The sequence below is a fragment of the Mycobacterium sp. NGS26 genome, from assembly GCF_059813025.1.
In genome coordinates, this window is record NZ_JCALDU010000007.1 from 56,057 (window position 1) to 112,723 (window position 56,667).

Annotated in this window: 57 protein-coding genes and 1 pseudogene (2 of these 58 only partly in view); 37 read left to right on the forward strand and 21 right to left on the reverse strand. The window is 69.0% G+C overall.

The window, feature by feature from the left end; genetic code table 11:
• From AC5Y6X_RS21385 to prfB, 10 genes are all read right to left on the reverse strand, one after another.
• Positions 1-356, reverse strand: the 5' portion of a protein-coding gene (locus tag AC5Y6X_RS21385; RefSeq protein ID WP_499989000.1) for a maleylpyruvate isomerase family mycothiol-dependent enzyme. The gene continues 490 nt to the left of window position 1, outside the view; only the first 356 of its 846 coding nucleotides appear in the window; the start codon lies at positions 354-356; its stop codon lies off the left edge, out of view.
• An 18-nt stretch (positions 357-374) separates the two neighbouring features.
• Complete coding sequence (locus tag AC5Y6X_RS21390) at positions 375-1,409, reverse strand: tetratricopeptide repeat protein (RefSeq protein WP_499989002.1); 1,035 nt, start codon at positions 1,407-1,409, stop codon at positions 375-377.
• Entirely contained in the window at positions 1,409-2,641 is a 1,233-nt protein-coding gene (locus AC5Y6X_RS21395) for an AAA family ATPase (RefSeq protein WP_499989004.1), read from the reverse strand. Before AC5Y6X_RS21395 ends, AC5Y6X_RS21390 begins: the two co-directional genes overlap by 1 nt.
• A gap of 62 nt (positions 2,642-2,703) precedes the next feature.
• Positions 2,704-3,549, reverse strand: a complete 846-nt coding sequence (locus AC5Y6X_RS21400; RefSeq protein WP_499989398.1) for an EamA family transporter — start codon at positions 3,547-3,549, stop codon at positions 2,704-2,706.
• Positions 3,546-4,055 (reverse strand): SsrA-binding protein SmpB, encoded by a 510-nt coding sequence (smpB, locus tag AC5Y6X_RS21405; protein ID WP_324678124.1) that lies wholly within the window; start codon positions 4,053-4,055, stop codon positions 3,546-3,548. Before smpB ends, AC5Y6X_RS21400 begins: the two co-directional genes overlap by 4 nt.
• A gap of 5 nt (positions 4,056-4,060) precedes the next feature.
• Positions 4,061-4,954 (reverse strand): permease-like cell division protein FtsX, encoded by an 894-nt coding sequence (gene ftsX / locus AC5Y6X_RS21410; protein WP_324678126.1) that lies wholly within the window; start codon positions 4,952-4,954, stop codon positions 4,061-4,063.
• Positions 4,955-5,644: a cell division ATP-binding protein FtsE gene (gene ftsE / locus AC5Y6X_RS21415; RefSeq protein ID WP_324678607.1), complete on the reverse strand. Its 690-nt coding sequence runs from the start codon at positions 5,642-5,644 to the stop codon at positions 4,955-4,957. It abuts the gene before it with no gap.
• A 43-nt stretch (positions 5,645-5,687) separates the two neighbouring features.
• Positions 5,688-6,155, reverse strand: a complete 468-nt coding sequence (locus tag AC5Y6X_RS21420) for an Rv3103c family proline-rich protein (RefSeq protein ID WP_499989006.1) — start codon at positions 6,153-6,155, stop codon at positions 5,688-5,690.
• Positions 6,152-7,132 (reverse strand): mechanosensitive ion channel family protein, encoded by a 981-nt coding sequence (locus AC5Y6X_RS21425; RefSeq protein ID WP_499989007.1) that lies wholly within the window; start codon positions 7,130-7,132, stop codon positions 6,152-6,154. The genes AC5Y6X_RS21420 and AC5Y6X_RS21425 overlap by 4 nt, the downstream gene beginning before the upstream one ends.
• A complete protein-coding gene (prfB, locus tag AC5Y6X_RS21430; RefSeq protein WP_499989009.1) occupies positions 7,122-8,231 on the reverse strand; it encodes a peptide chain release factor 2 in 1,110 nt (369 codons plus the stop codon). Before prfB ends, AC5Y6X_RS21425 begins: the two co-directional genes overlap by 11 nt.
• A 45-nt stretch (positions 8,232-8,276) precedes the next feature.
• Here prfB and AC5Y6X_RS21435 point away from each other — a divergent pair, with 45 nt between their 5' ends.
• Entirely contained in the window at positions 8,277-9,641 is a 1,365-nt protein-coding gene (locus tag AC5Y6X_RS21435) for an FAD-dependent oxidoreductase (RefSeq protein ID WP_499989011.1), read from the forward strand.
• On the opposite strand, the gene AC5Y6X_RS21440 is transcribed toward AC5Y6X_RS21435, so the two are convergent.
• Both AC5Y6X_RS21440 and AC5Y6X_RS21445 read right to left on the reverse strand, forming a co-directional pair.
• Entirely contained in the window at positions 9,642-11,225 is a 1,584-nt protein-coding gene (locus AC5Y6X_RS21440) for an FAD-binding oxidoreductase (protein ID WP_499989013.1), read from the reverse strand. It lies immediately after the preceding gene.
• Between the two features lie 9 nt (positions 11,226-11,234).
• Positions 11,235-11,438 carry a hypothetical protein gene (locus AC5Y6X_RS21445; protein WP_499989014.1) on the reverse strand — a complete coding sequence of 68 codons (204 nt, stop codon included), beginning with the start codon at positions 11,436-11,438 and terminating at the stop codon, positions 11,235-11,237.
• 92 nt (positions 11,439-11,530) lie between these two features.
• On the opposite strand from AC5Y6X_RS21445, the gene AC5Y6X_RS21450 reads away from it, so the two are divergent.
• A complete protein-coding gene (locus tag AC5Y6X_RS21450) occupies positions 11,531-12,493 on the forward strand; it encodes an Acg family FMN-binding oxidoreductase (RefSeq protein WP_499989015.1) in 963 nt (320 codons plus the stop codon).
• Positions 12,494-12,546: 53 nt separating this feature from the next.
• Positions 12,547-12,960, forward strand: coding sequence for a pyridoxamine 5'-phosphate oxidase family protein (locus AC5Y6X_RS21455; RefSeq protein WP_499989017.1), 414 nt, complete (start codon positions 12,547-12,549; stop codon positions 12,958-12,960).
• Between the two features lie 7 nt (positions 12,961-12,967).
• Here AC5Y6X_RS21455 and AC5Y6X_RS21460 read toward each other — a convergent pair whose 3' ends face one another.
• A complete protein-coding gene (locus AC5Y6X_RS21460; RefSeq protein ID WP_499989019.1) occupies positions 12,968-14,377 on the reverse strand; it encodes a WS/DGAT/MGAT family O-acyltransferase in 1,410 nt (469 codons plus the stop codon).
• A gap of 197 nt (positions 14,378-14,574) precedes the next feature.
• Here AC5Y6X_RS21460 and AC5Y6X_RS21465 point away from each other — a divergent pair, with 197 nt between their 5' ends.
• A complete protein-coding gene (locus AC5Y6X_RS21465) occupies positions 14,575-15,567 on the forward strand; it encodes an Acg family FMN-binding oxidoreductase (RefSeq protein ID WP_499989021.1) in 993 nt (330 codons plus the stop codon).
• Here AC5Y6X_RS21465 and dosS read toward each other — a convergent pair.
• Genes dosS through AC5Y6X_RS21480 form a run of 3 tightly spaced genes read right to left on the reverse strand, consistent with a single transcriptional unit; the run spans position 15,547 to position 18,724 of the window.
• A complete protein-coding gene (gene dosS, locus AC5Y6X_RS21470; RefSeq protein WP_499989023.1) occupies positions 15,547-17,265 on the reverse strand; it encodes a hypoxia sensor histidine kinase DosS/DevS in 1,719 nt (572 codons plus the stop codon). The two genes, AC5Y6X_RS21465 and dosS, sit on opposite strands and share 21 nt — an antisense overlap.
• The gene (gene dosR, locus AC5Y6X_RS21475; RefSeq protein ID WP_324678145.1) at positions 17,262-17,915 is read right to left on the reverse strand and encodes a hypoxia response regulator transcription factor DosR/DevR; all 654 of its coding nucleotides are present in this window, start codon (positions 17,913-17,915) and stop codon (positions 17,262-17,264) included. Before dosR ends, dosS begins: the two co-directional genes overlap by 4 nt.
• An 11-nt stretch (positions 17,916-17,926) precedes the next feature.
• Positions 17,927-18,724, reverse strand: a complete 798-nt coding sequence (locus AC5Y6X_RS21480) for a universal stress protein (RefSeq protein ID WP_499989025.1) — start codon at positions 18,722-18,724, stop codon at positions 17,927-17,929.
• Between the two features lie 208 nt (positions 18,725-18,932).
• On the opposite strand from AC5Y6X_RS21480, the gene AC5Y6X_RS21485 reads away from it, so the two are divergent.
• Genes AC5Y6X_RS21485 through AC5Y6X_RS21500 form a run of 4 tightly spaced genes read left to right on the forward strand, consistent with a single transcriptional unit; the run spans position 18,933 to position 23,780 of the window.
• Positions 18,933-21,251 (forward strand): nitric-oxide reductase large subunit, encoded by a 2,319-nt coding sequence (locus AC5Y6X_RS21485; protein ID WP_499989027.1) that lies wholly within the window; start codon positions 18,933-18,935, stop codon positions 21,249-21,251.
• A gap of 3 nt (positions 21,252-21,254) precedes the next feature.
• Entirely contained in the window at positions 21,255-21,881 is a 627-nt protein-coding gene (locus AC5Y6X_RS21490; RefSeq protein ID WP_499989029.1) for a hypothetical protein, read from the forward strand.
• Entirely contained in the window at positions 21,878-22,675 is a 798-nt protein-coding gene (locus AC5Y6X_RS21495; protein WP_324678153.1) for a slipin family protein, read from the forward strand. Before AC5Y6X_RS21490 ends, AC5Y6X_RS21495 begins: the two co-directional genes overlap by 4 nt.
• Positions 22,676-22,694: 19 nt before the next feature.
• Positions 22,695-23,780: a tellurite resistance/C4-dicarboxylate transporter family protein gene (locus AC5Y6X_RS21500; RefSeq protein ID WP_499989031.1), complete on the forward strand. Its 1,086-nt coding sequence runs from the start codon at positions 22,695-22,697 to the stop codon at positions 23,778-23,780.
• Position 23,781: 1 nt separating this feature from the next.
• On the opposite strand, the gene AC5Y6X_RS21505 is transcribed toward AC5Y6X_RS21500, so the two are convergent.
• Entirely contained in the window at positions 23,782-24,120 is a 339-nt protein-coding gene (locus AC5Y6X_RS21505; RefSeq protein ID WP_499989033.1) for a hypothetical protein, read from the reverse strand.
• 59 nt (positions 24,121-24,179) lie between these two features.
• Here AC5Y6X_RS21505 and hisN point away from each other — a divergent pair, with 59 nt between their 5' ends.
• From hisN to AC5Y6X_RS21520, 3 genes are all read left to right on the forward strand, one after another.
• Complete coding sequence (hisN, locus tag AC5Y6X_RS21510) at positions 24,180-24,968, forward strand: histidinol-phosphatase (protein ID WP_499989035.1); 789 nt, start codon at positions 24,180-24,182, stop codon at positions 24,966-24,968.
• Between the two features lie 89 nt (positions 24,969-25,057).
• The gene (locus tag AC5Y6X_RS21515; RefSeq protein ID WP_324678161.1) at positions 25,058-26,476 is read left to right on the forward strand and encodes an acyl-CoA dehydrogenase family protein; all 1,419 of its coding nucleotides are present in this window, start codon (positions 25,058-25,060) and stop codon (positions 26,474-26,476) included.
• A gap of 28 nt (positions 26,477-26,504) precedes the next feature.
• Positions 26,505-27,713, forward strand: a complete 1,209-nt coding sequence (locus AC5Y6X_RS21520; RefSeq protein ID WP_499989036.1) for an acyl-CoA dehydrogenase family protein — start codon at positions 26,505-26,507, stop codon at positions 27,711-27,713.
• Between the two features lie 10 nt (positions 27,714-27,723).
• Here AC5Y6X_RS21520 and AC5Y6X_RS21525 read toward each other — a convergent pair whose 3' ends face one another.
• A complete protein-coding gene (locus tag AC5Y6X_RS21525) occupies positions 27,724-28,581 on the reverse strand; it encodes an oxidoreductase (RefSeq protein ID WP_499989038.1) in 858 nt (285 codons plus the stop codon).
• A gap of 49 nt (positions 28,582-28,630) precedes the next feature.
• On the opposite strand from AC5Y6X_RS21525, the gene AC5Y6X_RS21530 reads away from it, so the two are divergent.
• From AC5Y6X_RS21530 to nuoN, 26 genes and pseudogenes are all read left to right on the forward strand, one after another.
• A complete protein-coding gene (locus AC5Y6X_RS21530; RefSeq protein ID WP_499989039.1) occupies positions 28,631-29,599 on the forward strand; it encodes an NADPH:quinone oxidoreductase family protein in 969 nt (322 codons plus the stop codon).
• Positions 29,600-29,773: 174 nt separating this feature from the next.
• Positions 29,774-30,880, forward strand: coding sequence for a homogentisate 1,2-dioxygenase (locus tag AC5Y6X_RS21535; RefSeq protein ID WP_499989041.1), 1,107 nt, complete (start codon positions 29,774-29,776; stop codon positions 30,878-30,880).
• 8 nt (positions 30,881-30,888) lie between these two features.
• Positions 30,889-32,064 (forward strand): alpha/beta hydrolase family protein, encoded by a 1,176-nt coding sequence (locus tag AC5Y6X_RS21540; protein ID WP_499989042.1) that lies wholly within the window; start codon positions 30,889-30,891, stop codon positions 32,062-32,064.
• Positions 32,061-33,275 carry a CaiB/BaiF CoA transferase family protein gene (locus tag AC5Y6X_RS21545; protein WP_499989043.1) on the forward strand — a complete coding sequence of 405 codons (1,215 nt, stop codon included), beginning with the start codon at positions 32,061-32,063 and terminating at the stop codon, positions 33,273-33,275. The genes AC5Y6X_RS21540 and AC5Y6X_RS21545 overlap by 4 nt, the downstream gene beginning before the upstream one ends.
• The gene (locus AC5Y6X_RS21550; RefSeq protein WP_499989045.1) at positions 33,272-34,180 is read left to right on the forward strand and encodes a hydroxymethylglutaryl-CoA lyase; all 909 of its coding nucleotides are present in this window, start codon (positions 33,272-33,274) and stop codon (positions 34,178-34,180) included. The genes AC5Y6X_RS21545 and AC5Y6X_RS21550 overlap by 4 nt, the downstream gene beginning before the upstream one ends.
• Entirely contained in the window at positions 34,180-34,800 is a 621-nt protein-coding gene (locus AC5Y6X_RS21555) for a TetR/AcrR family transcriptional regulator (RefSeq protein WP_499989047.1), read from the forward strand. Before AC5Y6X_RS21550 ends, AC5Y6X_RS21555 begins: the two co-directional genes overlap by 1 nt.
• A 21-nt stretch (positions 34,801-34,821) precedes the next feature.
• Positions 34,822-36,060, forward strand: a complete 1,239-nt coding sequence (locus AC5Y6X_RS21560) for an acyl-CoA dehydrogenase family protein (protein WP_499989048.1) — start codon at positions 34,822-34,824, stop codon at positions 36,058-36,060.
• Complete coding sequence (locus tag AC5Y6X_RS21565) at positions 36,057-37,037, forward strand: phosphotransferase family protein (protein ID WP_499989050.1); 981 nt, start codon at positions 36,057-36,059, stop codon at positions 37,035-37,037. The genes AC5Y6X_RS21560 and AC5Y6X_RS21565 overlap by 4 nt, the downstream gene beginning before the upstream one ends.
• Positions 37,034-37,381 (forward strand): DUF6285 domain-containing protein, encoded by a 348-nt coding sequence (locus tag AC5Y6X_RS21570; protein WP_324678181.1) that lies wholly within the window; start codon positions 37,034-37,036, stop codon positions 37,379-37,381. The genes AC5Y6X_RS21565 and AC5Y6X_RS21570 overlap by 4 nt, the downstream gene beginning before the upstream one ends.
• Before the next feature lie 11 nt (positions 37,382-37,392).
• A complete protein-coding gene (locus AC5Y6X_RS21575; protein WP_499989052.1) occupies positions 37,393-37,791 on the forward strand; it encodes a nuclear transport factor 2 family protein in 399 nt (132 codons plus the stop codon).
• An 18-nt stretch (positions 37,792-37,809) separates the two neighbouring features.
• Positions 37,810-38,358 carry a YceI family protein gene (locus AC5Y6X_RS21580; protein WP_499989054.1) on the forward strand — a complete coding sequence of 183 codons (549 nt, stop codon included), beginning with the start codon at positions 37,810-37,812 and terminating at the stop codon, positions 38,356-38,358.
• A 30-nt stretch (positions 38,359-38,388) separates the two neighbouring features.
• Complete coding sequence (locus AC5Y6X_RS21585; RefSeq protein ID WP_324678187.1) at positions 38,389-38,814, forward strand: Rv3143 family two-component system response regulator; 426 nt, start codon at positions 38,389-38,391, stop codon at positions 38,812-38,814.
• Between the two features lie 252 nt (positions 38,815-39,066).
• Positions 39,067-39,444 (forward strand): NADH-quinone oxidoreductase subunit A, encoded by a 378-nt coding sequence (locus AC5Y6X_RS21590; protein WP_324678189.1) that lies wholly within the window; start codon positions 39,067-39,069, stop codon positions 39,442-39,444.
• Positions 39,445-39,452: 8 nt separating this feature from the next.
• Positions 39,453-40,007: a NuoB/complex I 20 kDa subunit family protein gene (locus AC5Y6X_RS21595; RefSeq protein ID WP_324678192.1), complete on the forward strand. Its 555-nt coding sequence runs from the start codon at positions 39,453-39,455 to the stop codon at positions 40,005-40,007.
• Entirely contained in the window at positions 40,004-40,732 is a 729-nt protein-coding gene (locus AC5Y6X_RS21600; protein WP_324678194.1) for an NADH-quinone oxidoreductase subunit C, read from the forward strand. Before AC5Y6X_RS21595 ends, AC5Y6X_RS21600 begins: the two co-directional genes overlap by 4 nt.
• Positions 40,732-42,060, forward strand: a complete 1,329-nt coding sequence (gene nuoD, locus AC5Y6X_RS21605; RefSeq protein ID WP_499989057.1) for an NADH dehydrogenase (quinone) subunit D — start codon at positions 40,732-40,734, stop codon at positions 42,058-42,060. Before AC5Y6X_RS21600 ends, nuoD begins: the two co-directional genes overlap by 1 nt.
• On the forward strand, positions 42,057-42,836 hold the full coding sequence (gene nuoE / locus AC5Y6X_RS21610) for an NADH-quinone oxidoreductase subunit NuoE (RefSeq protein WP_324678198.1): 780 nt from the start codon (positions 42,057-42,059) through the stop codon (positions 42,834-42,836). The genes nuoD and nuoE overlap by 4 nt, the downstream gene beginning before the upstream one ends.
• Positions 42,836-44,170 (forward strand): NADH-quinone oxidoreductase subunit NuoF, encoded by a 1,335-nt coding sequence (gene nuoF, locus AC5Y6X_RS21615; RefSeq protein ID WP_499989059.1) that lies wholly within the window; start codon positions 42,836-42,838, stop codon positions 44,168-44,170. The genes nuoE and nuoF overlap by 1 nt, the downstream gene beginning before the upstream one ends.
• Positions 44,171-44,219: 49 nt before the next feature.
• Positions 44,220-46,637 carry an NADH-quinone oxidoreductase subunit G gene (locus tag AC5Y6X_RS21620; RefSeq protein WP_499989061.1) on the forward strand — a complete coding sequence of 806 codons (2,418 nt, stop codon included), beginning with the start codon at positions 44,220-44,222 and terminating at the stop codon, positions 46,635-46,637.
• A gap of 11 nt (positions 46,638-46,648) precedes the next feature.
• Complete coding sequence (gene nuoH / locus AC5Y6X_RS21625; protein ID WP_499989401.1) at positions 46,649-47,911, forward strand: NADH-quinone oxidoreductase subunit NuoH; 1,263 nt, start codon at positions 46,649-46,651, stop codon at positions 47,909-47,911.
• A pseudogene (nuoI, locus tag AC5Y6X_RS21630) lies at positions 47,895-48,449 on the forward strand (NADH-quinone oxidoreductase subunit NuoI); the annotation flags it as partial. The gene nuoH and the pseudogene nuoI, both read left to right, overlap by 17 nt.
• Before the next feature lie 20 nt (positions 48,450-48,469).
• On the forward strand, positions 48,470-49,285 hold the full coding sequence (locus AC5Y6X_RS21635; protein WP_499989403.1) for an NADH-quinone oxidoreductase subunit J: 816 nt from the start codon (positions 48,470-48,472) through the stop codon (positions 49,283-49,285).
• On the forward strand, positions 49,282-49,581 hold the full coding sequence (gene nuoK, locus AC5Y6X_RS21640; RefSeq protein ID WP_324678206.1) for an NADH-quinone oxidoreductase subunit NuoK: 300 nt from the start codon (positions 49,282-49,284) through the stop codon (positions 49,579-49,581). Before AC5Y6X_RS21635 ends, nuoK begins: the two co-directional genes overlap by 4 nt.
• A 10-nt stretch (positions 49,582-49,591) precedes the next feature.
• On the forward strand, positions 49,592-51,478 hold the full coding sequence (gene nuoL, locus AC5Y6X_RS21645; RefSeq protein WP_499989063.1) for an NADH-quinone oxidoreductase subunit L: 1,887 nt from the start codon (positions 49,592-49,594) through the stop codon (positions 51,476-51,478).
• Positions 51,479-51,489: 11 nt separating this feature from the next.
• Positions 51,490-53,061 carry an NADH-quinone oxidoreductase subunit M gene (locus AC5Y6X_RS21650; RefSeq protein WP_499989404.1) on the forward strand — a complete coding sequence of 524 codons (1,572 nt, stop codon included), beginning with the start codon at positions 51,490-51,492 and terminating at the stop codon, positions 53,059-53,061.
• Positions 53,058-54,668, forward strand: a complete 1,611-nt coding sequence (gene nuoN / locus AC5Y6X_RS21655) for an NADH-quinone oxidoreductase subunit NuoN (RefSeq protein ID WP_499989064.1) — start codon at positions 53,058-53,060, stop codon at positions 54,666-54,668. The genes AC5Y6X_RS21650 and nuoN overlap by 4 nt, the downstream gene beginning before the upstream one ends.
• Here nuoN and AC5Y6X_RS21660 read toward each other — a convergent pair whose 3' ends face one another.
• The 3 genes in view from AC5Y6X_RS21660 to AC5Y6X_RS21670 are tightly spaced (at most 38 nt apart) and all read right to left on the reverse strand, a layout consistent with a single transcriptional unit that may run on beyond the window.
• A complete protein-coding gene (locus AC5Y6X_RS21660) occupies positions 54,669-55,067 on the reverse strand; it encodes a hypothetical protein (protein WP_499989405.1) in 399 nt (132 codons plus the stop codon).
• Between the two features lie 38 nt (positions 55,068-55,105).
• The gene (locus AC5Y6X_RS21665) at positions 55,106-56,371 is read right to left on the reverse strand and encodes a DUF58 domain-containing protein (RefSeq protein WP_499989065.1); all 1,266 of its coding nucleotides are present in this window, start codon (positions 56,369-56,371) and stop codon (positions 55,106-55,108) included.
• Positions 56,372-56,389: 18 nt separating this feature from the next.
• On the reverse strand, positions 56,390-56,667 hold the final stretch of the coding sequence (locus tag AC5Y6X_RS21670) for an AAA family ATPase (protein ID WP_499989067.1). Its footprint extends 694 nt past the window's final position; the window shows 278 of its 972 coding nt (coding positions 695-972); the start codon falls outside the window, past its right edge; it ends in the stop codon at positions 56,390-56,392.

A 56,667-nucleotide genomic window follows, 5' to 3' on the forward strand; every position in this document is an offset into this window, starting at 1 on the left:
GTCAGGGCGGCGCGGCGATCCCGGGTGATCGCGCGGAACCGCTCCAGGACGGCGGCCCCGGGTTCACCGCTGAGGTGACGCACCCAGCACTCGTTCATGGCTCCGATGCCGTTGCGCACGTGGTCGAGCGCGGAGACGTCGACGTCGGGTTCCGGGGGCGCGATGCCGGCCAGGAACGACTCGGTGCCGACGATGTGCGACACCAGGGCCTTGACGTCCCAGCCCGGCAGCGGGCTGGCCGCCCGCCAGTCCGTCTCGGACAGCCCGTCGAGCAGCCCGTCGATGTCGTCCCATACGGCGAAAAGGCCGGACAGGACGTCGGATTTGTCAAGCTGGGTGATGGGGCGGTCGGCCATGGACGGATCGTAGGCCGACTACCTGCCGATGAAGGAGCCAACCCGGAAAAGCACGATGCCGCTGATCGCCAGCATCCCGCCGACGGCAATAAACGCACCGGGCCACGGAAAGATGGTGACCCACGTGCCCGCGACGACCGCCATCACCGCATGAACGAGTCGCAGCGTGACAAAGAACTGCTGCCGCAGCACCGATGCCAGGACTTGACGAGGAATAACCCGTCCCAATCGTACGAGCACGGCGATCAGCGCCGCGGTTACGAGCGCGGCTAGCACTCGAATAGTGGCAGTCGAGCGCCCTTCGTCGTACAGCACGGCGGCGAAGGCGACGAGAACACTGAGAATCGTCGCCGCCACCGTCACGAATCTGAGGACCCTTCGCAGGACGACCCCGATATTCCTGCGAGCGAGCTCCCCCAGAGTCGGGTCGATGCCCGCCGCAGCGAGAAAGCCCCGCAGGGCGTGCTGGAACCTGCCGCGTCGCATCCGGTTGACGGCCATATTGTTGAGCGCCTCGGCATTCCCCGGGTCCAAGGCCAACGCCTGCCGATACGCCGCATCCGATTCCCCTATCCTGCCCAGGTCGTTCAGGATGGAGCCGCGCAGGATCAGTGTGTCGACACTCGTTGGATCAAGCCGAAGCGCCTTATCCACTGCAAGTAGGGCCGAGGCGTATTGGCGTGACTTCTGCAGCAGTTGCGCGTAAAGGCGGTGTGCCAGCGGCGCATTCGGATGCGCGAGCACAGTCCGCCATGCCATCCACAAGCCTTCGTAACCGCGACCCAGGCCATCGAGCGATAGCGCATACATGCGCATGGCCATCTCGTACTGCGGAGCCACCGACAAGGCGGCACATGCACTCGCCGCGGCGCTGGGATAGTTCTCGAGCATGTATTCGGCGCGGGCGTGGTGCGTCAACAGAGTCGGATCGTTTGGGTGCTGCGACAACGCTTGCCGCAGCACATCGCGGGCGCGCCCGTAGTTGTTGGTGTCGATATACGCGTCGGCGACGTGAACGGCTTGGTCCCTGCGGTCGAGGCCGGGGTCCGGCATCACCGAATTTTCCGGCGCCGCAGGTACTTCGCCAGTTCGTCGTACGTGCCATCGTTGTTGGCGAATTCGACAATGTTGCGGGCGGTGTCGAACCATGGCCCCGTGCTAGGCCGTATCTGTGAGGCGGCGGCGTTGACGTCGGCCATGGTCACCGGGCGAACCTGCCCGGCGCGCATGGAGTCGGCCATCGCCAATTGCGTTGCGCTGTCGCAGATGTGGGCAAGGTCGGCGCCGGAAAAGCCCTCGGTTCGGCTCGCGATCGTCGCAAGGTCGATTCCCGCCACCGGTCGATCCCTCAAGTGAAAGCGGGCAATGCCGACCCTGGCTTCCGCGTCGGGCAGAGGGACAAAAACCATCCGGTCAAATCGTCCCGGCCGCCGCAACGCGGGATCGACGTCCCACGGGGCGTTGGTCGCGCCGAGCACATAAACGCCGTCGTTGGTGGAAGTGGCCGAGTCCATTTCCTCCAGCAGGGTATTGACTACCGTGCGCAGACCCGAGACACCGGACAACCCGGACCGCCGGTGCCCTAGCGCATCGACCTCGTCGAAGAACAGCACGCAGGGGGCGTTGCGCCGGGCTGTCTCGAAGATCGAGTGGACGCTGCGCTCGGACTCGCCGAGCCAACTGTGCAGCACTTCGGCGATTCCCACCTGGTAAAAATTTGCGCCCATCTCGCCGGAGATGGCCTTCGCGATGTATGTCTTGCCGCAGCCGGGTGGCCCATAGAGCAGCAGCCCCCCGCGCGCCGAGATCTTATAGGCCTTCATCAGCTCGGGATTGCGGATCGGACCGAGCAGCGAGAGTTCGATCTGTTGCTTGACGTCGGCCATGCCCGCAACGTCGGCCAGCCGCACCCGGCTGCGCTCGAGCACGTCGAAGTCGCCCTCGTCGACGGCATCGGCGGGCGCGTCAACAAAGGCGGGCTCGATAATGTCCGCGACTTCCCTCTCTGCGCTGCGCCAGTCGAAGCTGTCTTTGGGAGCGGCCGTCTCAGCAGGTGCCCCCGCCAACGCCGCGCTGCACCGCTGCAAAAGGCTCAGCGCGGTCGCGTTGCCAGCATCGCGGGTCAGCGCCGCGCTGCAGTGGCCCAGCGCCTCCGCATGGCGCCCTCTGTCCGCCAGCAGGCCGGCCAGGTGCAGCCGCAGCTCCACCACGTCGGGGCTGCGTTCCACCGCGTCGGACAACTCCCGGATCACCGGGTCCTCGGTGTCAAACGCCCCCAATGCCATCTCCCGTCACGACGTCCGTTGCTGTCGGGATCATGGTAAAGCGGTACAGCGCGGACCGGGATTCAGCTCGCGGCGATCATCGCCACGGAGCCCATGGCCATCACCATGCCAACCCCCTGGCAGCGATTCACCCGCTCGCGCAGCACCACCATCGCCAGCACCACCGTCGCCGCCGGATACAGCGAGATCAAGATGCTGGCCAGCGAGAGCAGCCAGGTGTGCAGCGCGAGCAGCATGGTGACGTTGGCGCAGATGTCCAGCAGGGCCACGCCGAGTGCCAGCTTCAGCGGCCTCCCGCGCGGCAGCGCCAGGTTGTTGCTGAGCGCAGACATCACGAATATCACCGCGGTCGCGGACACCCGGGCGAACAGCAGGGGCCAGAGCTTGCAGGCGTGCGGCGCCTGATGCAGGAACACCAGGTTCAGCCCCATCGCCGAGCCCGCGACGATCGTGAGCCAGGCCACCTTCGGGGTGAACCGATACGGCGTGCCGCCCTTGACGACGGTCTCGCGGCTGACCAGCATGACCGCGACCAGGGCCAGCGCGACGCCGAGCGAGGCCGCCTGGCCGGGCCGCTCCCCCAGTGCCACGCCGACCGCGACGGGCACCGCGGCGTTGAGCACGGCCGCCAGCGGAGAGACCACCGAGATCGGCCCGGCCCCCAGCGCGGCGAAGAACGCCCACATGCCGAACGCCATGCCGATCCCGTACAGGCCGCCCCACAGCAGCGCGCCGGACTGGATCGGGCCGCCGACGGCGATGGCGAGCACACCCAGGATCACTGTCTCGATCGGATAGGCCACGAGCATCACTCGCAGCGCGGCCACCCGTCGAGCGGCTACGCCGCCCACAAAATCGCTGACGCCGTACGTGACGGCCGACAGCTGGGCGTAAGCCGCCCCGATCAGTTCATGCCCTTGGCTCGCCGCCCCAGTACGCGATGCACTTCACGTTGCGCATCGCGGCGGGCCATGTCCTGCCGTTTGTCGTAGGCGCGCTTGCCGCGGGCAAGCGCCAGCTCAACCTTGACCTTTCCTTCGGAGAAATACAGAGACAGAGGCACGAGGGCGAGGTTACCATCCCGTATCTTGCCGACCAGTCTGTCGATTTGTTGCCTATGTAACAACAACTTTCGATTGCGGCGCGGGTCATGGTTGGTCCAGCTACCGTGCTGATACTCCGGAATGTGCAAGTTGCGCAACCAAACTTCGCCGTCGTCGACAGTTGCGAACGCGTCGGCCAAGGAGGCGTGGCCCTCCCGCAGGCTCTTCACCTCGGTGCCCTGCAAAGCCACTCCGGCCTCGAAAAGTTCGACAATCGAATAATTGTGCCGCGCTTTGCGATTGGTGGCCACGATTCGTTTGCTGTCGCGCTTGCCGCCCGCGGCCCGGTCCCGGCCCGAATTTTTGGCCACAGCTACTACCGCCGCACGTAGAGCCGCAATGTCGCATAGGCGGTCAGACCGGCCATCGACACGCCGAGCAATAACAGAATCGGCGAGATGTAAAGGATGTCGGCGTAGTCGACGCGCGCGATCAAATTGGCTTGGTAGAACTGGTTTAGCGCGTTGTCCAGGAAGAACGCCCGCACCACGATCAAGCCGAGGATCGCGATGCCCACGCCGACGGCCGCGGCGACCATCGCCTCCACCAGGAAGGGCAGCTGGGTATACCAGCGGCTGGCCCCGACCAGTCGCATGATCCCGATCTCGGTGCGCCGCGTGTACGCCGCGACCTGAACCATGTTGGCAATCAACAAAATTGCGCCGACGGCCTGGACCAGCGCCACGGCGAAGGCGGCGTTGCTCAAGCCGTCCAGCACCGCGAACAGCCGGTCGATCAGATCCTTCTGGTTGAGCACCGAGAGCACACCGGGCTGGCCCTGCATCGCGGAGTCGAAATCCTTGTGCTGCTCGGGGTTTTCCAGCTTGACGATGAACGACGCCGGGAAGGAATCCTTTCCGGCGACGTCCTTGTACTGCGGGAACTTCCGGATGGCGTCGTCGTAGGCGTCCTGGCGGTTGAGGAATCGCACCGACTTGACGTCCTGTCGCTTCTCGATCAGCGCGCGCAGCGCCTTGCACGGGTCGGTGCCGCACGCCGGATCGTTGGCGGAGACGTCCTCGGTGAGGAAGACCTGGGTTTCGACGCGGTCGAGGTAGATGGCGCGCGAGTGGTCGGCCAGCAGGACCACCAGCAGGCCGCCGCCGAACAGGCCGATCGAGATCGCGGTCGTCAGGATCATCGCGACCGTCATGGTGACGTTGCGACGAAGGCCGGTCAGGACCTCGTTGAGCAGGAAACCGAAGCGCACTTAGCGATCCATCCCGTAGATGCCGCGCTGTTCGTCGCGAACCAGCCTGCCTAAAGACAGCTCCACGACCCGCTGCCGCATCGAGTCGACGATGTGGTGGTCGTGCGTCGCCATCAGCACCGTCGTGCCGGTGCGGTTGATCCGCTCCAACAAATCCATGATGTCCTTGCTGGTGTCCGGGTCGAGGTTGCCGGTGGGCTCGTCGGCCAGCAGCACCAGCGGGCGGTTGACGAACGCGCGGGCGATCGCGACCCGCTGCTGCTCGCCGCCGGACAGCTCGTGCGGCAGCCGGTTGGCCTTGCCGGACAGGCCGACCGTCTCGAGCACGTCGGGCACCACCCGATTGATCGCGTCCCTGCGTTTGCCGATGACTTCCAGCGCGAAGGCGACGTTCTCGAACACCGTCTTTTGCTGGAGCAGCCGGAAATCCTGGAACACGCAGCCGAGCACCTGCCGCAGCTTCGGCACGTGCCGGCCCGGCAGCTTGTTGACGTGGAACTTCGACACCCGGATGTCGCCGGTGTTCGGCGTCTCCTCGGCCAGCAGCAGCCGCATGAACGTCGATTTGCCCGAGCCGGAGGGGCCGATCAGGAAGACGAATTCACCCTTGTCGATCTTGACGTTGATGTCATCCAGCGCCGGACGGGCCGACGCTTTGTACTTCTTGCTGACATGGTCCAGGGTGATCATCACGGCACGCCAGTGTAGCGGTGAATTTCGCTGGCCCGGACGATCAGCTGGCGGGTGGCGTCGTCGCGGGCGCCGGGCCGGGCCCCGGCTGAGGTTGCTGCGGCGTGGGCGACGCGGTAGTGCTCGGCGGGCAGAACGGCGGCGGCAGCAAACACGGCGGCGGCAGCACGAACGGCGGCGGCGTGGTCGTGGTCACCGGTGGCGGTGGCGGGGGTGGCGGGGTGGTCGTGGTCGGCGTGACCGTGACGGTTGCCGGCGGCTGCTGCACCCTGCTGCGCGGCACCCAGGTGTAGTTGGGGTCGGGCACGAAGCCCGGCGGCACCACCTGCGGCGCCGCCGGCTTGGGCGGCGGTTCGGGGCGGTAGGTGTCGTAGAGCCACCACATGGCGAGGAACGCCACGATCAACACCACGGTCGAGGTGCGGACCCGGCCCCCGAACAGGTGGCTCAGCGGACGACGCTGCTTCTCGTCGTCGTCGCCCTTCTCGAAGATATTGAAGGTCAGCTTCACCGCTGGCGCACCCGATCCGGGTCCTCGTCGTCGGCCTCGGCGACCTCGGCGGGCGGCATGGCGGCGTCGTCGACGACACCGACCGTCGCGTCGGCCGAGGTGACGATCCCGACGCGGGCGAGCGCCCGGATGACCAGCACCCGCAACTGCCGGCCCGCCTCGAACTGCTTGCCGGGCAGCGTGCGGGCCACCAGTCGCAACGTGACGGTGTCGAGCTGGATGCTCTCCACACCCATCACCGTGGGCTCATCCAGCAGCAACGCGCCCAACACCGGGTTGTCCATCGCCCGCTCGCATTCCTGGTGCAAGACCTCGTTCACCCGGTTGAGGTCGGCGTTGGTCGACACGGGGATGTCCACGACCGCGCGCGCCCAGTCCTTGGACAGGTTCACGGCCTTGACGATCTGGCCGTTGGGAATGGTCAGCACCTCGCCGTCCGGCGAGCGCAGCCGGGTCACCCGCAATGTCACGTTCTCGACGGTGCCGCTGGCCTCGGTCGCGGAGACGATGGTGAGGGTGACCAGGTCACCGAAGCCGTACTGCTTCTCGACGATGATGAAGAACCCGGCGAGCAGGTCCCTGACCACCTGCTGAGCCCCGAAACCCAGCGCCGCGCCCAGCACCGTGGCCGGCGCGATCAGCCCGCCCACCGAGAACTGCAGCACGCTGGCGATCTGCAGGATGACCCAGATCGCGATGATCACCACCGAAACCCACTGGATCACCGACGCGACGGCCTGGCGGTGCTTGGTCGCCTCCGAGCGCACCAGCGCGTCGCTTTCGGCGAAGCCCACGTCGAGCTGGCGGGTCACCTGTTGGGCCACCCAGCTGACGAAGCGGGCGGCCAGCACCGCCGCGATCAGCAGCATGGCAATCCGCAGACCGCGGGTGATGATCCAGTCGCCGATGTCGCCGCGCCAAAAGTCGTGCCAGCGCTGCCCCATCGATGCGGCAAGAACAGTGGTGTTAGTCGTCATCTTTTCGGTTGCGCCACCGGATCCCCGCTTCCAGGAACCCGTCGATGTCTCCGTCCAGGACGGCCGCCGGATTGCCCACCTCGTACTCGGTTCGCAGATCCTTGACCATCTGATACGGGTGCAGCACGTAGGAGCGCATCTGGTTGCCCCACGAACTGCCGCCCTCGCCCTTCAACGCGTCAAGCTCGGCGCGTTCTTCTGATCGCTTGCGCTCCAACAACTTTGCTTGGAGTACCCGCATTGCCGAGACTTTGTTCTGCAATTGCGACTTTTCGTTCTGACAAGTCACGACGATACCCGTTGGGATGTGGGTTAAACGAACCGCGGAGTCGGTGGTGTTCACCGATTGGCCGCCGGGCCCGCTGGAGCGGTAAACATCAACGCGCACATCGCCTTCCGGAATGTCGATGTGATCGGTGGTTTCGACCACCGGAAGCACCTCGACTTCGGCGAACGACGTCTGACGGCGGCTCTGGTTGTCGAACGGGCTGATCCGCACCAGCCGGTGGGTGCCCTGCTCGCTTGCCAGGGTGCCGTAGGCGAACGGCGCGTGCACCGCGAACGTCGCGCTCTTGATCCCGGCCTCTTCGGCGTAGGAGGTGTCGAACACCTCGACGGGATACTTGTGCTGCTCGGCCCAGCGGACGTACATCCGCATCAGCATCTCGGCCCAGTCGGCGGCGTCCACCCCGCCGGCGCCGGAACGGATGGTGACCAGCGCCTCGCGCTCGTCGTACTCGCCCGAAAGCAGGGTGCGCACCTCGGTGGCCTCGATGTCGGCGCGCAGCGCCTTGAGCTCGGCGTCGGCCTCGGCCAGCGTCTCGGCCCCGTCTTCTTCCTCGGCCGCGAGCTCGTAGAGCACCGGCAGGTCGTCGAGGCGGCGCCGCAGCTCCTCGATCCGGCGCAGCTCCCCCTGCGTGTGGGAAAGCTCACTCGTCACCCGCTGGGCGCGGGCCTGGTCGTCCCACAGCTTCGGGTCGGACGCCTCGTGCTCGAGCTTCTCGATGCGGCCGCGCAGACCGTCGATATCGAGCACCCGCTCCACCGTGGTCAGCGTGGAGTCGAGGGCCGCGATGTCGGCTTGACGGTCGGGTTCCACAACCGCCCACGTTACCGGCGCGGGCCCAGCGTTTAGCATCCGAGTATGCGCCCCTACCACGTCGCCATCGTCGGTTCCGGACCGTCGGGGTTCTTCGCCGCCGCATCGTTGCTGAAGGCCGCCGACACCTCCGACGACATCGACGTGGCCGTCGACATGCTCGAGATGCTGCCGACGCCGTGGGGGCTGGTGCGCTCCGGCGTCGCGCCGGATCACCCCAAGATCAAGTCGATCAGCAAACAATTCGAGAAGACCGCCGAGGACCCCCGCTTCCGCTTCTTCGGCAACGTCGTCGTGGGCGAGCACCTCGAGGCCGCCGAGCTCGCCGAGCGCTACGACGCCGTGATCTACGCCGTCGGGGCGCAGTCCGACCGCACGCTCAACATCCCCGGTGAGGACCTGCCGGGCAGTGTCGCCGCCGTCGACTTCGTGGGCTGGTACAACGCGCACCCCAACTTCGAGCAGATATCGCCCGACCTGTCGGGCGCCCGCGCGGTGGTCATCGGCAACGGCAACGTGGCGCTCGATGTGGCGCGCATCCTGGTCACCGACCCGGGCGAGCTGGCCCGGACCGACATCGCCGACCACGCGCTGGAGTCGCTGCGCCCGTGCGGCGTGCAGGAGGTGGTGATCATCGGCCGGCGCGGACCGCTGCAGACCGCCTTCACCACGCTCGAGCTGCGCGAGCTGGCGGACCTCGAGGGCGTCGACGTCATCGTCGACCCCGCGGATCTGGAGGGCATCACCGACGAGGACGCCGCCGCGGTGGGCAAGGTCTGCAAGCAGAACATCAAGGTGCTGCGCGACTACGCGGGGCGCGAGCCGCGGCCGGGACACCGCCGCATGGTGTTCCGCTTTTTGACCTCCCCGATCGAGATCAAGGGCGACGGCAGGGTGGAGCGGATCGTGCTCGGCCGCAACGAGCTCGTCACCGACCAGAACGGGCGGGTGACGGCCAAGGACACCGGCGAGCGCGAGGAACTCCCCGCTCAGCTGGTCGTCCGGTCCGTCGGGTACCGCGGCGTGCCCACCCCCGGGCTGCCGTTCGACGACAAGAGCGCGACCATCCCCAACACCAACGGCCGGGTCGAGGGCAGCCGCAACGAATACGTCGTCGGCTGGATCAAGCGCGGGCCGACCGGCGTGATCGGCACCAACAAGAAGGACTCCCAGGACACCGTCGACACCCTGCTGGCCGATCTGCAAGGCGCTGACGGACTGGCGGACTTCGGCGAGGACCACGCCGAGAAGTTGGCCGGCTGGCTGGCCTCGCGGCAGCCGAAGCTGGTCACCTCCGCGCACTGGGAGATCATCGATCGCCACGAGCGCGCCGCCGGGGAGCCGCGCGGGCGGCCCCGGGTCAAGCTGCCCAGCCTGGCCGAGCTGTTGCGCGTCGGCCACGACGGCTGATCACGGGTCGACGAGCACCCCGGGGTTGAGGATCCCGGCCGGATCGAGCGCGGACTTCGCCGCGCGCAGCGCCGCCGCGAACGGGTCCGGGCGCTGCGCGTCGTACCACGGGCGGTGATCGCGGCCGACGGCGTGGTGGTGCGTGATGGTCCCGCCGGCGGCGATGATCGCCTCGGACACGGCGGCCTTGATCTCGTCCCACTGCGCGTCCAGGGAGTCCCACCTCCCGCCGGCGTAGATGCCGTAGTAGGGGGCTGGCCCGTCGGGATAGACGTGGGTGAACCGGCAGGTGACGACGCCGGCCCCGCAGACCCGTTCGATCGACCCCCGCGCCGCCGCGGTCACCGCGTCGTGCAGGGCCTCGAATCGGTCCCAGGTGCACGCCGTCTCGAACGTCTCGGCGATGACGCTGCGCCGCGCCAGCGCGTCGCGCTGGTAGGGCATGCGCAGGAAGGCCGAGCGCCAGTTCCCGGAGGCGTCGGATGTCGTTGCCCCGCCGCCGTTTTCGCGGGCGCGTCGCGCGGTCACGGTGCCGCCGTGCCCGGCGGCGATCTCCACGGCCCGATCCAGCCACGGGTCCACCGGGTGGTCGGCGGACTCGAAGGCCAGCACCAGCATCCCTCCCCCGACCGCGGCGCCCGCGTTCAGGAACGCCTCGGCGGGGTCCAGCAGCCGGCAATTCGACGGGTACAGGCCGGCCTGCGCGATGGTGCGGGTCGCGGCCAGCGCGGCGGACCAGTCGTCGAACGCCACCGACGCGGTGACCTGCCACCTGGGCCGGTCCTGCAGCCGCATCCACGCCTCGGTGATGATGCCGAGCGTGCCCTCGGAGCCGAGGAACAGCCGGTCCGGCGACGGCCCGGCACCGGATCCCGGCAGCCGCCGCGACTCGCTCACCCCGCCCGGGGTGACGACCCGCAGCGATTCGGTCAGGTCGTCGATGTGGGTGTACAGCGTGGCGAAGTGCCCGCCGGAGCGGGTGGCCAGCCAGCCGCCGAGGGTGGAGAACCCGAACGACTGTGGATAGTGCCGCAGCGTCAAATCGTGTGGCCGCAACTGGTTTTCGAGCGCCGGGCCCAGCGCGCCGGCCTGGATCCGGGCGCATCGGCCGGTCCGGTCGAGCTCGAGCACCGCGCCCATGGCGGTGGTGTCCACCGTCACCGCCGCCCCGTCGAACCGCGGTTCCACGCCGCCGACCACCGAGCTGCCGCCGCCGTAGGGGATCACCGAAATCGCTTGGCGCACACACCAATCGAGCACGTCGACCACGTCCTGCTCGCGGCGCGGCCGCACGACTAGGTCGGGAACGTGGTCCAGGCGGCCGCGCAGGTTGCGCACGACGTCGCGAAAGGCCTTGCCGTGCGCGTGCGCCGCCCGATCGACGGGATCGGCCGAGCACAGGCCGGCCAGCGACGGCGGCGGGGTCACCCGCGGCGCGGCCAACCCGAGCGCGTTGGGGTCCGGCGGCTGGTGATCGGTCAGGTCGTGACCGGCCAACAGCGTCGCGGTGCGCGCGACCAGATCACGTGTCTCGTGCTCGGAGAGCGCGTCCTCGACGGTGCCCCAGCCCCACCACGAACGCATGTCGGCGGGTCAGCGCTTCAAGACGACGGCGGCCGTGCCCGCGATCAGCAGCAGGATGGCCGCGGCGATGGCCCAGCCGGCGCCGGCGAGCCACCAGATGACGGCCAGCGCCACCAGCGCCGGCGACACCGCGAAGGCGACGATGCCGGGATTCTGCCTGATCACCGCGAGAGCACTCCGTGCCCGGATCGGATCGATTTCGCCGCGCGCCATGCCATCAGGATGCCAGACAAGTGCCTTCTGCGGACCGGTAAGGGGACGAAGGCCCCTACTGGCCCCCGACGGCTCACCGTAGCGTCGGCGGCGTGGACGTAGAGCGACTCAAGGCGGCGGTCCAGCTGGCCTGCCGGGCTCCGTCCGTGCACAACAGCCAGCCCTGGCGGTGGGTGCTGCGCGACGGCGCGGTCCAGCTCTTCGTCGATCGCCACCGGACGGTGCCCGCCACCGACCGATCCGGCCGCGACACGATCTTGAGTTGCGGCGCCGCGCTCGACCACTTTCGCATCGCGATGACCGCGGCCGGCTGGCTGCCGACCATCACCCGGCTGCCCGACCCGGGCGATCCCGATCGCCTGGCCTCGATCGAGTTGAGCCCGATGGATCACGTGACCGAGGCGCAGCGGGAACGGGCGCGGGCGATCGCGCTGCGTCGGACCGATCGGCTCGCGTTCGGCCGGCCCACGTACTGGGACCGGTTCGAACCCGTGCTGCGCGCCGCGTTGGACGACGACATGGTGACGCTTGACGTCCTGTCCGACGACCAGCGGCCGCAGCTGGCGCAGGCCTCCCGGATCAGCGAATCGCTGCGGCGCGAGGACCTGTCGTATCACCTCGAACTGCAATGGTGGACTTCGTCATTCGCGTTGGTGGAAGGCATACCGCCGAGCGCGCTGGCGTCGGATGTCGAGCGCTACCGGGTCGACGTGGGCCGGGATTTCCCGGTCCGAAGCCACCAGGACCGGCGCCCCGAGATCGGCGCGGACTGGTCGCAAGTCCTCGTGCTGTCGACGCCCGGGGACACCCGGGCCGACGTATTGCGGTGCGGCGAAGCGCTGTCCACCGTTTTGGTCGAATGCACCGCGGCCGGCATGGCCACCTGCACGCTGACGCATCTGATCGAATCGGAGGAGAGCCGCGACATCGTCCGCGACCTCGTCGGGCACGCCGAACCCCAGGTCTTGATCCGCGTCGGGATAGCGCCGCCGCTGGAGGCGCTTCCGGCGCCGACACCGCGGCGGCCGTTGCACCACGTCCTCGAGATTCGCTAGCTGTCGTGCGCGGCGGCTTGAATGCCGGTCGCGCGCAAGGAAAGGTTGGGGCCATGACCGATGACCCGGTAACCATCCTGTCGGTAGACGAGAGCTGGCGCCGGCTGGGCGGCGTCGCCCTGGGCCGGCTGGTCACCAGCTTTGCCGGTGAGCCCGAGATCTTCCCGGTGAACTTCGTCGTCCAGGACCGGACCGTGTTGTTTCGCACCTCCGAGGGCACCAAACTGTTTTCCGCCGTGGCCAACAACACCGTGCTGTTCGAGGCCGACGACCACAACGCCGCCGAGGGGTGGAGCGTCATCGTCCGGGGCCGGGCAAGGCGGCTGCGCACCGAGTCCGAGATCGCGGAAGCCGAAAGGGCCCAACTCATACCGTGGACTGCGACACCGAAAGTCCACTACGTCCGCGTGACCCCATCCGAGATCACCGGCCGCCACTTCAGGTTCGGGCCGGAGCCGGATCACTGATCAAGCGTCACACGACCAGGGACAGCGGTCCGCGGGTGCGAGGAGCCTTGCGCCGCTTGCTGATCGCCACCAGCCGGGCCACCGCGGCCTCGATGCCCCGGGCCAGCTGCTCGACGTCGGGCACACCGTCGTAGTCGGCGAGGATCCCGAAGAACAGCTCGTCGGCGTAGCTGAGCATCGCGACGCCGGTACGCAGTTGCATCGCGATCGGCGGAACCGGGAAGAACTCCAGCACCCGCCTGCCCATCACCCGCAGCGGCCGGCGCGGGCCCGGCACGTTGGTGGCGACGGTCACGACTCCACGCTGGGGCAGTCGCGTCAGCAGCCCGAAGGCCCACGAGGTCAGCGCGAACGGCAGCTGATTTGCCATGGCCACGAAGGCATTTCCCGCTTGCCGCTGGCCGCTCGCCTTCGTCCGGTCCAGTCGCGCGTGCACGGTGCGCAACCGCTCCACCGGGTTCTCCTCGTCGACCGGCAACCGCGGCAGCATCACCGACACGCGGTTGTCGGTCTCGTGGAGCGCGTCGGCCGACCGCATCGACACCGGGACCAACGTGCACAGCGATTCCGGCAGGGGGCGCTCGCCGCGGTCGATCAGCATGGCGCGGTAGCTTTCGGTAATCGCCGCCAGCGCAACGTCATTGACGGTGACGCCAAACGTCCGGCACACCCGCTCGATGTCGGCCAGCCGGACCCGGGCCCCGCTGTAGCGGCGCAGGTCGCCGATCGGTCCGTTCAGCGGCGAGGGGGCCGGGCGCAACAGGCCGACCGCGATCTCGGCGGCGCCGCGGGCCGCCCGGGCCGCGCCCACCGTGATCGCCGTCGACAGGTTCCACAGCCCGTCCAGCACGCCCGGCGGATTGGCAGTTGCCGCAGCGCTTTTCGAGTCCCTGGCCGTGTCCCTGGCGGCGCGAATGTGGTGCGCGAAGCTGTCGCCCATTCCCGTGCCGTCGGGGTCGCAGAGCCCGGCGAACATGTGGGTGACCGCGATTCCGTCGGCCATGCAGTGGTGAACCTTGGTCAGCATCGCCCACCGGTCGCCGGCGAGGCCCTCGATGACCCAGATCTCCCACAGCGGACGGTCGCGATTCAGCCGTCGCGCCATCACGTCGGCGACCACCCGGAACAGCTCCTGGTCGTCGCCGGGCTGCGGCAGCGCGACGCGACGCACGTGCCGGCGGACGTCGAAGGTGGGATCGTTCACCCATTGGGGGGCGCCGAGGTCGAACCGCCGCAATCGCAGTCGCTGCCCCAACCGGGGGCACGCGCTCATCCGCGGGACGAGCTCCGCGAGCAGCGCCTCCTGGTTCGGCGGCGGCCCCTCGATGACCGCCAGGCCGCCGATGGCCAGGCTGATGCGCCGATCCGCGTCTTCCACCTTGAGAAACCCGGCATCCAGCGTCGTTAGGTGGTTCATGGTCCGCGCCTCCCGACCGATCGGAGTTATCTGCAACCCGTAGTACCACTATCCGCCGCGAACGGCGTCCGTGGCAGGGCCGAAGGTCCTTCGATCCCGATGGCTTCCTGCTCTGACCAGGCCGGTCGCACCGCGCGATCCTGGAAAGCGTGACCACAGTCGCCGACGGCAAGGCTTGTCGGACCGGGGAGGCAGACATGAACGCCGTTTTCCCAGACGCCGACACGCTGCACGACGTCCTTGCCCTGGCAACAAGGGCGCCGTCCATTCACAACACCCAGCCGTGGCGCTGGCGGGTCGGCACGACGAGCCTGGACCTGTACTGCGAGCCCGAGATGCGGCTGCCCAACACCGATCCCGACGGGCGGGAAATGATGCTCAGCTGCGGGGCCGCGTTGCACCACTGCGTCGTCGCCCTGGACGCGATGGGGTGGAAGGCCAAGGTGCACCGATTTCCGGACCCCGACGACCCCAGCCACCTGGCCACGATCGAGGTCGAGCCGCACGCCCCCGACCAGGCCGACATCGCGCTGGCGGCCGCCATCCCGCGGCGCCGTACCGACCGGCGGGCCTACAGCTCGTGGCCGGTGGCCAAGGGCGACATCGCGTTGATGGCCGCGCGGGCGGCACGAAACGGCGTGATGCTGCGTCAGGTCGACAGCGTGGAAAGAATGAATCAGATTGTCGCCCAGGCGGTCCGGGAGCACGCGACCAACCCCGACTACATGCGGGAGCTCACCACGTGGACGGGACGGTACGGTTCGGTCGCCGGGGTGCCGGCCAGGAGCACACCCCCATCCGAGCGGACCGCCCCGATCCCGGGTCGCCTCTTCGCCGGGCCGGGCCTGACCCCGTCGGCCGCCCCAGCCGCCCAAGACGGCGCCGCGATCGTGGCGCTGGGCACCGAAGGGGACGACCGCTTGTCGCGGCTGCGCGCCGGGGAAGCCACCAGCGTGGTGTTGCTGACGGCGACGGCGCTGGGGCTGGCCTGCTGCCCGATCAGCGAACCGCTGGAGATCGGCGAAACCCGCGAGGCGGTGCGCGCTGACGTGTTCGGCTCCAGCGGTTACCCGCAGATGCTGCTCCGGGTGGGGTGGGCCCCCGTCAACGCCGACCCGTTGCCGCCGACGCCGCGGCGCGAGCTTTCGGACGTCGTCCAGTGGCCAGGGCTACTGGAGCAGCGGAGCTGACCACCGCAACACCGTTCCACCTGTGCCCGGCGCGCTCTCGATCGTGAACTCCCCGCCCGCCTGTTCGGCCCGGCGGCGCAGGTTGGTCAGGCCGCTCGCGGTGTACTCGTCGGGCATCCCCCGCCCGTTGTCGCTCACCTCGATGCACAAATCGTCGTCGACGCTGACCCTGACCGTCAGCGTGGTCGCCTCCGCGTGACGAACCGCGTTGCTGACCGCCTCGCGCACCACCGCCTCGGCGTGATCGGCCAGCGCGCCGTCGACCACCGACAGCGGCCCGACGAATTGGACGGTGGTGCGCAGCCCGGAGCCGGCGAACTGGTTGACCGCGTCGTCGATCCGCTGCCGCAGCCGGGTGATGCCCTGCGCGGCGCCGTGCAGGTCGAAGATGGTCGTCCGGATCTCCTGGATGACGCCCTGCAGGTCGTCGACGGCTTCCGAAAGCCGTTGCTGCACTTCGGAATCCCGCGTCCTCGGGACGGTGCCCTGCAGCGCCAGCCCGACGGCGAAGAGCCGCTGTATCACGTGGTCGTGCAGGTCGCGCGCGATGCGGTCGCGATCGGTGAGCACGTCGAGTTCGCGCATCCGGCGCTGCGAGGTGGCCAGCTGCCAGGCCAGCGCGGCCTGATCGGCGAACGCGGCCATCATCTCGAGCTGTTCGTCGGTGAAGGAACCCTGGCGCAGCAGGACGACGACGCCGGCGACGGTGTCGGTGGTACGCAGCGGCAGCAGCAGCGCCGGCCCGAGGTCGTCGACGCCGTCCAGGTCGATGCCCTCGACCCGCCGCGGCGTGCTGTTGACGAACACGTCCCCCAGTGAGCTGCCCGCCACCGGTATGGTGCGCCCGACGGTCGAAGCCACTGCGCTGCCGACGGTTTCGATCACCAGCAGCTCGCGCACGTCGGCCGCGGACTGGCTCTCGTCGACGGGAATCGCCACCAGCGCGGCGTCGGCGCCGGTGAGCTTGAGCGTCTCCTCGGCGACGAGCCGGAACACCGCCGCGGGCTCGGTCCCCGACAGCAGCTCGGTGGCGATGTCGCGGGTCGCCTCGATCCACGACTGGCGCTCCTTGGCCTGCTGGTAGAGGCGGGCATTGGTGATCGCGATCCCGGCGGCCGCGGCCAGCGCCTGCACCAGCACCTCGTCGTCCTCGCTGAACGGCTGCCCGTTGGTCTTGTCGGTCAGGTACAGGGTGCCCAGCGAACTGTCGTGCACCCGCACCGGGACCCCCAGGAAGGTTTGCATCGGCGGGTGGTGCGGCGGAAAGCCCACCGACGCCGGGTGCGGCGAAATGTTGTCCAGCCGAAGGGGTTTGGGGTCTTCGATGAGCAGGCCGATGACGCCCAGGCCCTCGGGCAGGTGTCCGATGCGCCGGACGGTTTCCTCGTCGATGCCTTCATAGACGAAGTGCAGAACGCGGTTGTCCTGGTCATGCACCTCCAGGGCGCCGTAGCGGGCATCGACGAGGCTGGTCGCCGACTGCACGATCGCGCGCAGGGTGGCGTCGAGCTCCAGCCCCGAGGTGACCACCAGCATGGCCTCCACCAGGCCGTCGAGGCGGTCGCGGCCCTCGACGATCTGCTCGACCCGGTCCTGCACCTCGACCAGGAGCTCACGCAGCCGCAGCTGGGAAAGGGTGTGGCGCAGCGGCCGCATGCCGGCATCGCCCGGCTCGTCGCGGGGGTCGCGTCCCGTCATGGCCCTTCACCGGGCGGCCGGGACCGCTTCAACTCCGCCGCGAACACCGCGGCCTGTGTGCGCCGCTCCATGCCCAGCTTGGCCAGCAGCCGGGAAACGTAGTTCTTCACCGTCTTTTCGGCCAGGAACATCCGGTCGGCGATCTGCTTGTTGGTCAGCCCCTCGCTGAGCAGGCTCAGCAGCGTCCGCTCCTGGTCGGTGAGACCCGACAGCGGGTCGGACTTCTCGGTCGCGCCCCGCAGCTTGGCCATCAGCGCGGCCGCGGCCCGGTTGTCGAGCAGCGAGCGCCCGGCGCCGACCTCCTTGACGGCCTGCGCCAGCTCCATGCCCTTGATGTCCTTGACGACGTAGCCGCTGGCGCCGGCCAGGATCGCGTCCAGCATCGCCTCGTCCGAGGTGTAGGACGTCAGGATCAGGCAGCGCAGATCCGGCATGCGCGACAACAGATCCCGGCACAGTTCGATGCCGTTGCCGTCGGGCAGCCGGACGTCGAGCACCGCGACGTCCGGTTTCGCCGCCGGGATCCTGGCCATCGCTTCGGCGACCGAGCCCGCCTCACCGACGACGTCGAGTTCGGGGTCCGCCCCCAGGAGGCCGATCAGCCCCCGCCGCACCACTTCGTGATCGTCGACCAAGAAGACCTTTACCAAGGCGCCACTCCCTACAAGTTGCCGCACCGCACGGTGAGCACCGAGCATCCCACGCTGTAGGCCCCGCACACGTCGTTGGCGGCGTGGGTATCGGTGACGAACAACTGCCCGGCGTCCGCGTTGGCCCTCAGGTAGTGGGCAACGCTGCCGCGGATGACCGCCGGCTCGACCCGCACGTCGGGGTACAGCGGCATGAACCGGGCCAGCCGGCGGCTCAATTGCGCTTGCGCCAAACGGTTTCCGACGCCGGACGCATCGCGGGTCGCGGCGGTGTGTGCCGAGAGCACCCGCAGCTGGACTGCGCGCAGCCTGGCCTCGTCGAACGCGTGTCGCAGCACCGAACCATTGTCCCCCTGCACGACGACCTCGCTGACCTCGGGGGTTGCCGGCCCGCCCGACGGGCGGTGAACCACGGCCACCGGGCACAACGCCGATTCGGCCAGGCTCGCGGCGACGGTACCGCCGACGCGGCGGGCGTGGTTGAGCCCGATCGAGCCGACACAGACCAAGACCGCCGACCTCGATTCCTGCATCAGCTTGGTCAGCGGCCGCCCCCACAGGATCTCGGTTTCGACCTTGACCGGCTTGCCGGTGGCGTCGACGGCCCGGTAGGCGGCGTACAGCGCCGCGCGGGCGGCGCCGTGCGGGTTTCCGTTCGGGCCGGCGCCCCGCGGATCGATGACATACACCAGCCGCAGCGGGATGTCCCGGGCGACCGCCTCGTCGACGGCCCACAGGGCCGCATAGGTTGCCGCCCTTGACCCGTCGATACCGACGACGACCGACGGGGCGGGATAGATGTCGCTCATCGGAATCTCCTTAGCAAAGGTAATTATCTACCTCATACGCTAGGAGCCGGGCTCGCCGCTGCACAGGGGCGATGGTCACCACTTGGATGCCGTTGGTCCCTTTTCATCTGCAGTGAGGCAATTTACGGTTGTGACGCGACACACAGTTTGAGGTTTACCCGACCGCGCGCGCACACCACGCCCCACAGCCCAGGAGGGAATCTCTTCAATGGCGACCCAAGAAACCCAGGAACAGACATCGTCGTCGCAACCACTCGTGGGGAAAGGCTGGATCCAGGGTGTCGCCCTGGTGATGATCTTCGGCTTCCTGGTGATGGGAATCCTGGCGTATCGCACCTACTCGGCTTCCATGCCGATGCCGGACAAGGTCGTCACCGAGTCGGGCCAGATGCTGTTCAGCGGGGAGGACATCACCCGCGGCCAGGAGCTCTACCAGTCCCGCGGGCTGATGGAGTACGGATCGGTGCTGGGCCACGGCGCCTACCTTGGACCCGACTACACCGCCGAATACCTGCGGATGGCCACGCAGGACGTCGCCGACCAGCTGCGGGCGCAGGGCGTCGCCGACCCGCACGATCGGGTGGTCGCCGAATTCCGGACCAACCGCTACAACCCGGCCACCAAGACGGTGGTGTTCACCGACCGGCAGGCCGCGGCGTTCGACCACATCGAGAGCCACTACGCGGCCTACTTCGGTGAGAACTCAACGAAATACGGCCTGCGGCCGCAAATGATCACCGACAGGGCGCAGATCCACGACCTGACGGCGTTCTTCGCCTGGACGGCCTGGGCGGCCGCCGCCGAACGCCCCGGCCACAAGTACACCTACACCAACAACTGGCCGTCGGAGTCCCGGGTCGACAACGGCCCGACCGCGCCGGTGATCGTCTGGTCGGCCCTGTCGCTGATCGCGTTGCTGGGCGGCATCGGGGTCATGTTCGCGATATATGGGCGGTGGAGCCAGAAGGTCGGCTGGCACAGCGCCGAGACGTCGACGCTGTCCTTCCGCCAACCCGGGGAGGTCAGCCTCACGCCGGCGCAGCGGGCCACCATCTGGTTCTTCGCGATCGTGTCGGTGCTGTTCCTGGCGCAGACGCTGCTGGGTGCCGCCGCCGAGCACTACCGGGCCGACCTGTCGAACTTCTTCGGCCTCGACCTGGCCCGGCTGCTGCCGTACAACCTGGCCCGGACGTGGCACGTGCAGCTGGCGCTGTTCTGGACCGCCGCGGCGTTCCTCGCGGGCGGCATCTTCCTGGTGCCGTTCATCGCCCGCCGGGAGCCGCGCCGTCAGGGCCTGCTGGCCTACGTGCTGCTGGGCGCGGTCGCGGTGGTGGTGTTCGGCTCGCTGATCTCCGAGGCGCTGTCCATCTACGGGGTGATCCCGCGCGGCACGCTGCTGTCCCAGCAGTGGGAGTATCTCGACCTGCCGCGGTTGTGGCAGATCCTGCTGATCGTCGGCATGTTCGTGTGGATCGCGATCATCTACCGCGGCATGCGGGCCCGGCTCAAGGGCGAGTCGAAGATGAACATGCCGTGGCTGTTCTTCTTCTCCGGGCTGGCGATCCCGACCTTCTACACCGTCGGGCTGCTGGCCAGCAGCGGCACCCACTACACGGTCGCCGAGTTCTGGCGATTCTGGGTGGTGCACCTGTGGGTCGAGGACTTCCTCGAACTGTTCACCACCGTGATGGTGGCCTACATGTTCGTCCTGCTGGGCGTGGTGCGCGAACGAATCGCGCTGGGCGTGATCTTCCTCGACGTCATCCTGTATTCCGCGGGAGGCGTCATCGGCACCATGCACCACCTGTACTTCTCCGGCACCCCGGTGGAGCACATGGCGCTGGGCGCGTTCTTCTCCGCGGCCGAGGTGATCCCGCTGACCTTCCTGACCGTCGAGGCGTGGGCGTTCCTGCAGCTGGGTTCGCGCCAGCAGTCCGGCGACGCCAACCCGTTCCCGCATCGCTGGGCGGTGATGTTCCTGGTCGCGGTCGGATTCTGGAACTTCCTGGGCGCCGGCATCTTTGGCTTCCTGATCAACCTGCCGATTGTGTCCTACTACCAGATCGGGACCGCGCTGACGGCCAACCACGCGCACGCGGCGATGATGGGCGTCTACGGCATGCTGGCCGTGGGCCTGGCCATGTTCGCGTTCCGGTACGCGATCCCCGCCGACAAGTGGCCGGAGAAGCTGGCACGAATCTCGTTCTGGTCCATGAACATCGGGCTGGCCTGGATGGTGTTCGTCACCCTGCTGCCGCTGGGTGTGCTGCAGCTCTACCACTCGGTCAACAACGGCTACTTCGACGCGCGGTCGCTGGGCTACATCACCAAACCCGGCAACGCGGTGATCGAATGGCTGCGGATGCCCGGTGACATCATCATGATCGTCGGCGGTGTGCTGCCGTTCATCTGGATCGCCTGGACGGCGTTGCGCAACTTCCGGTCCGGTTCCACCGTTCAGGAGCTGCCGGAGCATCCGCTCTACACCGAGTCGGAAGCCGGCGCCGTCGCGCAGGCCAAGGACTGAGCGATGGCGGCGCCGGCAACAACGGTATGGCTGTTCGCCGGGTACTCGCTGGCGCTGCTCGCCATCGGGTGGAGTTTCGACGCGATGGCGCGGCGGGCCTCGGCGCGCGCCGCGCAATGGCGCACGGGTCAATTCGTCTATCGGCCCGACCACGACGCCTGGGTCTGCCCACAGGACCACTGGCTGTGGCCGACTTCGTTCGACCCGCGGCACCGGGTCATGCGGTACCGGGCGCTGCCGCTGGTGTGCAACAGCTGCCCCGCCAAATCGGGTTGCACGACGTCGGATCACGGCCGGGAGATCAGTCGCGACGTCGACCCCTGGCCGCACTCGGATGCGGGCCGGTTCCATCGCGGGATCGCTTGCGCCGTGGCTGCATTCGGGGTCGTGCTGCCGCTGGCGACGCTGATCGCCAACCATTCCGTCGGTGATGTGCTGGTGCTGACGGGCACCGTGGTGGTCGTCGTCGTGCTGGGGCTGCCGCTCGCCCGCCACCTGTGGAACACCCCGTCCAACGCGCCCGACTATCTCCCGCACCGCAGCGCGCAGGAGGACCAGGTCGCCGCGGCGATCGACCGCTACTCCACTCGCTGGGGCGGCTGGGAAGGCAAGGAGGACAAGACATCGTGACTGGGCTTGTGATCGGCGTCGTCGCCGCGGTGATCGTGGTGGCGGTTGCGCTGTCGGTGGTGTCGCTGGCGGTGCTGCGCGAGTACGAACGCGGCGTGGTGTTCCGGATGGGCCACGTCCGCCCGCTGTACCGTCCGGGGCTGCGGTTCCTGATTCCCTTGGTGGACAAGATGGTTCGCGTCGACCAGCGGCTGGTGACGCTGACCATTCCCCCGCAAGAGGTGATCACCCGCGACAACGTTCCCGCCCGGGTCAACGCCGTCGTGATGTTCTCGGTGACGGACCCGATGAAAGCGATTCTGGCGGTGGAGAACTACGCCGTCGCGACCTCGCAGATCGCGCAGACCACGCTGCGATCGCTCTTGGGCCGCGCCGACCTGGACACCCTGCTGGCACACCGGGAAGATCTCAACAGCGACCTGCGCACGATCATCGAAAAGCAGACCGAACCGTGGGGTGTCCAGGTTCGGGTGGTCGAGATCAAGGACGTGGAGATACCGGAGTCGATGCAGCGCGCGATGGCCCGCGAGGCCGAGGCCGAACGCGAGCGGCGCGCGAAGGTGATCAACGCCCGGGGCGAGCTGCAGGCGTCGGAAGAGCTGCGGCAGGCCGCGGAGACCCTGTCGAAGAACCCGGCCTCGCTGCAGCTGCGCTACCTGCAGACGCTGTTGGAGCTGGGGGCGGATCAAAACTCGACCGTGGTGTTCCCGCTGCCGGTCGACATCATCACGCCCTTCCTGCAACACCCGGAGATATTGTCGGGGATCGCCGGCAACTTCAACCACACGGGCTGAGCCGGCCGCAGAGGAGACCATGACCGAGCCGCGCGGGGCTTACCGCGCAAGCGCCCTCGAGGCGGTGCGCACACTGAATCCCGGCTACTTCGCGCTGGTGATGGCCACCGGCATCCTCTCCATCGCGATGTATCACCAACGCGCCCACGCGCTCTCGGTCGTGCTGCTGTGGCTGGCCGGCGTCGAGTTCACCGTGCTGGTGGCGGTGACCGCCACCCGGCTGGTCCTCTTCCGCAAGGAGTTCGCCCGCGACCTGGCCGACCCCGGCCGCGCCTTCGGGGTGTTCACCTTCGTCGCCGCCGCCGACGTGCTGGGCACCCGCTTGGCCGTCGACGACCACTACGCGCCCGCGTTCGCGTTGCTGACAATCGCCTGGCTGGCCTGGGTGACGCTCGGTTACCTCGTGCCCTGGATGGCCGTCCTGCAGACCCCGCTGCGGCCGGTGCTGCAACGGGCGAACGGGACGTGGTTCATCTGGGTGGTCGCCAGCCAGTCGGTCGCCGTGCTGGCCGCGACGCTGGAACCCGCACTCGGGCAGGGCCGTCGGGAACTGGCCCTGCTGGCGGTGTTCTCCTGGTCGGTCGGCGTGTTCCTGTATGGGGCCGTCGGCGTGTTCGTCGCCGCCCGGATGCTTCTCTACCCGTTGCGCCCCGAGGATCTCACCCCGCCGTACTGGGTGGCCATGGGCGCCACCGCGATCACGGTGGTGGCCGGTGCCCGCATCGTCGAGATGGCGAACGCGCCGATGGTCTCCGCCACCCGCGGCCTGGTCGCCGGGACCTCGGTCGTGTTCTGGGCCTTCGGCAGCTGGCTGCTGGCGCCGCTCGTCGCCGCCGGGATCTGGCGCCATGTGGTGCACCGCGTCCCGCTGCGCTACGAGGCCGCGCTGTGGAGTGTGGTGTTCCCGCTCGGCATGTACGGGGTGGGCGGCGACTACCTCGGGCAGGCCGACCGGCTGCCGATCGTCGAGCGCATCGGCGACGTCGAAAGCTGGATCGCCCTGGCGGTGTGGGCGGTCACCTTCGTGGGCATGCTGCATCACCTGGCGAGCACCATCGGATCGCGCGGCCGGATTCCGCGGGTCGCGCCGGCGCAAAGCCAGTGATTTAGGGCGCGGGCGGCGCGGGCGGCTCGGGCGGCGCGAACTTCCAATTGTCGGGATTCTTGGTCGAATACAGCACCGGCATCAGCTGGCCCACCGTCGGCCACGCGTCGACGTCGACCGCCATGCGCTGATACACCGAGTGCTCGTTGAGGGTCGGTCCGTTGATCACCCCGGCGATCGTGACGAATTGCTCGCCGACCGCGTCCGGTCGCGGGCTGACGCCGGTCACCAGCAGCGTGCCGCTGGCCAGCTCGCCGCGCGGGCCCCGCGGGATGAACCGCTGGGCAAGGAAGACGGCAAGCACCGCCACCAGTAGAAGCAGCACCCCGAATTCCCACACGCCTTCAAGGTTAGGGCTTTGCGAAAGTCGCTTCCGAAAGTCGTGGTAGGACTGCTGGCATGAGCCGGGACGATCTGGCGCTGGCGCTGACGCTGGCCGACCGCGCGGACGGGCTGACCCGCGCCCGGTTCGGCGCGCTCGACCTGCGCATCGACACCAAACCGGATCTGACACCGGTGACCGACGCCGACCGGGCGGTCGAGGCCGACCTGCGCGAGGCGCTCGGGCGCGAGCGTCCCGACGACAGCGTCGTCGGCGAGGAGTTCGGCGGGACCACCGCCTTCACCGGGCGGCAATGGATCATCGACCCGATCGACGGCACCAAGAACTTCGTGCGCGGGGTCCCGGTGTGGGCCAGCCTGATCGCGCTGCTCGACGACGGCGTCCCCTCGGTCGGCGTCGTGAGCGCGCCCGCGCTGCAGCGCCGGTGGTGGGCGGCGCGCGGCCGGGGCGCGTTCGTCGCGGTCGACGGCGCAGCCCCGCGCCGGCTGTCGGTTTCGGCTGTGGCACAGCTGGATTCGGCCAGCCTGTCGTTCTCCAGCCTGTCGGGATGGGCGCGGCGCGGGATTCGCGATCGGTTCATCGAGCTGACCGACGCGGTGTGGCGGGTGCGCGCCTTCGGCGACTTCCTGTCCTACTGCCTGGTCGCCGAGGGGGCGGTCGACATCGCCGCCGAGCCCGAGGTGTCGGTGTGGGACCTGGCGGCCCTCGACGTCCTGGTGCGGGAGGCGGGCGGGACGTTCACCGGCCTGGACGGCGCGGCGGGCCCGCACCGCGGCAGCGCCGTCGCGACCAACGGCCTGCTGCACGACCGGGTGCTGGGCCGCCTCGGCGACGAAAACGTGTGAATTAGTTAACAGGGCATCCCCAGCTATCTTACTCCGGAGTAAGATCGGGGCATCCGCATGCGAACGCCCCAACGACCGAGGCTGCTGATATGACCGACACCGTTTCCGGTTCCAAACAGACTTCACAATCGTCAAAGTCGTCCCGCTCCCGCTTCAGGCGGCGCGGCCGCAAGACCGGCGTCGGGCTGCAACCGCACCGGCGGACCGGGATCGACATCGCCATGGCGCTGCTCACGCCGATCGTCGGCCAGGAGTTTCTGGACAAATACCATCTGCGCGACCCGCTCAACCGCGCCCTGCGCTACGGCACCAAGACGGTCTTCTCCACGGCCGGCGCCGCCACCCGGCAGTTCAAGCGGGTCCAGAACCTGCGCGGCGGACCGACCCGGCTCAAGTCCAGCGGCAAGGACTACTACGACCTGACGCCCGACGACGAGCAGAAGATGATCGTCGAGACCCTCGAGGAGTTCGCCGCCGAGGTGCTGCGGCCCGCGGCGCACGACGCCGACGAGGCCGCGACCTACCCGCGGGACCTGATCGCCAAGGCCGCCGAGTTGGGCATCACCGCGATCAACATCCCCGAGGACTTCGAGGGCATCGCCGCGCACCGCTCCAGCGTTACCAACGTGCTGGCGGCCGAGGCGCTGGCCTACGGCGACATGGGCCTGGCGCTGCCGATCCTGGCGCCGGGGGGCGTGGCGGCCGCGCTGACCCACTGGGGCAGCGCGGACCAGCAGGCCACCTACCTGCCCGAGTTCGCGGGCGAGAACGTGCCGCAGGCCTGCGTGGCCATCGCCGAGCCACAGCCGCTGTTCGACCCCACCCGGCTGAAGACCACCGCCGTGCGCACGCCGAGCGGCTACCGGCTCGACGGCGTGAAGTCGTTGGTCCCCGCCGCGGCCGACGCCGAGCTGTTCATCGTCGGCGCGCAACTGAACGGCAAGCCGGCCCTGTTCATCGTCGAATCGTCCACGAAAGGCCTTACCGTCAAGGCGGATCCGAGCATGGGGATTCGCGCCGCGGCGCTGGGCCGGGTCGAGCTCAACGGCGTGTCGGTGCCGCTGAGCGCGCGGCTGGGCGAGGACGACGCGACCGAACACGACTACTCCGAGGCGCTCGCGCTGTCGCGGCTGGGCTGGGCGGCGCTGGCGGTGGGGACGTCGCACGCGGTGCTCGACTACGTCGTGCCCTACGTGAAGGAACGCGAAGCGTTCGGCGAGCCGATCGCGCACCGCCAGGCCGTCGCGTTCATGTGCGCCAACATCGCCATCGAGCTGGACGGGCTGCGGCTGATCACCTGGCGCGGCGCGGCCCGCGCCGAACAGGGCCTCCCGTTCGTGCGGGAGGCGGCGCTGGCCAAGCGGCTCGGCGCCGACAAGGGCATGCAGATCGGCCTCGACGGCGTGCAACTGCTCGGCGGCCACGGTTACACGAAGGAACATCCGGTCGAGCGGTGGTACCGCGACCTGCGGGCCATCGGCGTGGCCGAGGGCGTCGTCGTCATCTGAAGTCTTAATTTCAAGCGAAAGATCAATCATGGCAATCAATTTGGAACTGCCCCGCAAGATGCAGGCGGTGATCGACAAGGCGCATCAGGCCGGCGCGGAGATGATGCGACCGATCGCCCGCAAATACGACCTCAGGGAGCACGAGTATCCCGTCGAGCTGGACACGCTGGCCAGCCTGTTCCAGGGCGCCACCGAGTCCAACGCCCTGGGGCTGGCCGGGGCCGAGGCATTCCGCAGCGGCGAAAGCAAGGAAGAGAACCACAACGGCGCCAACATGGCCGCGGTGCTGCAGACCATGGAGGCCTGCTGGGGCGACGCGGCGATGATGCTGTCGATCCCCTATCAGGGCCTGGGCAACGCGGCCATCTCCGGTGTGGCCACCGACGAGCAACTGCAGCGGTTGGGCAGGGTGTGGGCGGCGATGGCGATCACCGAGCCGGGCTTCGGATCCGACTCGGCGGCGGTGTCCACCACCGCGACGCTCGACGGCGACGAGTACGTGATCAACGGCGAAAAGATCTTCGTCACAGCGGGTTCGCGCGCCACCCACATCGTGGTGTGGGCGACGCTGGACAAGTCGAAGGGCCGCCCCGCGATCAAGTCGTTCATTGTGCCGCGGGAACACCCGGGCGTCACGGTGGAGCGGCTGGAGGACAAGCTCGGCATCAAGGGCTCCGACACCGCCGTCATCCGGTTCGACAACGCGCGGATACCGAAGGACAACCTGCTGGGCAACCCGGAGATCGAGCCGGGCAAGGGGTTCGCCGGCGTCATGGAGACCTTCGACAACACCCGGCCCGTGGTGGCGGCGATGGCCATCGGGATCGCCCGGGCGGCGCTGGAAGAACTGCGCAAGATCCTGACCGAGTCCGGCGTGGAGATCTCCTACGACAAGCCGTCACACGTCCAAAGCGCTGCCGCGGCCGAGTTTTTGCGGATGGAGGCCGACTGGGAGGCCAGCTACCAGCTGGCCCTGCGCGCGGCGTGGCAGGCCGACAACTCGATCCCCAACTCCAAGGAAGCGTCGATAGCCAAGGCCAAGGCGGGCCGGGTGGGCAGCGACATCACCCTGAAGGCCGTCGAATTGGTCGGCACCACAGGCTATTCCGAGCAGACGCTGCTGGAGAAGTGGGCGCGCGACTCGAAGATCATGGACATCTTCGAGGGCACGCAGCAGATCCAGCAGCTGGTGGTCGCCCGCCGCCTGCTCGGCCTGTCGTCGTCGGAGCTCAAGTAGAAACCGGCAGTTAGCCGGCGAGCGCGGTCAGCTGCTCGCGGCTTTCCTCGTCGAGCTCGATCGAGGCCACCTCCAAGTTCTCCTCCAGGTGCCGCACCGACGAGGTACCGGGGATGAGCAGAACGTTGGGTGCCACGCTCAGCGTCCACGCCAGCGCGACCTGGGCCGGGGTGCGCCCGAGCCGCTCGGCGATCCGCTGCACCGACGGGTTGCCCAGCACCGGATTCGGCTGCAGGAACGCGGCCCCGAGCGGGAAGAACGGAACGAACGCAATTCCCCGCGCCGTGCATTCGTCCAGCACCGGGGCCGAGTCACGGTCAACGAGGTTGAAAGCGTTTTGCACACAGGCGATCTCGGTGCGCTCCAGCGCGCGCAGCAGGTGCTCGCGGTTGATGTTGCTCAGCCCTATTCCGCCGATCAACCCCTCGTCGCGGGCCTGGATCACGACCGAGAGCTGATCGTCGAACAGCCGGTCGGGCCCGTTGCTCTCGAACAGCCGCAGGTTCACCGCGGCCAGCCGGTCGACGCCGAGGGTGAGCAGATTCAATTCGATGTCATGGCGCAGGTCGGCGGGCTCGGTGACCGGGAGCCAGCCGCCGGTGTCGTCGCGGCGCCCGCCGACCTTGCTCACCAGGGCCAGGTTCTCCGGATAGGGGTGCAGCGCCTCGCGGATGAGCTCGTTGGCGACGTCGGGGCCGTAGAACTGGGCGGTGTCGATGTGGTCGACGCCGAGCTCGACGGCGCGGCGCAGCACCGCCAGTGCCTGGTCGCGATCCCGCGGCGGCCCGAACACACCGGGGCCGGGCAGTTGCATCGCCCCGAACCCGATACGGGCGACCGCACGGCCGCCGAGCGGAAAGGAATCCATCACGGTGAGGTTAGTAGGCTGATCGGGCGACATCGACGACGGAGGTGGCATGCGGGCTGCACGGGTGACTCGGCTGGATGGTCCCGACGCGATCGAGGTGACGGAGGTCGACGAACCCTCGGGTGACGGCGTCGTCGTCGACGTGCACGCCGCCGGCGCGGCGTTCCCCGACGCGCTGCTGACCCGTGGGCTCTATCAATACCGCCCGGAGCCGCCGTTCGTGCTCGGAGCCGAGATCGCCGGCGTGGTGCGCTCGGCGCCGGACGACGCTCACGTGCGGGCCGGCGACAGGGTCGTCGGGCTGACGATGCTGTCCGGCGGCATGGCCGAGGTCGCGATCCTGCAGCCCGACCGGGTGTTCAAGCTCCCCGACAACGTCAGCTTCGAGGCGGGCGCCGGCCTGCTGTTCAACGACCTGACGGTGTACTTCGCGCTTACCGTGCGCGGCCGGCTGGCCGACGGCGAGACGGTGCTGGTGCACGGCGCCGCGGGCGGGATCGGGACGTCGACGCTGCGGCTGGCCCCGCTGCTCGGCGCGGCCCGCACCATCGCGGTGGTCAGCACCGAGGACAAGGCCGACGTCGCGACGGCCGCGGGCGCCACCGACGTGGTGTTGGCCGAGGGTTTCAAGGACGCGGTCAAGGAGCTCACCGGCGGCCGGGGGGTCGACATGGTCGTCGACCCGGTCGGCGGCGACCGGTTCACCGATTCGCTGCGCTCGCTCGCCCCGGGCGGACGGCTGCTGGTCGTCGGGTTCACCGGCGGAGAGATTCCGACCGTGAAGGTGAACCGGTTGCTGCTCAACAACATTGACGTCGTCGGCGTCGGCTGGGGCGCCTGGACGGCGACACACCCAAACGCGCTCGCCGAGCAGTGGGCCGGGCTCGAGGGCCTGCTGAGCTCCGGCCGGCTGGCTCCCCCGAACCCGGAGGTGTATCCCCTCGCGGAGGCCGCCGCGGCGGTCGCGTCGCTGGAGAATCGCACGGCCAAGGGGAAAGTGGTCGTCCGCGTTCGCTGACGCGCCGCGCGGCGGCAGCACCGCCGTTGACCGGCGACACTTAATCGTCTGCGAAGACACGCCGGAGCAAGGCGCACTGGATTATGTCTCGCGGATACACCCCCCTTGTGCGGCCCGAAAACAAAAAGTAATGTCACTTTCAGTTTTATCGGCAACCGGAGCCGGGAGTCATCCATGGAATCCTTCGTTCACCTGCGAAAAGGTAGGACGCCGCGGCGGCTGCACGCCGACCTCGACGGCCTCAAGGACGACGAGCTGGGCCGGGGCGGCTTCACCGGCCGGACCGCCAACATCTACCGCCGCCACGACCCCACCGCCTACCGCTCGGTGGGCCCGCTGCGCCCCCTCGACGTGCTGTCCGGCCAGCTCAAGCCCAGCGACGCCACCGACGCCAACGGCGGGCCGCTGCTGATGTTCAGCAACGCCGACTGCCGCATCCTGCTGAGCCGCCGCCACGAGCCGATGCCGTTCTACACCCGCCACGTCGACGGCGACCTGCTGTGCTTCGTCCACGACGGCGCCGGACTGCTCGAAACCGAGTTCGGGCCGCTGCGCTACCGCGAGGGCGACTGGGTCTACATCCCCAAGGCGTGCACCTGGCGCCAGGTGCCCGATCGCGAGACCACGCTGCTGATGATCGAGGCCAGCGACGAGTTCCGGATGCCGCCGCCCGGCTCGCTGGGCCGGCACTTCCCGTTCGACCCGTCGCAGGCCACCATCCCCGAGCCCGAACCGATCGAGGATGACGGCCGCGACGAATACGAGGTCCGGCTCGTCCACCGGCCGATTGAGGGCGCCGGCCCGACAACCCTTTACTACCAACACAATCCGCTCGACGTCGAGGGATGGCGCGGCGACAACTTCGCGTTCACCTTCAACATCGCCGACTACAACGTGATCACCTCCGACAGCGTCCACCTGCCGCCGACCGTGCACCTGTTCATGCAGGCAACCGGCGTCTACGTGATGAACTTTCTGCCCAGGCCCGCCGAGGGCATCCCGGGCACCGAGCGCACGCCCTGGTATCACCGCAACGTCGACTACGACGAGATCGCGTTCTTCCACGGCGGCTCGCTCTACGGCATCCCGATGCCGCCGGGCCTGATTTCCCATGCGCCGCAAGGGGTTCACCATGGCGCTCCGGAAAAGGCGCGGGAACGCGCGCGCCGCAAGTTCGACGAGCACACGCGCGTCGACTGGCAGGTCATCGCCGTCGACACCCGGCGGCGGCTGACACCGTCGGCCGAGGTGCTGGCGCACGACCTCGGGCAGCACTCATGAGACAAGCTGTGAAACACGAATACGATCGCATCCCGTATCTCGTTGCGTTCCAGAACAATTCCGCTGTGCGCGACGTGTACGGCGGCCTGGCCGAGATCACCGTGCTGGAGAGCTACCTGCTCAGGCCGAACGACAAGCCGTCGGACACCGTCCTGGTGTTCATGCACCCGATCGGCGGCGGCGCGTACCTGCCGATGATCAACGGCCTGGCCCGGGCCGGCCACCACGTCATCTACTGCAACAGCCGGTTCCGCGGAACCGATTCGGCGCTGCTGATGGAGAAGGTGGTCGAGGACCTCGGCGAGTGCATCAAGGACGCCAAAAAACGGCTGGGCTACAGCAGGGTCGTGCTGGCCGGGTGGAGCGGCGGCGGCTCGCTGTCGGTGTTCTACCAGCAGCAGGCCCAGCACGCGACCATCACGTCGAGCCCGTCGGGCGACGGCCCCGACCTCACCAAGCTGGAGCTGCCCGCCGCCGACGGCATCATGCTGCTGGCCGCGCACATCAGCCGGCACGGCACGCTGACCGAATGGCTCGACGCGTCCATCCTCGACGAATCCGACCCCACCAAGCGCGATCCCGAGCTCGACCTGTACAACCCCGACAACCCCAACCAGCCGCCCTACAGCCAGGAGTTCCTCGCCCGCTACCGGCAGGCCCAGATCGACCGCAACCGCCGGATCACCGCGTGGGTCAAGGACAAGCTCGCCGAACTGAGGGCCGGCGGCCGCCCCGACGACGAGTTCTGCTTCGTCGTGCACGGCACCATGGCCGACCCGCGCTGGCTGGATCCCACGGTCGACCCGAACGAACGCACCCCGGGAACCTGCTACCTGGGCGACCCTCGGGTGGTGAACATGAGCCCGGTCGGGCTGGCCCGCTTCTCGACGCTACGCGGCTGGCTGTCGCAGTGGAGCTACGACGAGGCCCGCGGCGACGGGGTGGATTGCGGGCGCGACATCGCGGTCCCGGCGCTGGTGATCGGTAACCTGGCCGATGACGCCTGCACGCCCAGCCACACCCGGCGGCTGTTCGAGGCGATCGGGCACCCAGATAAGGAGATGCACGAAATCCCTGGCGCCACACACTATTACGCCGGGCCCGACCAGCGCGACAAGCTGCGGCGGGCCGTCGAGATCATCACCGACTGGCTGATCCGCCACGGCTTCGCGGAGACCGGATGACCGCGCAAAGTATTGCCGGCGCGCTCGACGGCATCCGGGTGCTCGAGCTGGGCACCCTGATCGCCGGACCGTTCGCGGGCCGGCTGCTCGGCGACATGGGCGCCGACGTCATCAAGGTGGAGCCGCCCGGCGCCCCGGACCCGCTGCGCACCTGGGGCCAGGCCGAGCTCGACGGGCACCACGTCTTCTGGACGGTGCACGCCCGCAACAAGCGCGCGATCACCCTCGACCTGCGCCGGCCCCGCGGCCGCGAGCTGTTCCTCGAGCTCGTCGAGAAGTCCGACATCGTGGTGGAGAACTTCCGGCCGGGCACGCTGGAGAAGTGGAACCTGGGCTACGACGTGCTGTCCGAACGGAATCCGGGCATCATCCTGGTCCGGGTCTCCGGCTACGGGCAGACCGGGCCCGAGGCGCACAAGGCGGGCTACGCCTCGGTGGCCGAGGCGGCCAGCGGGCTGCGGCACCTCAACGGCTTCCCGGGCGGCCCGCCGCCCCGGCTGGCGCTCTCCCTCGGCGACAGCCTGGCCGGGATGTTCGGCGCCCAGGGCGCGCTGGCCGCCCTGTACCGCCGCGGCGTGACCGGCCGCGGCCAGGTGGTCGACGTCGCGCTCACCGAATCATGTTTGGCCGTCCAGGAATCCACGATCCCCGACTACGACGTGGGCGGCGTGGTGCGCGGGCCGTCGGGCACCCGGCTGGAGGGCATCGCGCCGTCCAACATCTACCGCAGCGCCGACGGCTCCTGGGTGGTCATCGCCGCGAACCAGGACACCGTGTTCGCCCGGCTGTGCAAGGCGATGGGCCGGCCCGAGCTGGCCACCGACGACCGGTTCGCCACGCACCGGGCGCGCGGGCGCAATCAGGACGAACTCGACGAGCTCATCGGCGCCTGGGCCGCCGAGCGGCAACCCGGCGAGATCATCGAAACGCTCGGCGCCGCGGGCGTGATCTCGGGGCCGATCAACACGGTCGCCGAGGTGGTCGAAGACCCACAGCTGAAGGCCCGCGGCATGCTGGTCGAGCACTACGACGAGCGCGTCGGGCGTAACGTCTTGGGGCCGGGGATCGTGCCGGTGCTGTCCGAGTCGCCGGGCGCCGTCCGCAACGCCGGCCCCGCGCGTCCCGGACAGCACAACGACGACGTCTACATCGGGCTGCTGGGCAAGACCGCCGAGCAACTCGACGAGTTGCGCGCCGAGGAGGTCGTATGAACTCCCACGTCGACATCCGCGAGGTGTCGCTGCGCGACGGCCTGCAGATAGAAAAGCCAATCCCGTTGTCGGCCAAGCTGGAACTGCTGGCGGCCGTGGCCGCCACCGGGGTGCGGGAGGTGGAGGCCACGGCCTTCGTCTCCCCCACCAAGGTGCCGTCGATGGCCGACGCCGCCGAACTCGCCGCGCACCTGCACGAGTATCCCGGCATCGAGTTCTCCGCCCTGGTCGCCAGCCCCGGCGGGGCCAACCGCGCCGTCGCCGCCGGCCTGCGATCGATCGAGTACGTGGTGGCCGCCGACGACGCCTTCAGCCGGGCCAACGTCGGGCGCACCAGCGCCGAGGCCACCGAACAGATCGGCGAGATCGTGGCCATCGCGCACGACGGCCCCACCGACGTCCCTGTCACCGTCGAGGTCATCGTCGCCACCGCGTGGGACTCGCCGTTCGAGGGCCCCACCCCGCCCCGGCGGGTGCTCGACATCGCCGCCGCCGCCCGCGAGCGGGGCGTGGACCGCTTCTGCATCGCCGACACCATCGGCACGACCACCCCGGGCAGGGTGAGTTCGCTTGTCGCCCAACTGCGTCCGGTCATCGGCGACATGCCGCTGGGCGCGCACTTCCACAACACCCGCGGCGCCGGGCTGGCCTGCGCCTATGCGGCGGTCGGCTCCGGCGTCACCCGCCTGGACGCCTCGGTCGGCGGGCTGGGTGGCTGCCCGTTCGCGCCGGGCGCCACCGGCAACATCGCCACCGAGGACCTGGTGTACCTGCTGCGCGACAGCGGCATCGACGTCGACGTCGACCTGCAGGCCGCCATCGCGGCGGCGGAGGTCGCGCGGTCGGTCGTCGGCCATGACCTGCCGAGTGCCCTGCTGCGCGCCGGCGACCGAATGCAGGCCTGATGCCCACCCGCGAACTGACCTCCAAGGGCCGCCAGACCAGGCAGGCCATCGAGCAGGCCGCGCGAAAGCTGTTCGCGGAGCGCGGCTTTCACGGCACCACGCTGGCCGACATCACGTCGGCCGCGGGCAAGTCGCCGGCGGTGTTCTACCGGTATTTCGCCGACAAGGAAGACCTGCTGGCCGCGCTCGCCGAGTCCTTTCTGCGCGACGTCGTGACGCCGTCCGGGCTGAGCGTGCACCTGCCGGACTCGCCCGACGACGAGGCGTTCTTCACCTCGGTGGTCACCGGGTACTGGAACATCTTCAAGCAGAACATCGGCATCATGATCGCCGTCGCCCAGCTGGGCGCCACCCAGCAGCGGTTCGCGGCCGTGCAGAACGAGTTTCGGCGTTTCGGCATGGACATCGTGGCCGCCTCGGTCCGCCGCGCGCAGGAACAGGGCTACGGCAAAGAGCTCAACCCGCAGCACACGGCGGCGGCCATCGCGCTGCTGTTCGAGAACTTCACCACCGTCTTCGTCGGCCCGTCGGGTCCGGGCGGGCTGGGCGTGAGGATCAGCGACGAGGACGCCATCGCCACCCTGTCCACAATCTGGAAGAAAACCCTGTACGGCGCGTAACGAGATCGTGAGGAGATCAGCGTGGATTTCACTCTGCCAGAACACCTTCCGGGGCTGCTTGCCGAGATGGACGCGTTCATCGAGCGCGAGATCGCGCCGCTGCAGGCCGACAACATGCAGTACTTCGACCAGCGCCGCGAGCATGCCCGCACCGACTGGGACAACGACGGCATCCCGACGCGGGAGTGGGAGGACCTGCTCGCCGAGATGCGCCGGCGGGCCGACCGGGCCGGCTGGCTGCGCTACGGGCTGCCCGCCTCGCTGGGCGGTCGCGACGGTTCCAACGTCGACATGGCCGTCATCCGGGAGCACCTGGCGCACAAGGGCCTTGGCCTGCACAACGACCTGCAGAACGAATCCTCGATCGTCGGGAACTTCCCGCAAGTGATCATGATGGAGCGGTTCGGCACCGACGAGCAACGACGGGTCTGGTCGGAGGCGCTGATCACCGGGGAGCGCTCGATGGCGTTCGGCCTCACCGAGCCGCGGCACGGCTCCGACGCGACCTGGCTGGAAACCCACGCCAAGCCCGACGGCGAGGACTGGGTGATCAACGGCTCCAAGCGGTTCAACACCGGCGTGCACCGCGCCACCCACGATCTGGTGTTCGCCCGCACGTCCGGCGAGCCCGGACAGGCCCGGGGCATCACCGCGTTCATGGTCCCGACCGACGCGCCGGGGTTCAACGTGCCCTACTACTGGTGGACGTTCAACATGCCCACCGACCACGGCGAGGTCGAGCTGACCGATGTGCGGGTGCCCGCCGACGCGGTGCTCGGCGAGGTGGACCGCGGCCTCGAGGTCGCCCAGACGTTCTTGCACGAGAACCGGATTCGCCAGGCCGCCAGCAGCCTGGGCGCCGCGCAATACTGCATCGACCGGGCCGCGGAGTACGCCGGCAGGCGCACGGTGTTCGGCAGGCCGCTGTCGGTCAACCAGGCCGTCCAATGGCCGCTGGCGGAGTTGCAGACCGAGGCCCAGATGGTACGGCTGCTGGTCCAATACGCGGCGTGGCACCTGGACCGCGACCACCACATGGAGGTCTCCGACAAGGTGTCGATGGCCAACTACCGCGCCAACCGGCTGGTCTGCGACGCCGCCGACCGCGCCATGCAGGTCTTCGGCGGCCTCGGGTACAGCCGCCACGAGCCCTTCGAGCACATCTACCGTCACCACCGCCGCTACCGGATCACCGAGGGCGCCGAGGAGATCCAGATCCGCCGAGTGGCCCAGCGGCTGTTCAAGTTCGGCAGCAAGTGAATTTGCACGACCGATTGCCCGCAGTGTTGGGCCCGGTGCTGGGCGCCGACGTGACGATCGGCAACCTGCGCGCGCTGACCGGCGGCGCCAGCAGAACCACGTGGGCGTTCGAGGCAGTCACCGATGGGCGGCGCCGTCCGCTCATCCTGCGCGCCGGCCCACCCGACGACGTGCACGCCGGCATGGAACTGGAGGCCCGGTCGCAGGCCGCCGCCGCCGCGGCCGGCGCGCCGGTCCCGCACATCCTGGTCGCCGACGATTCGCCTGCCGCACTGGGCAATCCGTTTCTCATCTGCGACGAGATCAAGGGCGAGACCATCGTCCGTCGCATCCAGCGCCGCCTCGACGAGACGGGCCGCGCCAACCTGCTGCGCCAATGCGCCCGGGCGCTGGCCGCCATCCACCGGGCCGACGCGGACCTGCCCGGGCTGACCGAAGCGGACGAGCTCGACGAGTGGCGCGCGCGGCTCGACGCGATGGGCGACACCACGGCCACCTTCGAGTGGGGGTTTCGCTGGCTGGCCGCCCGCAGGCCCGAGCCCTCGCCCACCGTGCTGGTGCACGGCGACTTCCGGATGGGAAACCTCATCGTCGACGGTTGCGACCTTGCCGCCGTTCTGGATTGGGAGCTGGTGCACCGCGGGCAGGCCTACGAGGACCTGGCCTGGTTCTGCATCCGGGCCTGGCGGTTCGGCGCGCCGGCCGGCCTGGGGGCCGGCGGCCTCGGCAGCATCGAGAGCTTCTTGGTTGCCTACGAGGAGGCCGGCGGGACTACCGTCGATCGGGTGGCGTTTCACTGGTGGCTGGTGCTGGCCACGCTGCGCTGGGGTGTCATCTGCCGGCACCAGGCCGAGCGCCACCTGAGCGGGCAGGTCCGCTCGGTGGAATTGGCGGCGATCGGGCGCCGCGTCTGCGAGACCGAGTGGGATCTGCTCGACCTGCTCGAGGCACGCCGCGAAGAGGGGGCCCGCCCGTGACGTCCGGTGACCCGCTGCACGGCCGGCCGACGGCGGCCGAGCTGGTGGCGGCGGTGGCCGAATTCATCGAAGGCGATGTGCGCGAGGCGACCGGCGGACAGGTCAACTTCCACGCCCGGGTGGCCGCCAACGTCCTACGCATCGTCGAGCGCGAGCTGCTCGACGACGGTGCCGGGCAGGCGCGCGCGGCGCTGGCCGGCCTGGGGTTCGCCGACGAGACCGGCCTTGCCGCCGCGATCCGGGCCGGTGAGCTGGACGGGCGCACCGAGGACGTCACGGCCTGCCTGCGGACCCTGGTCCGGCACCGGCTGGCGGTTGCCCATCCCGGATACGACAGCGAATAGGAGCCAGTGCCATGCCCACCACCGCGGAAACCGTCGTCGACGTAGCCGACCGCCTGTTCACGGCGATCGAGAAGGGCGACAAGGACGCGGTCGCCCGAATGTGGAGCGACGACATCGCCGTCTGGCGCGTCGGTGCGCGCCGCGATGACGACAAGGCCCGCGCGCTGCGGGTCATCGACTGGTTCATCGACGTCACCACCGAGCGCCGCTACGAGATCCTGGATCGCCGGCTGTTCAGTGACGGACCGGCAGGCGGCTTCGTCCAGCAGCACATCCTGCGCGCCACCGGCCATGCCGGCCAATCGATCTCGCTGCGCGTCTGCATCGTGATCGAGGTGGGCGCCGACGGGCTGATCGATCGGATCGACGAATACTTCGACCCCGCGGGGATAGCCCCCCTGATGGGGTGACGAACGAGAGAGGCGACGATGACGACGTTGGAGACACTGCTCAACGATCCCGAGATGGCCGGCGTGTGGAAGATCGTCCCGGATCGCTCGGCGATCACCTTCGAGGTCAAGAACATGTGGGGCCTGCTGACCGTCAAGGGACGCTTCACCGACTTCGGCGGCGACGGGCAACTCACCGGCAAGGGCGCGGTCTTCGGCCGCCTCGACATCCGCGCCGCGTCGCTGGACACCGGCATCGGTCGCCGCGACAAGCACCTGCGCTCGGCCGACTTCTTCGACGCCGAACGCTTCGATCAGATCAGCGTCGTCGTCACCGCGGTGCGCCCCACCGAGGGCCCCCCGAAGGGCAAGGCCGCCGAGCTCGGCGCGAACCTCACCATCAAGGGCGTCACCGCGCCGCTGCCCCTGCCGGTGACCATCACCGAGCTCGAGGACGGCTGCGTCCGGATCTGCGGCCAAACCGAGATCGATCGCTCCCGGTTCGACTTGGGCTGGAACAAGTTCGGCATGATCGGCGCCACGGCGACGGCGGCCGGAGACGTCATCTTCGAGCGGGCGCCCCGGTAGGGCCGCCGCGGCACCAGTACGATCTGCACCGTGCCCGCCTCGAGCCCCGAGTCCAGCCTCGAAACCAGCGTTGCCCTGCGGATCCTCGTCTACAGCAACAACGCCCACACGCGCCAACAAGTGATTCGGGCACTGGGCCGACGCCTGCACCCGGACCTGCCGGAGCTGAACTACGTCGAGGTGGCGACCGGTCCGATGGTGATACGCACGATGGACGAGGGCGGCATCGACTTGGCCATCCTCGACGGCGAGGCCACCCCGACCGGCGGCATGGGCATCGCCAAGCAGCTCAAGGACGAACTCGCGACCTGCCCGCCGATCGTGGTGCTCACCGGGCGCCCGGACGACGCCTGGCTGGCCAGTTGGTCGCGCGCCGAGGCCGCGGTGCCGCACCCCGTCGACCCCATCGTGTTGGGCCGCACGGTGCTCGGCCTGCTGCGCACCCCCGCCCGCTAGCCCGATCACGCCCGCGATCGCCGTCCTCACCTGCGGTGACGGACACGCACCCGGGGCTGCCCCGCGGCGCCCGCGCCGGCCGTCCCGGAAACCTCCCGAAAGCACCACCCCGGGCAACGGCGCCGGGCGTCGCGACGCTATGTTGAAGGTCACTGTGGCGCACTACAGACCCCGTTCGTCACAGCAGCCCGGTTACCGCCCGGCCGCCGCTCAAGCCTTGGGAGACGGCCCCACGACGGATCATGGAGCGAATTGAACGTCTACATACCCATCCTGGTGCTAGGCGCGATTGCCGCCGCCTTTGCCGTCGGCTCGGTGGCGCTGGCAAGCCTGGTCGGCCCGTCGCGCTACAACAAGTCGAAGCAGGCCGCCTACGAGTGCGGGATCGAACCCACCGAGACGTCGGTGAGCGGCCCGCAAGCCAGGCCGGGCCAGCGGTTCCCGGTGAAGTACTACCTGACCGCAATGCTGTTCATCGTCTTCGACATCGAGATCGTGTTCCTGTATCCCTGGGCGGTGAGCTACGACGCCCTGGGGACGTTCGCGTTGGTCGAGATGGTGGTGTTCATGCTGACGGTCTTCGTGGCCTACGCGTACGTGTGGCGCCGCGGCGGCCTGACGTGGGATTGAGGTAAGACGTGGGCCTGGAAGAACAGCTGCCCGGCGGCATCCTGCTGTCGACGGTCGAGAAGGTCGCCGGTTACGTCCGCAAGAACTCGTTGTGGCCGGCAACGTTCGGGCTGGCCTGCTGCGCGATCGAGATGATGGCGACGGCGGGGCCGAGGTTCGACATCGCGCGCTTCGGCATGGAGCGTTTCTCGGCGACGCCGCGGCAGGCCGACCTGATGATCGTGGCCGGACGGGTCAGCCAGAAGATGGCGCCGGTGCTGCGCCAGATCTACGACCAGATGGGCGAGCCGAAGTGGGTGCTGGCCATGGGCGTGTGCGCGTCGTCGGGCGGAATGTTCAACAACTACGCGATCGTGCAGGGTGTGGACCACGTCGTCCCGGTGGACATCTACCTGCCCGGCTGCCCACCGCGCCCGGAGATGCTGCTGCACGCAATCCTCAAGCTGCACGAGAAGATTCAGGAAATGCCGCTGGGCGTCAACCGGGAAGAGGCCATCGCCGAGGCCGAGCAGGCGGCGCTGGCGACCAAGCCGACGATCGAGATGCGTGGGCTGCTTCGATGAGCTCGCCCGATCACGACCCGAAGGTGGCCGCCAGCGAGGTGGGCGGCTCCGTCCCTTCCCCCGGCGAGGAGGTCATCAACGTCCGCCACGGCATGTTCGGGGCGTCCGGCACCGGTGACACGTCCGGATACGGACGGCTGGTGCGGGCGGTCACGCTGCCGGGCAGCAGCCCCCGGCCGTACGGCGGCTACTTCGACGAGGTGGTCGACCGGCTGGCCGACGCGCTCGAGGCCGGCGGCATCCAATTCGCCGACGCCATCGAGAAAGTCGTCGTCTACCGCGACGAGCTGACCCTGCACGTGCGCCGGGAGCTGCTGCCGCAGGTGGCCCAGCGCCTGCGCGACGAACCGCCCCTGCGCTTCGAGCTCTGCCTCGGCGTCAGCGGGGTGCACTACCCGCACGAGACCGGCCGCGAGCTGCACGCCGTCTACCCGCTGCAGTCGATCACCCACAATCGGCGCGTCCGGCTGGAAGTGTGTGCGCCCGATGGTGATCCACACATCCCGTCGCTGTTCTCGATCTACCCGACCAACGACTGGCACGAGCGCGAGACCTACGACTTCTTCGGCATCATCTTCGACGGGCACCCGTCGCTGACCCGCATCGAGATGCCCGACGACTGGCACGGGCATCCGCAACGCAAGGACTACCCGCTCGGCGGGATCCCGGTGGAATACAAAGGCGCCCAGATACCCCCGCCCGACGAGCGGAGAGCCTACAACTGATGAGCACAGTCACCGATTCGACACACGACGGCGGCGGCCCCGAGACGGTCGTCGTGGCCGGCGGCCAGGACTGGGAACAGGTCGTCGAAGCCGCCCGCGCCGCCGACCCCGGGGAACGCATCGTCGTCAACATGGGGCCCCAGCACCCGTCCACGCACGGGGTGTTGCGGCTGATCCTGGAGATCGAGGGCGAAACGGTCACCGAGGCCCGCTGCGGGATCGGCTACCTGCACACCGGAATCGAGAAGAACCTCGAATACCGTTACTGGACACAGGGTGTCACCTTCGTGACCCGAATGGATTACCTGTCACCGTTTTTCAACGAGACCGCCTTCTGCCTGGGTGTGGAGAAGCTGCTCGGCATCACCGACGAGATACCGGAGCGGGTCAACGTCATCCGCGTCATGATGATGGAGCTCAACCGGATCTCGTCGCATCTGGTCGCGCTGGCGACCGGCGGCATGGAGTTGGGCGCGATGACCGCGATGTTCCTCGGCTTCCGGGACCGCGAACTCATCCTGAACCTGTTCGAGTCGATCACCGGTTTGCGGATGAACCACAACTACATCCGGCCCGGTGGACTGGCGCAGGATCTACCCCCCAACGCGGCCGACGAGGTCCGGGAGACCATCGGCCTGCTCAGCCGCCGGCTGAACGACCTGGAGAATCTGCTCAACGAGAACGCGATCTGGAAGGCCCGCACCCAGGGCGTGGGCTACCTGGATCTGACCGGCTGCATGGCGCTGGGCATCACCGGACCCATCCTGCGATCCACCGGGCTGCCCCACGACCTGCGCAAGAGCGAACCCTACTGCGGGTACGAGAACTACGAATTCGACGTGATCACCGACGACAGCTGTGATGCGTACGGGCGCTACATGATTCGCGTCAAGGAGATGCGGGAGTCGCTGAAGATCCTCGAGCAGTGCCTGGACAAGTTGCGACCGGGACCGACCATGGTCGACGACCGCAAGATCGCCTGGCCGGCCGACCTGAAGGTCGGGCCCGACGGCCTGGGCAACTCACCGGAGCACATCGCGAAGATCATGGGCAGCTCGATGGAGGCGCTGATCCACCATTTCAAACTGGTCACCGAGGGCATTCGCGTTCCGGCGGGCCAGGTTTACGTCGCGGTGGAGTCGCCGCGCGGTGAGCTGGGCGTGCACATGGTCAGCGACGGCGGCACCCGCCCCTACCGCGTGCATTACCGGGACCCCTCGTTCACCAACCTGCAGTCGGTCGCCGCGATGTGCGAGGGCGGACTGGTCGCCGACCTGATCACCGCGGTCGCGAGCATCGACCCGGTGATGGGCGGGGTCGACCGATGACGGCACCGGGGGTAGGCAACAACGGCGAGCGCGTCTTCATCAGGCTCGGACCACCACCGGAGGAACCCAACCAGTTCGTCGTCGAGGGTGCGCCGCAGTCGTATTCGGCCGAGGTGCGCGCGCGGCTGGAGGTCGACGCCAAGGACATCATCGGCCGCTACCCCGACAAGCGCTCGGCGCTGCTGCCGCTGCTGCACCTGGTGCAATCCGAGGACTCCTACCTGACACCCGCGGGCCTGGAGTTCTGCGGCGAGCAGCTCGGGCTGACCGGTGCCGAGGTGGCCGCGGTGGCCAGCTTCTACACCATGTACCGCCGCGGTCCCACCGGCGACTACCTGGTCGGAGTCTGCACCAACACGCTGTGCGCGATCATGGGCGGCGACGCCATATTCGAGACGCTGGTCAACCATCTCGGCGTCCGCAACGACCAGACCACCCCCGACGGCAAGATCACCCTGCAACACATCGAGTGCAACGCCGCCTGCGATTTCGCGCCGGTGGTCATGGTCAACTGGGAGTTCTTCGACAACCAGACGCCGGAGTCGGCCCGCGAACTCGTCGACTCGCTGCGCGACGGCAAGCCCGCGCCGCCCACCCGCGGCGCCCCGCTGTGCCCCTTCCGCGAGACCTCGCGCATCCTGGCGGGCCTGCCCGACGAGCGCCCCGACCAGGGCCAGGGCGGCGCGGGTGCGGCCACCCTGGCCGGCCTGAAGATCGCGAAGGAGCTCGGCATGCAGGCACCGCCGGCGCCGGGCGCTCCCGGGGAGGAGCAGTAATGGCCGCCGCCGTCCAGGCGACACCGTTGACGCCGGTGATCAGCCGCTACTGGGACGACCCCGAATCGTGGACCTTGGCGACCTATCGACGCCACGACGGCTATCAGGCGATGCAGAAGGCGCTGAGCATGGAGCCCGACGAGGTGATGGGGATCGTCAAGGACTCCGGCCTGCGCGGCCGCGGCGGCGCGGGTTTTTCCACCGGGACGAAGTGGTCGTTCATCCCGCAGGGTGACACCGGCCCGGCCGCCAAGCCGCACTACCTGGTGGTCAACGCCGACGAGTCGGAACCCGGTACGTGCAAAGACATTCCGCTGATGCTGGCGACCCCGCACATGCTCGTCGAGGGCGTCATCATCGCCTGCTACGCGATCCGGGCCCACCACGCGTTCATCTACGTGCGCGGAGAGGTGCTGCCGGTGTTGCGCCGGCTGCAGAACGCGGTCGCCGAGGCCTACGAGGCGGGTTACCTGGGTCGCGACATCAACGGTTCCGGCTTCGATCTCGAGCTGGTGGTGCACGCCGGTGCGGGCGCCTACATCTGCGGCGAGGAGACCGCGCTGCTCGACTCGCTGGAGGGCCGCCGCGGCCAGCCGCGGCTGCGGCCGCCGTTCCCCGCGGTGTCCGGTCTTTACGGCTGCCCCACGGTGATCAACAATGTCGAGTCGATCGCCAGCGTCCCGCCGATCATCCTCAACGGCGTCGACTGGTTCCGGTCGATGGGCAGCGAGAAATCGCCCGGCTTCACGCTGTATTCGCTGTCCGGTCACGTCACCCGGCCGGGCCAGTACGAGGCCCCGCTGGGTATCACGTTGCGCGAGTTGCTCGAATACGCCGGCGGGGTGCGGGCCGGGCATCGGCTCAAGTTCTGGACGCCCGGCGGGTCGTCGACACCGATCCTCACCGAGGAGCACCTCGACGTGCCGCTGGACTACGAGGGCGTGGGCGGGGCCGGTTCGATGCTGGGCACCAAGGCGCTGCAGATTTTCGACGAGACGACGTGCGTGGTGCGCGCGGCCCGGCGCTGGTCGGAGTTCTACAAGCACGAGTCGTGCGGGAAATGCACGCCCTGCCGGGAGGGCACCTACTGGCTGGCGCCGATCTACGAGCGACTGGAGACGGGCCGCGGCACCCACGAGGACGTGGACACGCTGCTCGACATCGCCGACATCCTGTTCGGAAAGTCGTTCTGCGCGTTGGGCGATGGCGCGGCGATGCCGGTGCAATCGTCGATCCGGTACTTCCGCGACGAGTACGTCGCCCACGTCGAGGGCGGCGGCTGCCCGTTCGACCCCCGAGACTCGATGCTGATGCCCAACGGAGGTAACGCGTGACCCGCGCCGGCGACGATGCAGAGCGGAGCGATGAGGAGGAGCGGCGCTCATGACCCAGGCGGCCAAACCCGCGACCGGCGACGAGGTGCGTCCGCCGGACATGGTGACGTTGACCATCGACGACGTCGAAATCAGCGTTCCCAAGGGCACTTTGGTGATCCGCGCGGCCGAGCTGATGGGCATCCAGATCCCGCGGTTCTGCGAGCATCCGCTGCTCGACCCGGTGGGCGCGTGCCGGCAATGCATCGTGGAGATCGAGGGTCAGCGCAAGCCGATGACCGCGTGCACGGTGGTGGCCACCGACGAGATGGTGGTGCGCACCCAGCTGACGTCGGAGGTCGCCGACAAGGCCCAGCACGGCGTGATGGAGTTGCTGCTGATCAACCATCCGCTGGACTGCCCGATGTGCGACAAGGGCGGCGAATGCCCGCTGCAGAACCAGGCGATGTCCAACGGCCGGCCCGAGAGCCGCTTCCATGACAACAAACGGCACTTCGCCAAGCCCATCAACATCTCGTCGCAGGTGCTGCTGGATCGGGAGCGGTGCATCTCGTGCGTGCGCTGCACCCGGTTCTCCGAGCAGATCGCCGGCGACAAGTTCATCGACGTGCTGGAGCGCGGCGCGCAGCAGCAGATCGGCATCTACGCCAATGAGCCGTTCAACTCCTACTTTTCGGGCAACACGGTGCAGATCTGCCCGGTGGGCGCGCTGACGGGGACCGCGTACCGCTTCCGCGCCCGCCCGTTCGACCTGGTGTCCAGCCCCAGCGTGTGCGAGCACTGCGCCTCGGGGTGCGCCCAGCGCACCGACCACCGCCGCGGAAAGGTGCTGCGCCGGATGGCCGGCGACGACCCCGAGGTCAACGAGGAGTGGAACTGCGACAAGGGCCGGTGGGCCTTCACCTACGCGACCCAGCCGGACGTGATCACCACTCCCCTGATCCGGGATGCGAACGGCGGGCTGCAGCCGGCGTCGTGGTCGCACGCGATCGTGGCGGCGGCCCAGGGCCTCGAGGCGGCCCGCGGGCGCACCGGCGTCCTGGTCGGCGGCCGGGCAACCTGGGAGGACGCCTACGCGTACAGCAAGTTCGCGCGAATAGTGTTGGACACCAACGACATCGACTTCCGCGCCCGCCCGCATTCGGCCGAGGAGGCCGACTTTCTGGCCGCCCGGGTGGCGGGCCGGCCGGTGACCGTGAGCTATTCCGACCTGGAGTCGGCGCCGGTCGTGTTGCTGGTCGGGTTCGAGCCCGAAGACGAGTCGCCCATCGTGTTCCTGCGGCTGCGCAAGGCGGCCCGCAACCACGGGGTGCCCGTGTACGCGGTCGCGCCGTTCGCCACCCGCGCGCTGACGAAGATGTTCGGCCGGTTGCTCCAAACCCCGCCCGGCGCCGAGGCTGCCACGCTGGACGGGCTGGCCACCGGTGAGGTCGGGGACCTGCTGTCGCGGCCGGGTGCGGTCATCATGGTCGGGGAACGCCTGGCCACGGTTTCCGGCGGGCTGTCCGCCGCGGCCCGGCTCGCCGACGCCACCGGCGCCCGGCTGGCGTGGGTTCCGCGCCGCGCCGGCGAGCGCGGCGCGCTGGAGGCCGGGGCGCTGCCCACGCTGCTGCCCGGCGGTCGGCCCGTCGCCGACGACGCCGCTCGGGCGCAGGTCGCCGACGCGTGGCACGTCGACGAATTGCCCGCTGCCGCCGGGCGTGACGCCGAGGCGATCCTGGCCGCCGCCACCGACGGCTCCCTGGCCGCGCTGCTGGTCGGCGGCGTCGACCCCGGCGACTTCGCCGATCCGGACGCGGTGCTGGCCGCCCTGGACGCCGTCGGCTTCCTGGTCAGCCTGGAGTTGCGGCACAGCGCCGTCACCGAACGTGCCGACGTCGTCTTCCCGGTCGCGTCGACGGCGCAGAAGGCCGGCGCGTTCGTCAACTGGGAGGGCCGCTACCGCGGGTTCTCCCCCGCCCTGCACGGCACCGCACAGCAGGCGAGCCAATCGGATCACCGCGTGCTCGACACGCTGGCCGACGAGATGGGCGTCTACCTGAACGCGGCGACCGTCGAGGCGGCCCGCGAGGAGATGTCCGGGCTGGGCGGCTGGGGCGGCAAGCACGTCGCCGGCCCGCGGGTCGAAAGCCCGAAGCCGGCCCAGCCGGGTCAGGGCGAGGCCGTGTTGACCGGCTGGCGGATGCTGCTGGACAACGGCCGGATGCAGGACGGCGAGCCGCACCTGGCCGGCACCGCGCGCACCCCCGTCGTGCGGCTTTCGGCCGACACGGCGGCCTCGATCGGCGCCGCCGAGGGCGACGCTGTCACAGTCAGCACGTCGCGCGGGTCAATCACGCTGCCGCTCAACGTCACCGACATGCCCGACCGGGTGGTGTGGCTTCCGCTGAACTCACCGGGCTCGGCGGTGCACCAGCAGTTGGGTGTGACCATCGGCAGCATCGTGAAAATCGGAGTGGGCGCATGAACACGACCGCGTTGACCGCCTTCGGGCACGACCCCTGGTGGCTGGTGCTGGGCAAGGCGCTGGCCATCTTCGTGTTCCTGATGCTCAACGTGCTGGTCGCGATCCTGCTCGAACGCAAGATTCTCGGCTGGATGCAGCTGCGGCCCGGCCCCAACCGGGTGGGGCCGTGGGGCGCCCTGCAGAGCCTGGCCGACGGAATCAAATTGGCGCTCAAGGAAACCATCACCCCGGGCGGCGTCGACAAGTTCGTCTACTTCGCGGCGCCGGTCATCTCCACGATCCCCGCATTCACCGCGTTCGCGTTCATTCCGTTCGGCCCGGTGGTGTCGGTGTTCGGCCACCGCACACCGCTGCAGCTGACCGACCTCCCGGTCGCGGTGCTGTTCATCCTGGGACTGTCGGCGATCGGGGTGTACGGGATCGTGCTGGGCGGTTGGGCGTCGGGGTCCACCTACCCGCTGCTGGGCGGGGTGCGCTCCACCGCCCAGGTCATCTCGTACGAGGTGGCGATGGGGCTATCGTTCGCGGCGGTGTTCCTCTACGCCGGCACCATGTCGACGTCGCAGATCGTGGCCTCCCAGGACCGGGTCTGGTACGTGTTCCTGCTGCTGCCGTCGTTCCTGATCTACCTGATCTCGATGGTCGGTGAAACCAACCGCGCCCCATTCGATTTGCCCGAGGCCGAGGGCGAGCTGGTCGCGGGATTCCACACCGAGTACTCGTCGCTGAAGTTCGCCATGTTCATGCTGGCCGAATACGTCAACATGATGACGGTTTCCTCCCTTGCCACGGTCTTGTTCTTCGGCGGCTGGCATGCGCCGTGGCCGCTGAACATGTGGGCGGGCGCCAACACCGGGTGGTGGCCGGTGCTCTGGTTCACCGCCAAGATGTGGACCTTCCTGTTCGTGTACTTCTGGCTGCGGGCCTCGCTGCCCCGGCTGCGCTACGACCAGTTCATGGGGCTTGGCTGGAAGCTGCTGATCCCGGCCTCGCTGGTGTGGGTGTTGATCGCGGGGGTGATTCGCACGCTGCGCAACCAGGGGTATGAGCATTGGACCCCGGCGCTGGCGATCAGCAGCGTGGTGTTCGGTGTGGTGCTGGTGCTGGTGCTGCGAAAGCCCTTCACCGCCCCCGATATTCGCGCGATGGAACGACAGCTGCGCCGCCGGGCCAAACAGCTCGCCGGCCCCGAAAGCACCGCAGCTCTATTCCCGACACCGCCGCTGCCGGCGAAATCCCTGGCGGCGGCGAGCAAGGAGAAGGCCCGTGGCTAAATTCCTGGACGCCGTGGCCGGATTCGGCGTGACATTCGGATCGATGTTCAAAAAGCACGTCACCGAGGAGTATCCGGAAAAACCCGGTCCGGTCGCGCCGCGCTACCACGGCCGGCACCAACTCAACCGCTACCCCGACGGCCTGGAGAAATGCATCGGGTGCGAGCTGTGCGCGTGGGCCTGCCCGGCCGACGCGATCTACGTCGAGGGCGCCGACAACACCGAAGAGGCGAGGTATTCGCCCGGGGAACGCTACGGCCGGGTGTATCAGATCAACTATCTGCGGTGCATCGGCTGCGGCCTGTGCGTCGAGGCCTGCCCGACCCGGGCGCTGACGATGACCAATGACTACGAGATGGCCGACGACAACCGCGCCGACCTGATCTACGAGAAGGACCGACTGCTGGCCCCGCTGCTGCCCGGGATGACGGCACCACCGCACCCCAGGGCCCCGGGCGCCACCGACAAGGACTACTACCAGGGCAACGTGACCGCGAACGGGGTGCTCGAGAACCAGGACGGCGGGGCGGCCCGGTGATCGCGGTGCTGGCCTCGGGTCTGGCCTCAAACCTCGCGCAGGACACCATCACTCGCACCTCCACGGGTGAGGCGGTGACGTTCTGGGTGCTGGGCGCGCTGGCGGTGATCGGCGCGCTGGGGGTGGTCATGGCGGTCAACGCCGTGTACTCGGCGATGTTCCTGGCGATGACGATGATCAGCCTGGCGGTGTTCTACATGGTCCAGGACGCGCTGTTCCTGGGCGTCGTGCAGGTCGTCGTCTACACCGGCGCGGTGATGATGCTGTTCCTGTTCGTGCTGATGCTGATCGGCGTCGACTCCGCGGAATCGCTGAAGGAGACGCTGCGCGGTCAGCGGGTCGCCGCGGTGGTCACCGGTGTCGGGTTCGGCGTGCTGCTGATCGCCGCCATGGGCAACGTGGCCGTCGGCGGTTTCACCGGGCTGACCACCGCCAACGCCAACGGCAACGTCGAAGGCCTGGCGGCACTGATCTTTTCGCGCTATCTGTGGGCCTTCGAGCTGACCAGCGCGCTGCTGATCACCGCCGCCATCGGGGCGATGGTGCTGGCCCACCGCGAGCGCTTCACGCGGCGCAAGACGCAACGGGAGCTGTCCGAGGAGCGCTTCCGGAGCGGCGCATATCCCACCCCGCTGCCCAATCCCGGTGTGTACGCGCGCCGAAACGCCGTCGACGTGGCCGCGATGCTGCCGGACGGCTCGTACTCGCGGTTGTCGGTGTCGCGGATACTGCGCAGCCGCGGCGCGGACGGCAGGGAGCTCACCCAGCACAGGACCGCGTCCCCCGAAGCCGGCTCCGAGGTCGGCTCCGAGATTGTCAGGGGCGGCAGCTCGTGAATCCCGCCAACTACCTTTATCTTTCGGCGCTGCTGTTCACCATCGGCGCCGCCGGCGTGCTGCTGCGGCGCAACGCCATCGTGATGTTCATGTGCGTCGAGCTGATGCTCAACGCCGTCAACCTCGCGTTCGTCACCTTCGCGCGGATGCACGGCCACCTGGACGGGCAGATGATCGCGTTCTTCACGATGGTGGTGGCCGCCTGCGAAGTCGTCGTCGGTCTGGCCATCATCATGACGATTTTCCGTACCCGTAAATCGGCGTCGGTCGACGACGCGAACCTACTCAAAGGCTAAGAACGCCAAGATGACTCAATACACCTGGCTGCTCGTGGCATTACCGCTTGCGGGCGCCGCGATCCTGCTGTTCGGGGGCAGGCGCACCGACGGGTGGGGGCACCTGCTGGGCTGCGCCGCCGCGCTCGCGGCGTTTGGCGTGGGCGCGACGCTGCTCGCCGACATGATCGGCCGGGGCGAGGCGGACCGCGTCATCCATCAGCGGGTGTTCAGCTGGATTCCGGTCGGCGGACTCTCACTCGACTTCGGGCTGCAGATCGACCAGCTGTCCATGTGTTTCGTGCTGCTGATCTCCGGGGTCGGGTCGCTGATCCACATCTATTCGGTCGGCTACATGGCCGAGGACCCGGACCGCCGCCGGTTTTTCGGCTATCTCAACCTGTTTCTGGCCTCGATGCTGCTGCTGGTCGTCGCGGACAACTACGCCGTCCTGTATGTCGGCTGGGAGGGCGTCGGCCTGGCGTCCTACCTGTTGATCGGGTTCTGGTACCACAAGCCGTCGGCCGCCACGGCGGCCAAGAAGGCGTTCGTCATGAACCGGGTCGGTGACGCCGGGCTGGCGTTGGGAATGTTCTTGATGTTCAGCACTTTCGGCACCCTGTCCTACGCCGGGGTGTTCGCCGGCGCGCCCGGCGCCGGCCGCGGCGCGCTCACGGCGATGGGCCTGCTGCTGCTGCTGGGCGCCTGCGCCAAGTCCGCGCAGGTTCCGCTGCAGGCCTGGCTCGGGGACGCCATGGAGGGCCCCACCCCGGTGTCGGCGCTGATCCACGCGGCCACCATGGTGACCGCCGGGGTGTACCTGATCGTGCGGTCCAACCCGCTGTACAACCTGGCGCCCGACGCGCAGCTGGCGGTGGTGATCGTCGGCGCCGTGACGCTGCTGTTCGGGGCGATCATCGGCTGCGCCAAGGACGACATCAAGCGTGCGCTGGCGGCGTCGACGATCAGCCAGATCGGCTACATGGTGCTGGCCGCCGGCCTGGGCCCGGCCGGCTACGCGTTTGCGATCATGCATCTGCTCACCCACGGCTTCTTCAAGGCCGGGCTGTTCCTGGGCTCCGGCGCGGTGATCCATGCGATGCACGAGGAGCAGGACATGCGCCGCTACGGCGGCCTGCGCGCCGCGCTGCCCATCACGTTCGCCACGTTCGGGCTGGGATATCTGGCGATCATCGGCGTGCCGCCGTTCGCGGGATTCTTCTCCAAGGACGCCATCATCGAGGCGGCCCTGGGCGCCGGCGGCGCCCGGGGCTATCTGCTGGGCGGGGCCGCGCTGCTCGGCGCGGGCATCACCGCGTTCTACATGACGCGCGTGATGCTGATGACGTTCTTCGGCGAAAAGCGTTGGGCGCCGGGCGCTCACCCGCACGAGGCGCCCGCCGTGATGACGTGGCCGATGATCCTGCTCGCGGTGGGGTCGGTGTTCTCCGGCGGGCTGCTGGCGTGGCGCGGCACCATGCAGCACTGGCTGCAACCGGTGGTCGGGGCCCACGAAGAGGTGACCCACGCCGTCCCGGCCTGGCTCAGCACCACACTGGCGCTGGGCGTCGTCGCCGTCGGCATCGCGGTGGCCTACCGCATGTATGCCACGGTGTCCATTCCGCGGGTGGCCCCCGCCCGGGTCTCGGCGCTCACCGCCGCCGCACGCGCCGACCTCTACGGCGATGCCTTCAACGAGGAGGTGTTCATGCGCCCTGGCGCGCAACTGACTTCGGCGCTGGTCGAAGTCGACAACGCGGCCGTGGACGGCTCGGTCAACGCGCTGGCGGCACTGGTCAGCGCGACCTCGAATCGCCTGCGCGGGCTGCAAACCGGGTTCGCCCGCAACTACGCGTTGTCGATGCTGGCGGGTGCCGTCCTGGTGGCCGCGCTCATCCTGGCGGTGCGGCTGTGGTGAACTCGCCTGTCCTGAACAACGTTCCGTGGCTCACGGTGCTGTGGCTGGTGCCGCTGGCGGGCTCGGTGCTGATCATCCTGATGCCCCCCGGGCTGCGGCGGCTCGCCAGGTGGACCGGCCTGGTCGTCAGCGTCCTCACGCTGGCGGTGTCGGCCGTCGTCGCGGCCGGCTTCAAGCCCGGTGGCGCCGCGTACCAATTCGTCGAAAGCCACCGCTGGATACCGGCCTTCGGCGCCGGTTACAGCCTCGGCGTGGACGGCATCGCCGTGGTGCTGGTGCTGCTGACCACGGTGCTGATCCCGCTGCTGCTGGTGGCCGGCTGGCACGACGGCGGCGAGCGCACCCGCGGCGTGCACGCCTACGTCGCGCTGACGCTGGCCATCGAGTCGATGGTGCTGATCTCGGTGATCGCGCTGGACGTGTTGCTGTTCTACGTGTTCTTCGAGGCCATGCTGGTCCCGATGTACTTCCTGATCGGCGGTTTCGGTCAGGGGTCCGGACGGTCGCGGGCCGCGGTGAAGTTCTTGCTGTACAACCTGTTCGGCGGCCTGATCATGCTGGCGGCGGTGATCGGGCTGTACGTGGTGACCGCGCAGGGCGGCTCGGGCTCGTTCGACTTCCGCGACATCGTGGCCGGCTTCGCGTCCGGCCGCTACGCCGCGGACCCCGCGGTGATCAAGCTGCTGTTCCTGGGCTTCATGTTCGCGTTCGCGATCAAGGCCCCGCTGTGGCCGTTCCACCGCTGGCTGCCCGACGCCGCCGTCGAGGCCACCCCGGCGACCGCGGTGCTGATGATGGCGGTGATGGACAAGGTCGGCACCTTCGGCATGCTGCGCTACTGCCTGCAGCTGTTCCCCAGCGCCTCAACGTACTTCCGCCCGCTGATCGTCGTCCTGGCCGTCATCGGCGTGATCTACGGCGCGATCGTGGCGATCGGCCAGGCCGACATCATGCGCCTGATCGCCTACACGTCGATCTCGCACTTCGGGTTCATCATCCTGGGCATCTTCGTGATGACCAGCCAGGGCCAGAGCGGCTCGACGCTGTACATGCTCAACCACGGCCTGTCCACCGCGGCGGTGTTCCTGATCGCGGGCTTCCTGATAAAGCGGCACGGCAGCCGGGCGATCGCCGACTACGGCGGCGTGCAGAAGGTTGCCCCGATCATGGCCGGCACGTTCCTGGTGGCGGCCATGGCCACCCTGTCGCTGCCAGGCCTGGCCCCGTTCGTCAGCGAATTCCTGGTCCTGCTGGGCACTTTCAACCGGTACTGGCTGGCCGCGGCGTTCGGGGTCACGGCGCTGGTCCTCGCGGCCATCTACATGCTCTGGCTGTACCAGCGCGTGATGACCGGGCCGGTGGCCCCGGGCAACGACCGCATCGGCGACCTGAAGGCGCGCGAAATGGTCGTGGTGGCACCGCTGATCGCGCTGCTGATCGGTATCGGGATCTACCCGAAGCCGGTCCTGGACGTCATCAATCCCGCGGTGCAGAACACCATGACCACCATCGGCCAGCACGATCCCGCGCCGACCGTGCCACCCGGCACCGCGCCCCGGACAGCCGAAGGACCGCACCGATGACCCTCCCCACCCCCAGCGTCGAGTACTTCCTGCTGTGCCCGATGCTGATCGTTTTCGGCATCGCGGTGGCCGGCGTGCTGGCGGAAGCGTTCGTGCCCAGGCGAATTCGCTACGTCGCGCAGGTGACGCTCGGCCTGGGCGGTTTGCTCGCGGCGTTCATCGCGATCGTCGTCGTCAGCCGCAGCGTTGCGCCGTCCGGTCGCAGCGCGGTCCTGGGCGCGATGGCCATCGACCGGCCGACGCTGTACCTGCAGGGCACCATCGTGCTGGTCGCGATGATGGCGGTGATCTTCATCGCCGAGCGCAGCGCCGTTGCGCAAAGTTCGGAGCGCAAGGTGGCGGTGGCGGCCGCCGGACACGGTGCCGGACTGGATTCCTTTGCCCCGCAGGCGTCCGCGGTGCCGGACAGCGAGGCCGAGCGCGAGGCCGAGCGGGCCGGCGTCGCGCAGACTGAGCTCTTCCCGCTGCTGATGCTCTCCGTCGGCGGCATGATGGTGTTCCCCGCGTCCAACGACCTGCTGACGATGTTCGTCGCGCTCGAGGTGCTATCGCTGCCGCTGTACCTGATGTGCGGGCTGGCCCGTCATCGCCGGCTGCTGTCCCAGGAAGCGTCCATGAAGTACTTTCTGCTGGGCGCATTCTCGTCGGCGTTCTTCCTCTACGGCGTGGCGTTGCTCTACGGCGCCACCGGCACGCTGACGTTGCCCGGCATCCGCAATGCGCTTGCAACGCACGGCGATAGCTCGATGGCGCTGGTCGGTGTCGCGCTGCTGTCGGTCGGGTTGCTGTTCAAGGTCGGCGCGGTCCCGTTCCACTCCTGGATTCCCGACGTCTACCAGGGTGCGCCCACCCCGATCACCGGGTTCATGGCCGCAGCGACCAAGGTCGCGGCGTTCGGCGCGCTGCTGCGGGTGGTCTACGTCGCGTTGCCGCCGCTGCACGATCAGTGGCGGCCGGTGCTGTGGGCCATCTCGATCCTGACCATGGCCGTCGGCACGATCACCGCGGTGAACCAGACCGACGTCAAACGGATGCTGGCCTATTCGTCGGTGGCCCACGTCGGTTTCATCCTCACCGGCGTGATCGCCGACAACCCCGCGGGCCTTTCCTCCACACTCTTCTATCTGGTCGCCTACAGCTTCAGCACGGTCGGCGCGTTCGCGATCGTCGGCCTGGTCCGCGACGCCGACGGTGTGGAGGACGCCAACCTGTCCCACTGGGCCGGGCTCGGGCAGCGCTCACCCATTGTGGGCGTGATGCTTTCGATGTTCCTGCTGGCCTTCGCGGGCATTCCCCTGACGAGTGGGTTCGTCAGCAAGCTGGCGGTGTTCAAGGCCGCCGCCCAGGGCGGTGCCGTGCCGCTGGTGGTCATCGGTGTGATCGCGAGCGGGATCGCGGCCTACTTCTACGTGCGGGTGATCGTGTCGATGTTCTTCACCGAGCCCACCGGCGACACACCGCACGTGGTGGCGCCCGGCATCCTGAGCAAGGCCGCGATCGCGGTATGTGCGGCGGTCACAGTGGCTTTGGGGATCTTCCCGCAGCCGCTGCTGGATCTGGCCGACCACGCCGCGGCGCTGCTGCACCTGGTCGCAAGCGCCGGTTAGTCAGTCCGAACCCAGGAACGGGCGGGTGGCCAGCACGTAGATCGCCAACACCGCGACCGGCGCCGCGAGCGGCAACCAGGGCAACCGCAGCGGGAACGCCGTCGCGACGATCCCGGCGAGGGTAAACCCCACGGCGGCAACGACTGTCGGCCAGCCCTCCAGCACGACCCGGGTGACCCTGCCGGCCGCATGCCGGCACACCAGGTAGCCGGCGGCGCACAGGCCGGACAGCGCGGCGGGCACGGGCCGCGGATCGGACAACGCGATCGCGGCCACCACCAACAGCACGGCAACCATGGCGGCCGGCCGGAAGACCATCCCCACACCCACCGCGATCACCGAGACCGCGCACGCAACCGCCGCGGGCCCGTGGGAGCCGACCGCGGCCACGCCCACCATCAGGAGGCCGAAAACGGTTGCGGCGACACGGATCACTGCTAGCCCCGCAGCCGTCCCCGAACCCGGCGGCGCCGGTCCGGCAACACGGCCATCGACTGGTCCAGGCTGCGATCCCCCTGCCAGGAAACGATGTCGACGCCCAGGGTGGCCATGTCGCGATACATGGCGGAGCGCTGCAGCGCCCACATCCGGTCCACCAGGGGGTCCTGCTCGTCCTGAAACGGGGACCTGTCGAGGATGTCGACGGCAAGGACGACGTGGCCGCGCCGGCGCAGGTCGATCAGCGCCAGCGCGAATTCGGTGTCCAGCAGCGTGGAGAACGCGATGACGATCGCCCCGGCGGGAACGGCGGCGCGCGGCGCCAGTGTGCCCGTTGTGTTTTCGAACCCCGCGCCCGCCCCCAGCACGGTGTCGAGCACCCGATAGAACTGGCGCTGCCCGATGTCGGCGCCGAGCCAGCGCGGGCGGTTGCCCCCGAGCGCGACGATCCCGGCACGGTCGCCGTGCCGCAACGCGGTCTGCACCACCTGGGCCGCGCCCCGGGCCATCCGCTCGGTGGCCGCGGTCGCCGGGCCCGCCGGCTGCCGGTACGTGTCGATCAGCACCACCACGTCGGCGGCGCGGTCGGTCAACCGCTCGGTCACGTGCAACTGGCGCCGGCGCGCGCTCACCGCCCAGTTCACCGCCCGCAGCTGATCGCCCGGCACATAGGCCCGGATGTCGGCGTATTCGACGCCCGGCCCGACGTGCCGGGTGAGATGCGCGCCCAGCCGGTCGAGCAACTCGGTTCGCGGGATCGGCGTCGCCTGCGGCGGCGTCAGCGGAAACACCAGGACGCTGGCGGCCTCCACGGTGGCCGTCCCCGCGAGCAGCCCGCCGCGCGCGACCACGTCGACGCGGGCCCGAATCGGATATCGCCCCCAGCGCGCCGCGGTCACCGCCACGGTTTGGCGACGGGAATCCTTATCCAGAACGTCCAGCTGCATCCCGTCGACGGCCGTCACCGTCAGCTCGGCCGCAGGGGCGCCGGTGGCGTCCGCCTGCTCCGATAGCCACACGGTCACCCGCGCCTGCTCGTTTTCGAAACATCGCTGCGCGTCGGGCTCGCCGTGCACGCGGACCGTCGGCACCGGGCGCTGCCAGCTGATCGAGCACAGCACGCCGAGCAGCGGCGCCGCGAACGCGATCAGCTGCCAGCGCGCCCCGATCACGGCGGCCGCCAGCGCAACCAGGGCGCAGGTCGCGACGGCCAGCGTCAGTTGCGATGCGCGCCAGCGGAACTCGACTTCGCGGGTTTGAGTCACAGCAAGCTCACACCGGACTCATGCCGTCCCCCCGCGCGTCCGGGGCACCGGCAGGCGCCGCAGGAGTTCCTCGACGACGTCGGCGCCCTGCACCTTGCGCACCCACATCTCCGGCCGCAGCGTGATGCGGTGCGCGATCGCCGGGGTGGCCAGCGCCTTGACGTCTTCGGGGATCACATAATCCCGGCCCAGCAGCAGCGCGCGGGCCCGGGCGAGCTGGACCAGGTCGAGTTCGGCGCGCGGGCTGGCGCCGACGGCGACCTGCGGATGATGCCGGGTGGCGTTGGCCAGGGACA

What these genes read in the sequence shown, in the direction of transcription:
- AC5Y6X_RS21390 (WP_499989002.1), bottom strand. Translation starts at nt 1,409, where the DNA reads ATGCCGGACCCCGGCCTCGACCGCAGGGACCAAGCCGTTCACGTCGCC.
- AC5Y6X_RS21395 (WP_499989004.1), bottom strand. Translation starts at nt 2,641, where the DNA reads ATGGCATTGGGGGCGTTTGACACCGAGGACCCGGTGATCCGGGAGTTG.
- ftsE (WP_324678607.1), bottom strand. Translation starts at nt 5,644, where the DNA reads ATGATCACCCTGGACCATGTCAGCAAGAAGTACAAAGCGTCGGCCCGT.
- AC5Y6X_RS21425 (WP_499989007.1), bottom strand. Translation starts at nt 7,132, where the DNA reads ATGACGACTAACACCACTGTTCTTGCCGCATCGATGGGGCAGCGCTGG.
- AC5Y6X_RS21435 (WP_499989011.1), top strand. Translation starts at nt 8,277, where the DNA reads ATGCGCCCCTACCACGTCGCCATCGTCGGTTCCGGACCGTCGGGGTTC.
- AC5Y6X_RS21440 (WP_499989013.1), bottom strand. Translation starts at nt 11,225, where the DNA reads ATGCGTTCGTGGTGGGGCTGGGGCACCGTCGAGGACGCGCTCTCCGAG.
- AC5Y6X_RS21445 (WP_499989014.1), bottom strand. Translation starts at nt 11,438, where the DNA reads ATGGCGCGCGGCGAAATCGATCCGATCCGGGCACGGAGTGCTCTCGCG.
- AC5Y6X_RS21455 (WP_499989017.1), top strand. Translation starts at nt 12,547, where the DNA reads ATGACCGATGACCCGGTAACCATCCTGTCGGTAGACGAGAGCTGGCGC.
- AC5Y6X_RS21460 (WP_499989019.1), bottom strand. Translation starts at nt 14,377, where the DNA reads ATGAACCACCTAACGACGCTGGATGCCGGGTTTCTCAAGGTGGAAGAC.
- AC5Y6X_RS21465 (WP_499989021.1), top strand. Translation starts at nt 14,575, where the DNA reads ATGAACGCCGTTTTCCCAGACGCCGACACGCTGCACGACGTCCTTGCC.
- dosS (WP_499989023.1), bottom strand. Translation starts at nt 17,265, where the DNA reads ATGACGGGACGCGACCCCCGCGACGAGCCGGGCGATGCCGGCATGCGG.
- AC5Y6X_RS21480 (WP_499989025.1), bottom strand. Translation starts at nt 18,724, where the DNA reads ATGAGCGACATCTATCCCGCCCCGTCGGTCGTCGTCGGTATCGACGGG.
- AC5Y6X_RS21485 (WP_499989027.1), top strand. Translation starts at nt 18,933, where the DNA reads ATGGCGACCCAAGAAACCCAGGAACAGACATCGTCGTCGCAACCACTC.
- AC5Y6X_RS21490 (WP_499989029.1), top strand. Translation starts at nt 21,255, where the DNA reads ATGGCGGCGCCGGCAACAACGGTATGGCTGTTCGCCGGGTACTCGCTG.
- AC5Y6X_RS21500 (WP_499989031.1), top strand. Translation starts at nt 22,695, where the DNA reads ATGACCGAGCCGCGCGGGGCTTACCGCGCAAGCGCCCTCGAGGCGGTG.
- hisN (WP_499989035.1), top strand. Translation starts at nt 24,180, where the DNA reads ATGAGCCGGGACGATCTGGCGCTGGCGCTGACGCTGGCCGACCGCGCG.
- AC5Y6X_RS21515 (WP_324678161.1), top strand. Translation starts at nt 25,058, where the DNA reads ATGACCGACACCGTTTCCGGTTCCAAACAGACTTCACAATCGTCAAAG.
- AC5Y6X_RS21520 (WP_499989036.1), top strand. Translation starts at nt 26,505, where the DNA reads ATGGCAATCAATTTGGAACTGCCCCGCAAGATGCAGGCGGTGATCGAC.
- AC5Y6X_RS21525 (WP_499989038.1), bottom strand. Translation starts at nt 28,581, where the DNA reads ATGGATTCCTTTCCGCTCGGCGGCCGTGCGGTCGCCCGTATCGGGTTC.
- AC5Y6X_RS21530 (WP_499989039.1), top strand. Translation starts at nt 28,631, where the DNA reads ATGCGGGCTGCACGGGTGACTCGGCTGGATGGTCCCGACGCGATCGAG.
- AC5Y6X_RS21535 (WP_499989041.1), top strand. Translation starts at nt 29,774, where the DNA reads ATGGAATCCTTCGTTCACCTGCGAAAAGGTAGGACGCCGCGGCGGCTG.
- AC5Y6X_RS21545 (WP_499989043.1), top strand. Translation starts at nt 32,061, where the DNA reads ATGACCGCGCAAAGTATTGCCGGCGCGCTCGACGGCATCCGGGTGCTC.
- AC5Y6X_RS21550 (WP_499989045.1), top strand. Translation starts at nt 33,272, where the DNA reads ATGAACTCCCACGTCGACATCCGCGAGGTGTCGCTGCGCGACGGCCTG.
- AC5Y6X_RS21555 (WP_499989047.1), top strand. Translation starts at nt 34,180, where the DNA reads ATGCCCACCCGCGAACTGACCTCCAAGGGCCGCCAGACCAGGCAGGCC.
- AC5Y6X_RS21575 (WP_499989052.1), top strand. Translation starts at nt 37,393, where the DNA reads ATGCCCACCACCGCGGAAACCGTCGTCGACGTAGCCGACCGCCTGTTC.
- AC5Y6X_RS21580 (WP_499989054.1), top strand. Translation starts at nt 37,810, where the DNA reads ATGACGACGTTGGAGACACTGCTCAACGATCCCGAGATGGCCGGCGTG.
- AC5Y6X_RS21600 (WP_324678194.1), top strand. Translation starts at nt 40,004, where the DNA reads ATGAGCTCGCCCGATCACGACCCGAAGGTGGCCGCCAGCGAGGTGGGC.
- nuoD (WP_499989057.1), top strand. Translation starts at nt 40,732, where the DNA reads ATGAGCACAGTCACCGATTCGACACACGACGGCGGCGGCCCCGAGACG.
- nuoE (WP_324678198.1), top strand. Translation starts at nt 42,057, where the DNA reads ATGACGGCACCGGGGGTAGGCAACAACGGCGAGCGCGTCTTCATCAGG.
- nuoF (WP_499989059.1), top strand. Translation starts at nt 42,836, where the DNA reads ATGGCCGCCGCCGTCCAGGCGACACCGTTGACGCCGGTGATCAGCCGC.
- AC5Y6X_RS21620 (WP_499989061.1), top strand. Translation starts at nt 44,220, where the DNA reads ATGACCCAGGCGGCCAAACCCGCGACCGGCGACGAGGTGCGTCCGCCG.
- nuoL (WP_499989063.1), top strand. Translation starts at nt 49,592, where the DNA reads ATGACTCAATACACCTGGCTGCTCGTGGCATTACCGCTTGCGGGCGCC.
- nuoN (WP_499989064.1), top strand. Translation starts at nt 53,058, where the DNA reads ATGACCCTCCCCACCCCCAGCGTCGAGTACTTCCTGCTGTGCCCGATG.
- AC5Y6X_RS21660 (WP_499989405.1), bottom strand. Translation starts at nt 55,067, where the DNA reads ATGGTGGGCGTGGCCGCGGTCGGCTCCCACGGGCCCGCGGCGGTTGCG.